Below are 57,671 nucleotides of genomic sequence, written 5' to 3' on the forward strand. Positions count from 1 at the left end.
CTTCGTGTGAGCCCGCGGCAAAAGCGACTCCGGGAGGATCAGCCCGTCAGGTGAGACAACTAAAGAGCGAAGCGACAGTTGGCTCACCGCGGGCCCTCCGGAACGCGTCCGCCTGGAACGTAGATCAACTGTGCCATAACCACTTGCTTTTTCTTTTATCTGCAAGAAGAAGGATTCTCATCATGAGAATCCTTCTTCTGATTTATTGGTCGCTTGCTCTGACGCCGCCCTTGGACATATGATTCTTCGGCATTTCTTCGATGTAGACAACGACATTTTCGGAAGGTGCACCGGTTGTTTCGACCACAGCTTCGGTTACTTTTTCACAAAGTGCACGTTTTTGTTCATCTGTGCGACCTTCGAACATTTTTACTGTTACGAATGGCATTTTGCTTCCTCCTTAGCAGAAAATTCAGGTATAGTACATATAATAACAGAGATGGAGGGAGATTTATATGGCGAGTGAGCAAAACTCCAAGCCGAAGTTAGGCTTTACGATTATTAAAAATGACCCGACAGATGGCCATAAAGGATTTGGCATCGGATCTTTGTCATTAGAAAATATTTCACCAGTGATTATTGATGTGGAAGCAGGCACCGCGCAAGTAGAAATGGGGGCAATGCATGCCCGCAGTGATACAGAACGAGGAATCAAATTTACGATCAATCGCGAGGATTCAGAAGGCGGAAAACCGTATTGGCTCGTTTGGGTAACAATTGATTACCGCGAGGAAGGGCCTTATTACGCTGGTGTCACAGCTTGTGAAATGGTCGTCAATCGCGAAAAGAGACGTGGCTATAAAGTTCTGGCCGATCATGTGAATCGTATGGATAAATCAATGAAACGACATATAATGGTGGATGATATGGATGACCGTTCTAAGAAGATTTTAGCGGACTTCTTGCAAACGCATAATATGGAACTATGGGAACGCAGCACACCGGAACTGCATGAAGGTCTGCGCACGGAGTAAATCGTTGACCAAGGGAATAGTACCGGCAGATGTCCAGACAAATACGTCAAAGATGTGACAATTTGTTTTGGACTCTCTTTGAGGTTGAATGTCTGCTGGAAAGGAAGTAAACTGAACATACAGCTTTGCTGCTGTAAACTAGGACAACTATTGCAGATTCATATTGTGTAAGGAAGCCACAAAACCCAAGCGGGCGAATTTATACAATTGGTTTGCTATAGTCAAAAAAGCCTCACTCTCCGCGGATTCGGAGAGCGAGGCTTTTTTCTTTTTAAAAATATAGCTGATTGAAAGAATACGTCGCAGACAGAATCTATACATTTACTCGAAAAATGAAAATGGGAAAAGCTCCATCTTTGAATTTTCCTGTTCTCCGGAATTTTGCTCGCGCAACGAACGATCGGTGCATAGTTTTTTCGGTACATCCTTATCACGGACGTACATAAGTCGCTGCTTTGTGCATTCATTGACCGCTATGCCGCCCGTTTCGATATCCACGATCACTCCTTGGACTCCGGATGGAGGCAGAAACGGTTCGGGTGTGCTGCCTTCGTGTACTTTCTCCATAAAATCAATCCAAATCTTTTTCGAAGCGGCTTTGTCGTTCAAGTCTTCGAGTTGTTTTCCCCGGTCAAATCCCGTCCAAATCCCCGCCGTCAATGAAGGGGAGAAGCCGATCAAGTATTGGTCGGAAATCGTCGTGCCGGATTTAGCTGCATAAGGCCGTGATTGCTTCGGGCGCATGGACAAACCTGTAGCGGATAAATAATCGCTGAATACCGGATCGAACATCCCCGTCATTAAATGCGTCAGCACGAAGGCATCTTGTTTCGATAGGATCTGTTTAGGTTTCTTTTGCTCATATTCATAAACCACTTTCCCGGTTGAATCTGTAATCGACAACACCATTTGCGGTTTGACTTGAACACCTTCTGATGCAATCCGATTATAGGCAGTCGTCATTTCCAACAGTGTCACGTCAGACGTTCCGAGTGCAACTGCAGGGGATTCCTGGAACGATACGTCGATGCCGAGACGCTGTGCCATTTTGGTGTACTGTTTATAGCCAATTTCCTCCAACGTTTTCACGGCATAAATATTATCCGAAATCGCTATAGCCTGTGCCAATGAAATCGGCTTACCTGCGAATTTCCCATTAATATTGCTCGGTTCATACGTTGAGCGACCGTCATCATACGTGAAGATGGTCTTCTCCGCAGTCATAAACGTCAGCGGGTTGAATCCTTTTTCCAGCGCGGCGGCATACAAGATCGGCTTCATCGCGGAACCAGGCTGTCGTTTCGCTTGTGTGACCCGGTTAAATGAGCTTTCCGCAAAATCCACACCGCCGACCATCGAGGTGATATAACCGGTGTCTGCCTCCATGGATACGAAACCGACTTGCAATTCGTTCTCTGGCATCCATTCTTTGATGACATTTTCTGCGGTTTGCTGATGTTGCTGGTCCAGCGTCGTGCGGATCGTCCAACCTCCTTCAGCAGGCACACGCCCTTTTTCCGCCAATATTTCCTCTGCTTGCTGCCAGGCCGCATCTAAAAAATACGGTGCGACTTGTTTCGTTTCTTTCCAGCTTTCCGTTTTCAACACGATGGCCCCTGTAGAAGCACGTTCTTTTTGAGAAGATGTGATGTATCCGTACTTTTCCATTTGATTTAACACAAGAAGCTGGCGGTCGCGTGATCTTTCCGGATTATCAAGCGGCGAATAAATCGATGGTCCTTTGGCGATTGCTGCGATCGTCGCAGCTTCTTCCAACGTTAGCTCATTAGCCGATTTCGAAAAATAGAAACGGCTTGCTGCTTCCACACCATACATACCGTGACCGAAATAAACTGTATTCAGATACCCTTCTAAAATCGTATCTTTATCGTAAAATACTTCCAACCGATAGGCAAAGAGTGCTTCCCGAATTTTTCGTGTCCAGGACTTCTCATGAGTTAAATATAAATTCCTCGCATATTGCTGAGTAATCGAACTGGCACCCTGCGCTTTACTCATCGTTTTGACATCTTTCAAAACAGCTCCTGCAATTCGAGAGTAATCAAAACCATTATGCTCATAAAATTGCCGATCTTCCGTCGCGATGAAGGCGTCTGCTAAAAAAGGGGAAACATCGTCTAATTTTATCCAGTAACGGCGCTGCTGTGAAAAGTGATCTCCGATCTGATGACCATTTTGATCCAAAAATAGCGAAGCCTTCGGAACGCTCAGTGACGGAGCCCCAAGTATTTGAGCGTAGAGTCTCAACGCGATCATCACTGTGACCGCAGCCGTAATCAATGTTATGGAAATCGAAAAAATACGCTTTCTATACTTTTTCCGATTCGTCGTTTTTTTATAGTCGGTACGTTTCATTGAACATCCCATCCCGTTCCATTCAGTATCTTTTGCTAGTATGGGAAGGATTGGTTTGGATTAAACGGCGCCTGCAAAAAAGTTTGGATTCGGTAACATTGAAAGTGGCAGTGAAAGAAGTGTATAATGAGTAAATCTATCTACATAAGGCGGTGAACGAATGGAAGCGCCAAAACAGCAAAAAGCGGTGCTTGTCCAGCTCCGTTCTAAAATTCAGCATCCGGGACAGCCGGCGGAAACACATGAAATGCAGGCGACAGGACAAATCATTGAAAAAAAAGGACAGGCCTATCTATTGTTTGAAGAACAGACAGAAGGTATGCCGTCTGTCCGTACGACAGTGAAGCTTCATGCGGAAGACGCGTTTATCATGCGAAAAGGCGGCGTTCAGATGAGATTGCCGTTCCGAACGGATGATGCGAGGTTTGGTACATATGGAAACGGCCCAGCCATCATGGATTTGTTGGTCGAAACGAAAAAACTTCAGTGGACACCAGGGATTTTTTCAGTAACCTATGATTTGCATGCAGAAGGAAATTTATTAGGGAAATATCAATTGACAATAACCTATTCGGAGGTAACGAAATGAACGCAGTGGAACAAATTCAGCACGAAATTAAAGAGGCATTGCAGCAGGCGGTTGAGAAGACAGGGCTCGTTGAACAGTCAGAGATGCCAGAAATTAAACTGGAGTCACCGAAAAATAAGGAGAACGGGGATTACGCAGCGAATATCGCGATGCAGCTTACGAAACTTGCAAAAAAACCGCCGCGCGCAATTGCAGAGGCGATTTTAGAGCAATTGGACACGTCTAACACGGCAATCCAAACGATCGAAATTGCAGGTCCTGGTTTCCTCAATATCCGTCTAAAAGCTGACAGTCTCGCAGATGTTGTCAAATCGGTGCTTGATCAAGGTGAAGCATATGGTCATTCCGAAAGCGGTAAGCAGCAGAAAGTCCAAGTGGAATTCGTCTCTGCGAACCCGACAGGTGATTTGCACCTTGGACATGCACGTGGAGCTTCATTAGGCGATTCACTTTGTAATATTCTTGACGCAGCGGGTTATGATGTTTCGCGTGAATATTATATTAATGATGCAGGAAATCAAATCAATAACCTGGCATTGTCCATTGATGTCCGTTACTTCGAAGCGCTCGGTTTGGATAAAGAGATGCCAGAAGATGGCTACCGCGGACCTGATATCATTGAGATTGCAAAGGGGTTGGCGGAGGAACACGGCGACCGTTATGTACAAATGCCGGAAGAAGAACGCCTGGCATTTTTCCGTGAGCACGGTCTTCAAATTGAATTGGATAAATTGAAGAAGGACTTGGCTGATTTCCGAGTTCATTTCGACAACTGGTTCTCTGAAACATCGTTATATAACAACGGTAAAATTGAAGTAGCGCTGAATAAGCTGCGTGAAAATGGCCATGTCTATGAAGAAGAGGGAGCAACTTGGTTCCGTTCCACGACATTTGGTGATGACAAAGACCGCGTGCTGATAAAACAGGACGGTTCATTCACATATTTGACGCCGGACATCGCGTACCACGAAGATAAACTGCGTCGCGGATTCGATAAGCTCATCAATATTTGGGGAGCGGACCACCACGGCTATATCCCGCGTATGAAAGCAGCAATCCAAGCACTGGGTTACGATCGCGACACGCTAGAAGTGGAAGTAGCGCAAATGGTTCAGCTATACAAAGACGGTGAAAAGTTCAAGATGAGCAAGCGGACAGGGAAAGCCGTCACGCTGCGTGAACTAGTCGAAGAAGTAGGACTTGATGCCGTACGTTATTTCTTCGCTATGCGTTCAGGCGATGCCCAAATGGACTTCGACCTTGACCTGGCAGTTTCCAAATCCAATGAAAACCCGGTTTACTATGCACAATACGCGCATGCCCGGATCTGTTCGATTTTGCGTCAAGCAAAAGAGCAAAACTTACAAGCTTCAACAGACAACGTCACTCAATTGCAAGACGAAAAAGAACTAGAACTGTTGAAAAAAATCGGCGACTTCCCGAAACTCGTCAGCGACGCCGCACGCCTGCGCGCACCGCACCGAATAACGACGTATATCCAAGAACTCGCTGCTGCATTCCATAGCTTCTACAACGCCAATAAAGTGCTTGACCCTGAAAACAAAGAACTATCCGAAGCGCGACTCGCCTTGGTGACTGCAACAAGCATTACGATTGCCAATGCATTGAAACTAGTCGGCGTAGAAGCACCTGAACGGATGTAATTCCGGATTCAAATTAAACAAGCCAAGCAAGAGTTATCGACAACTCTTGCTTGTTTTTTATTTCCGCTCTGATGCTGATTCGTTTTCTAGGAACTCTCTTTCATTCAATGAAAGTACCGAGGAAGTCCGTTTTACTTTTTAGACATTTGTCGTAGTGTAGGAAATGTCCGGTTTGCACCATGTTTGGCACGGTTAATGTGAGGGGTGGCTCGGTTCGCATACACTTTGGTTCGGTCCTCTGTCTTTCTAGTTTGTTTATGAGGTAAAGAGGTTAATGAAAGTGGCTTAGAATTGATACCTTCTAGAGGTGAATGTATAGCGTTAGGAATTCTTTTTTATAAGTTAGTTCAATGGGCGATACTTATTTACTCGTTACATACAATGGTTTCACTTTATATCACCTCTATTTATTTAGGGATTGGAGCGTAAGACGGTCGACTCCGGGAGGATCAGCGTGCGCCTTGAGACCCCGCAGGTAGCGCAGCGGACGAGGAGGCTCAAGCCACGCCCTCCGGAAAGCGTACCGTCTGGAGCGTAGATCCCGGTGTACGTACTGTGGGTTATTTTAAGTCCCATTCGGATAGTGATTCCTACTTTTTCAGTATTTATTTTAATAAAACGCTTGATTGGAGGTAAGAAAGCGTCCCGCCTGAAGCTCGAATCCCCGGACACAAACACGCACTCCGGCTGTACAACAGTCCGTTTTATAGTATAATAGAGCACGATTACAAATTACATAATTCCAAAAGGTTCTCTAAGTCAAATAGAGATGAAAAGGGAAATCGGTAAAAGCCGATGCGGTCCCGCCACTGTACGTGCTCCATGCACAAGCCAGGTACCTGCCTTTTAGGAAATGAAGTTCCGCAGCAGCCTACGAGGATAGGCACAGTGGTGGTAATCTGACATAGATTTCATCCTGTCCAATCCTTCGAAATGACCGAAGGATTTTTTTTATGTCTGCGGCAGACTACGTAATAAGTAATGAACGCAAAGGGAGGAAATCACATGAAGAAGTTTTGGCAGCTGTTGCTGACAGCGATGCTGGCAGTCCTTGTGCTTGCAGCATGCGGTAACGACAGCAAGAAAGAAGAAACACCAGTCGATTCTGATCAACCAGCAGAAACGGAACAGGAAGAACAAGCAGGAGGAAATTCTTCCAGCTATCCATATACAATCAATGATGCAGTCGGAGAAGATATCACATTTGAAAAAGCTCCGGAAACTGTCATCTCGTTAATTCCAAGCAATACAGAAATTTTATTTGGCATCGATGCAGGTGATAAAGTGATCGCTGTCACGGAAAACGATGATTTTCCAGAAGAAGTGAAAGATCTCGATAAAGTCGGAGATTATAACGTCAACGTGGAAAAAGTTATTTCATTGAAACCAGATGTCGTTTTCGCGCATGATATGATGTTAGGCTCTGGTGAAGAAGGCTTGAACCAAATTCGCGACGCGGGCATCCAGGTAGTCGTTATACCGACTGCAGAAACATTCGAAGAAACATATGAAACGATTAAAATCTTCGGCGAAATCATGGATAAAAATGAGGAAGCTAATAAGATCGTAGAAGATATGAAAGCAAAGGTTGAAGATATCAAAGCGAAAGCAGCGGATATCACAGACAAGAAAACGGTGTTAGTGGAAAACTCAGATGCACCAGAAATTTATGCGCCTGGTAAAAACACATTCCCGCAGCAGTTCTTGGACATAATCAATGCAGAAAACATCATCACAGAAGAAGGATGGGTGATGATCAGTCCTGAAACGATCGTCGATGAAAGTCCGGACGTCATTCTTGTGTCCTACAGCTATGTGCCGGATGTTGTTGAAAACATTAAGAAGCGTGACGGTTTCGATACGGTCACTGCAGTGAAAGAAGATCAAGTCATTCAAGTGGATGAAAATATCACAAGCCGGACAGGTCCGCGTTTAGCGGACGGATTGGAAGCTTATGCAAAAGCGATCTATCCAGAGGTGTTTGGTGAGTAAAACGGCTATCGCCTATACTGTGTCAATTGCCACGCTACTTGTGGCAATTTGGCTCGGTGTATCGATCGGCACAGTGAAGATACCGATTGAGACGCTATGGAACGATGCAGATGCAACTGCGAGCAATATTCTTTGGAAAATCCGCATGCCGCGTGTGCTGCTGGCTGGAATTGTCGGCGCATCTCTTGCAATTTCAGGCGCTGCTTTCCAAGGATTGTTGAAAAATCCATTAGCAGATCCATACACCCTCGGAGTGTCATCCGGTGCCTCTGTAGGCGCTGTGATTACACTCTTTTTTGGTATCTCCCTGCCGTTCTTAGGCGCCTTTACCTTACCCGTCTTCAGTATGGTCGGGGCAGCTGCGACGATGTTCTTGGTCATCGGCTTTGCCCGTCTGGTCGATCGGTCAATGAAAATGGAAACGATCATTTTAACAGGTATTATTTTTGGTTCGTTTTTAGGTTCTGTTTTATCCTTGATGATTGCGTTAACACAAGAAGAGCTGCGCCAAATCATTGGCTGGCTGCTCGGTAGTGTCTCCATGCGCGGTTGGAAATATATCACGATGGTGTTACCGTTTTTCATCATTGGTTCATTCATTCTTTGGCTTAATCGCAGGGAACTGAACGCCATGCTATTTGGTGAAGAGCGTGCACATCATTTAGGAGTCAATGTGAAACGCCGTAAAATGATGATTTTGATCGGCGGCTCTGTACTGACAGGCTCTGCGGTTGCAGTTTCCGGGACCATCGGCTTTGTCGGCTTGGTTGTTCCGCATATGACGCGCTTGATGTGGGGGTCGGATCATCGGCATGTCTTGCCGTTGTCCTTATTTAACGGAGCTTCCTTATTGATTATTTGTGATTTAGTGGCGCGGACGATTATTTCGCCGGCTGAACTGCCTGTTGGTGTCATTACGGCATTTATCGGGGCTCCAGTCTTTGCCTACATCTTTTACAAGCAACGCAGAAAAGGAGCGATGTGACATGCTGCAGGTAGATGAAGTGTCAGGAGGATACGGTAAGGAACCGGTTGTACGGGGGGTGTCATTCCACGTAGAAAAAGGAGAGGTCCTTGGAATTTTAGGACCGAATGGCAGTGGGAAATCCACGCTGTTGAAAATTATTTCAGGCATTTTACCGAAGCAAGGCGGAAAGGTCACGATTGATGGAAAATCCGCTTCCGCTTATACACAGAAACAATTTGCACGAAAAGTGGCAGTGTTGCCGCAGCTTCATGCCCATGCATTTTCCCATACGGTGAAGGATACCGTCGGGCTCGGGAGATATCCACATCAGACCGGGCTGTTCTCCAGTTGGTCCGATCAGGACGAACGTGCAGTACAGGAAGCGATGAACTATACAGGTATCACGCGCTATGAAGATACGCCGATTGAGTTATTGTCGGGAGGCGAGCAACAGCGTGTATTTGTTGCCCAAGCGCTCGCCCAGGAAGCACCGATTTTATTGCTCGATGAACCGACGAATCATCTGGATATTGCGCATCAGCAACAATTGCTCGATACCATTCGCAATCAAGCGCATCAAAAGGGCATCACCGTTGTTTCTGTATTCCACGATATTAACTTAGCGGCGCTTTATTGTGATCGATTGCTGTTAATGAAGAATGGTGAAGTGGCAGCAATCGGAACACCGCAGGAAGTTGTACTTGAACAGGAAATTCGCTCGGTTTATGAGGCACGCGTCAAAACACAGCCTCACCCAGAAATGCCGAAACCGCAAATGACGCTATTGCCGGATTTGAAAGAAGAAACAGAGCAGTTCCGGATCATGAAAGAAGATGTGAAAATTCGTGAAGATCATGTGGTTTTGCAGGCGAAACAGCCACTTAAGACAATTTCATCCGCTGTCCACAATGCGGGCGTGGGCTGGTATCGAACCTTTATTAACCGTGGGGTGCGGCACGATTATCACTGCGATGATGTACAAAGTGAGCTGGCGGATTACTTGTTGTCATATGATTATCAGCTGACGGATACGGTCGCGATGATGACGGCCGTCAGCCCGGAGTATGTCAACGTGCAGGAGTTCAAAGCGGAGTTCGGATCGATCGTGATTGCGGTGACAGTAGGAATCGGCAATGCGGTGGATGTTTCGAAAGCTTGGCAACGCGAAGAGTTGCCGTATATTGGCACAATCAATACATGGATTTTCATTAATGGCTTACTGTCAGAAGAAGCATTCGTTCAAGCGATGATTACAGCAACCGAAGCCAAAACGAAAGCTTTACAGGACGAAGAAGTCATCGATCCCGCATCAAAGACGATTGCAACAGGCACTTCAACAGACAGTTTGTTGATCGCGTCGACACAGCAAGGGGCTTCGCTTCCTTACGCTGGGCCGATTACGCAGCTTGGGAAATTGATTGGCCGTGGTGTTTATGAATGCACTGTACACGCGATTCATTCGTACCGACAAGCGAAGGATGAAGCAGAATGATTCCTGCACATTTTATTGCGATTGCCATTGGCATAGTACTTGACCGAATCATCGGTGATCCTCCTAATTGGCCGCATCCAGTGAAGTGGATCGGCACGTCGATACATAATTTGACGAAGCTGCTGAATAAAGGGAAACTGCGTACGATGAAAGGTGCATTGCTCTGGCTGATCATTTGCGGAGTGACTTTTCTTTTGGTCATTTGGCTTGTCAGCTTTGCGTATCGCCTTCATTTACTTGCAGGAATTGCGGTGGAAGGAATTCTGGTTGCAGCGGGACTTGCGCAAAAGAGTTTGCGGGACGCAGCTCTGCTAGTCTATGAACCATTGCAGTCAGGAGAAATGAAAGAAGCGCGTGAAAAACTCAGCTGGATAGTCGGGCGAGATACGGATAAGTTAAATGCCGGTGAAATTTCACGTGCAACGATCGAAACGGTATCAGAAAACACATCAGACGGCATTACGGCTCCGTTATTTTGGGCGTTCTTGCTCGGAGCACCGGGTCTTTGGCTATACAAGGCGGTCAATACGCTCGATTCAATGGTCGGTTATAAAGATGATCGCTATCTGCAATTCGGTAAAGTGTCGGCGCGAATGGACGATTTGTTCAATGTCATACCATCGCGGATTACGGGCTTGCTGATTGTTTTATTCACTTCGAATGAAGGCGGCTTATCGCTCGGTAAACGTTTTAGAGGATGGTTGAGTGATGCCAAGCGTCACCCGAGTCCGAACAGTGGATATTTGGAAGCCGCAACAGCTTGGCAACTGAATATTCAGCTAGGGGGTAAAAATACATACCGCGGCGTGACTTCGGAACGCGCGAAGATGGGACCGCTCAAGGATCTCGTTCCGACATCTGCTTCCCATATCCGCTCTTCCATTAACCAAATGCACGTCGTTTCATGGATCTTCTGGTTCCTATTCACAGCGATTGGAGTGTTGATGTATGCAATTGCCTGAACATGGCGCGAATAGCTCAAGATTGTACGAGGTGTTTGGTTTGTCCGTGCCGGATGAAGTATTGGATTTTAGCGAGAACTGTAATCCAGCAGGGCCGCCTGCATTGATCGTGGAAGCATGGCCGTATTTAATAACGAAATTAATGAATTACCCCGATCCGGATGGTCAACCATTCAAGGCGGCTGCTGCTCAATTTCACGGCGTCAGCGAACGGCAAGTGCTTGTGGGCAACGGTGCAGCAGAATTATTGTCCTTGCTTGCCGGGCGTTACCGCGGGAAACGAGTAGTGCTGATTGACCCTGCGTTTTCCGAATACCGCGCTACATTGGAAGCAAATGGAGCGGAAGTTGTATCGGTTCAGGCGAGTGAGGAAGAAGATTTCACATTGCCCATTGCAGAAATTGAAAAGGCTTTGCCTGGTGCAGCGGCCATATATTTATGCACGCCGAATAATCCAACAGGTATTTTGCCGTCCGTTGATGAATTGCTGGCAGTTATCATTACAGCCAAGTCGAGCGGAACGGAAGTGGTGCTGGATGAAGCATTTATTGATTTTGTTGATGAAAACTATTCATTTATTCAGCATCTCGAAGCATATCCTCACGTGATTGTTGTGCGCTCTATGACTAAAATGTATGCCATACCTGGAATTCGACTGGGGTATATGGTAGCCCATCCTGAAATTATTGCGGATGTGAAACGGCAGGCTCCTCATTGGAATGTGAATGGATTGGCTGCTGAAATTGGGGTGCTATGTTTGCAAGAAGCATCATATCGTGAGCAAGCGATTCAATATGCGGAAGCGGAACGTTTGAAAATGGTGAGATTCCTGCGTGCACATGATTGCAAAGTGATTGATTCGGCAGCGAATTACCTGCTGTTCAAACCGCAACGAGATGCGAGAGAGTTGTATCGAAATTTATTGGAACAAGGCATGGTTCTTCGTCACACAGAGAACTTTCACGGGTTGGAAGGAAAATGGTTGCGGGTTGGCATGAAATCAGAAACGATGATGGAACGGCTGCGGGAGGCGATGACAAAATGGCTCAAGGCACAGTAACCTTCATTAGCGGCGGTGCCCGCAGCGGGAAAAGCGCATATGCTGAACGACTGCTCGTTGCACAGGCGACAGGGCGACTTGTCTACATTGCGTCTGGCGTGGCATTTGATCATGAAATGGAAGAACGGATCGCCAAACATCAGCATGACCGGAAAGACCATGCCTGGCTAACGATTGAACAGCCGGTGGATCTTCACCAAGTAGTTCCTCTTTTACAACAGGGCGATTTCGTGTTGTGGGATTGCCTGACAACATGGTTGACGAATGAAATGTATAAGGGGATTGAAGACGGTGCGCCATGTTGGAAACGTCCGGATTGTCTAGATCAGAAAAGGTGTGAACTGTTACACACCATCGAGCAAATTAGAGAGATTGCCGCCCATCTCGTCATTGTTTCCAATGAAGTGCTCGATGAATGGCCGCATTATGATGAAGAAACAGAATTTTATCGGAACACAATCGGCACGACGCACCAGCAAATCGTTCAGTGCGCGAACGCGGTAATAGAAATGGATCACGGATTACCTGTCGTTTGGAAGGGTGACGTTCGATGAGTAGCATTTTATTGGCACTCCAATTTTTTACTTCATTGCCTGTCAGGAAAGAATTGCCACTCGGAAAGAACGAAGTGTCCGGCATGTATATCGCCTTGCCGCTCATTGGCGGGGGAATCGGTTTGCTGCTTGCGGGAACAGCAATGGTCTTCAGTGATTTCAATAGTTTCCTAGCCGCGATGCTCATACTGATTGCAGGAATCATCGCAACAGGCGGGCTGCATGTGGACGGCTTCGCAGATCTCGGAGATGCCTTCTTTTCCTATCAAGACCGTGAAAAACGACTGACGATCATGGAAGACCCCCGACTCGGCGCATTTGGCACCCTTTCGCTGCTTGTCTTGCTTGGATTAAAGGTTGGACTGTTCATGGAAATTTTGGGAATGAAACATGGCTGGGTCTTGCTTGTTGCGGTGCCGATCTTGTCTCGAGCGGCAATGGTCTTCTATTTCGTAACGACAGAAACAGCGAAGCAAAGCGGCCTGGCGTACTTTTTTAAACAGCATTTCCTGCGGAAGCGTATGGTGGCAGCAGCGGCTGCTGTCAGTCTTCTAACTGCAGTAGGGGTAGGATTGCTGTACAGTTCATTGGGCATCATCGTCGTCGCGTTGCTGACACTAATCATAGCTGTTTTGTTTTATCGAAGTTGGACCGTCAAACATTTTGGCGGTGTGACAGGAGATCTATGCGGCGCGTTCATTGAAGGAATGGAGGTGCTTTTATGGCTCGTCCTTATCGTTTATTTATCATTCGGCATTTGAAAACAGCTGCCAATGAAAAACGACAATATTGCGGATGGACGGATGTTGAGTTGGCTTGTGCTGAAGGAGTCCCCGTTGAATTTTCGAACAGTGTTGACCAAGTGTATGGAAGTGATCTGCAAAGAACACGTCAAACGGCAGCGATCTATTTTCCTGAAGCTGCCTATCATGAGGATTCACGTTGGCGAGAGTGCCACTTTGGAGATTTTGAAGGTAAAACCTATGAACAATTAAAGGACGACACCGATTACCGCAGCTGGTTGGAAGCACCGTGGCAAGTGGCTCCGCGTAATGGAGAAACTTTGCTGCAAGTGAAAACACGGGTCTTCGACGCCTTGTATGACTTGCCGAATGAAGCGGTCGTCGTGACACATGGCGGGGTGATTCGATTACTGTTGGAAGCATTCTCAACGGATTCACGTTCATTCTGGGAATGGCACGTAGGGAACGGTTCGGTTTGGCAATTCGAGTGGGAAAATGAGCAGCAATGGAAAGAAGGGAAGCCATGCACATCTTTATCGGTGGTGCCTATAACGGCAAAACAGAATATGTAAGGCGCTGGATTGGAGATCAACCATCGTTCTTCTGTACAATGGAAACAGCAGGTTCTGCAGCGCCTGGCGAACGGCTCGTCATCTCGGATCTACATGATTGGCTGCAATCTACATCATTAAGTGAGTCGGAATCGCTTCATGCAATTCGCGAAATCAGCTCGCCTGATACTGTGTTCATTTTAACCGAAGTGGGCCGCGGTATTGTCCCGCTCGAATCAGAACAACGTGACTTGCGTGATCGGTGCGGCCGGTTGTATCAGCAATTATTTGCAGAAGCAACAGACATCACACGGATTTGGTATGGTATTCCCCAAACTATCAAAAGGAGTGGACTGTTATGAAAATCTATACAAAAACAGGTGATAAAGGCACGACAAGTTTAATCGGAGGACGCGTTGCAAAGGATGATTTACGCGTAGAAGCATACGGAACAATTGATGAATTGAATTCGTTTATCGGAAAAGCAATGACTGAGTTGGAAGGCGATAAATTCTCAGATATTCTGACCGATTTGGAGACCATCCAAAATGAATTGTTCGACGGTGGCGGCGACTTGGCGAACGTCATGAAAGAGCGTCATTATAAGTTGGATGAAGCGCCGATCGCTGTGCTTGAAGAACGCATCGACAAGTTGATGGAAGAAGCACCGGAACTGGAACGTTTTATCCTGCCTGGCGGCTCGTCCGCGGCCGCTACATTGCACATAGCCCGCACGATCACTCGCCGCGCAGAGCGTGTGACGGTGACGCTGATGAACGCGGCAGACGACGTTTCCCCGATAGTTCAGCGCTACTTGAATCGATTATCCGACTACCTATTCGTAGCAGCCCGAATCGTCAACGCACGCCTTGGTATTTCCGACAACGAATACGTTCGCAGTGCGAAAGTATTCCGCACGAGTGAGAAGAAAGAAAAGTGAGCAATTAAAAACAGAGACTTGGTTTGCGTCGCGTCATCCCAAGTCTCTGTTTTTGACGTGCTGTGCGACTTTTCGCGCTCATACTCCTGTGTTCCGCGCTCATAACCTACTCCTTAATCAAATAATAAAGCTCCGTCAATTGCTTCCTATTCAAAATTTCCGGCACTGGATACAATGGATTGGCTTCCGCCGCGGCCCGTTTGACCATCAAAGGGATATCCTTCTCCGCAATACCACTCACCTTGTCCGGAATATTCAACGCACGATTCAACTTTTTGATCTCCTCAATGAACTTCTGCGCTTTCATTTGCTTCGGGTCGGTTGGCAACGTAATTCCGATAAGATCTGCAAGCTCAGATAGCGGTTGGTAGACACTCTTACCGTAATACTCCAAAACATATGGCAAGATGATCGCGTTGGCTTTTCCGTGGGGGACATTATAAAATCCGCCCAGCGTATGTGCTATCGCATGGGCATTGCCGACATACGCCCGAGTAAACGCCTTGCCTCCCAAGTAAGCCGCCTTTAGCATATTTGTGCGTGCTTCCAGATTTTTCCCATTGGAATACGCTTCGAATAAATTCTCGAAAACCAACTGAACAACCTCTCGGCTCCACTGCCACGTGTTTTTTGTATTGCTTTTTCCGATATATGCTTCTACCGCATGGGTCAACGCATCAATCCCGGTAGCCGCTGTAATCGCCGGCGGTAATTTAAGAGTGAGCAACGGATCAAGCACGGCATAGTGCGGGATCAGTGACGTATCCATGATTGCATATTTTTCATGCGTCTCACTATTCGTCACGACTGCAGCTAATGTTGCTTCGCTTCCGGTTCCCGCTGTAGTCGGCACTGCAATTAACGGAGGAATAGCTTTTTGTACGCGGAACATTCCCTTCAATTGAGGAATACTCTTATCCGGCCTCGCAATCCGAGCACCGACAGCCTTCGCGCAATCGATCGGTGAACCACCACCAAACGCAATCAATGCCTCACATTGATTCGCCACGTACAAGCTGCGAGCCTCTTCAATAGAATCAATCGTCGGATTCGGAACGGTGCGATCATAGACCAAATACTTGATTCCCAATGCATCCAGCGCACACAACATCCCATCCATCAACCGGAGCTTCGCGATTTCCCGATCTGTAATGACCAATACAATGCCGATCCCCAAATCCTTAATCTTCTGCGGCAACTGACCGAGACTGCCAGGTCCTTCCAACAGCTCCGGATCTCGCCAAGGCAAAAAATTCATCCCCAACTTAAATGTTCGCTGATACAAACGGGCATATAAATCGTACATTTAACCCACCCCTTTCAAATCTATTTCATGTATAATAAAAATAGTAGCATAGAGTCGGAATATTTACTGTAGTTAAATTGTTCAATTACTTTTAATGATTCACTTCGAATTTGGAGGCATTCCTCGCATATACAATTGACTATTCTAAAAATAAATTTTCGGAAAATGGTTGACTGAATGCTCATTCATAAATTACACTGTACATATATTAAATACTTGTAAGCGATTTCTCGTAAGGGGTCTTTGGGAGAGTCAGAGGAAGGGGAGAAAGAAAATGAATGTGTTACTCATCGCAAACTGGATATTGTTTTTAGCAGTAACCGTTTATGGTGTCGGGTTATTTCTCTATCTATTGAAAACCCGGTTCGAATTTATTCGACTAGGAAGAAAAGAAGAATTTGACCACAACGTCAAAGAACGTCTCAGAAAAATCTGGGTGTACGTATTTGGACAAAAGAAACTATTGAAAGATAAAAAGAGTGGGGCAATCCATGTCCTGTTTTTCTATGGATTCTTACTCGTTCAATTCGGCGCAATCGATTTAATATGGAAAGGATTAAAACCTGGATCACATTTGCCGTTAGGCCCATTGTATCCCGCGTTTACCTTCTTCCAGGAAATCGTCGTATTCTTAATTTTAGTTGCAGTCGTATGGGCATTCCATCGCCGTTATGTTGAGAAACTTGTCCGGTTGAAACGCGGTTGGAAATCAGGATTGGTCCTTATTTTCATTGGTTCATTGATGGTTTCTACGCTTGTAGCAAACGGAGCGAACATGATTTGGCACAATGAAGGTGCAACTTGGACAGAACCGATGGCCTCGCTTATAGCCATGGCGTTCAGCGGAGTTCCTGAAGGTGTAGCAATAGCTGTTTTCTTCATAGGCTGGTGGGTGCACTTACTGACATTGCTGACATTCTTGGTCTACGTGCCGCAATCGAAACACGCGCACTTGATCGCGGGTCCTGTAAACGTTTACTTCCATCGTCTCGACAATGCCGGCCACTTGAAGCCAATTGATTTTGCAGCGCTCGAGGAAATTGAAGATGAAGAGGACATGCCTCCACTTGGAGTAGGTAAGATCACAGACTTTACACAAGCTCAAATGATCGACTTCTACGCATGTGTAGAATGTGGACGCTGTACAAATATGTGTCCGGCAACGGGTACAGGGAAAATGTTGTCACCGATGGATTTGATTACGAAATTACGTGACCACTTGACGAATACAGGCGCTGTTATGACAAAGCAAAAGCCATGGGTGCCGCAACTGATGTTCACTCAGACAAAAGGTAATCAACTGGCACTCGCAGCGGGAGCGGAAGGTGTCTCCATCGATGAATTGTACAGTCCTTCATTGATTGGCGACGTCATTACAGAGGAAGAAATTTGGGCATGTACGACGTGCCGTAACTGTGAAGACCAATGCCCGGTTATGAACGAACACGTCGATAAAATCATCGACCTTCGCCGTTATCTTGTGATGACAGAAGGAAAGATGGATGCGGACGCTCAACGCGCGATGACCAACATCGAACGTCAAGGGAATCCGTGGGGCTTGAACCGTAAAGAGAAGGAGAACTGGAGAGATGCTCGTCCTGACTTGCACATCCCGACAGTGAAAGAAGCGAAAAAAGCAGGCGAGGACTTCGAATACTTGCTATGGGTCGGTTCGATGGGTGCATTTGATAACCGTTCGCAGAAAATCGCATTATCTTTCGCACATCTATTGAATGAAGCGGGCGTAAGCTTTGCGATTCTCGGCAACAAAGAGAAGAACTCAGGAGATACGCCACGCCGCTTAGGAAATGAATTTTTATTCCAGGAACTGGCGACTGCTAATATTGCAGAATTCGAGAAAGCAAACGTCTCGAAAATTGTCACGATCGATCCGCATGCATACAATATTTTTAAGAATGAGTATCCGGATTTCGGATTGCAAGCAATCGTTAAGCACCATACGGAATTATTGTATGAGTTGGTGATGGCGGGCAAATTAGTTCCGAAGCATGCAATCGATGAAACGATCACGTTCCATGACTCTTGTTATCTAGGACGCTACAACGATGTCTATGACCAGCCGCGGGAAATCCTTAAAGCAATTCCTGGAGTGCAATTGGTCGAAATGAAACGGAATCGTCAGGACGGCATGTGCTGTGGAGCAGGCGGCGGGATGATGTGGATGGAAGAAGATACAGGTCAGCGCGTCAACGTGGCGCGTACCGAGCAGGCGCTCGAAGTCAGCCCGGGAATCATTTCTTCTGGTTGTCCATATTGTTTGACGATGCTATCTGACGGAACAAAAGCTGTGGAAGTGGAAGAGCAAGTCGGCACATACGATATCGCGGAATTGCTGGAACGTTCGATTTTCGGTGAACAACAGTTAGAACCTGAAACAGCGGAGGAACTAGTTGAAGAACTAGAGTTGGAGACTGAAATGGCTGCAACGGTCGAAAAGGTGGATGAAACACCGTAAAACACGGATAGAATGTCAAATTAAAATATTGCGAATAACATGATAATACAGTACAATTAGAGTATCTAAAACGCAGACAAATTAGATAATAGATAAATCAGAGGGTCTTAGTACCCTCTTTTTATCGAGATCTAGTCGAGTGAGCGTTCAGTCAGTATAAAACGGGAGGGAATGGAATGACGAGAACTGTTATTTTACAAGGTGCAAGAACACCATTTGGGAAATTAGGGGGCGCGTTGCACTCGCGAACAGCCAGCGATCTAGGGGGAGTGGCGATCAAGGCTGCATTGGAGAAGTCAGGGGTTCAAGCCGACCAAGTCGATGAAGTGATCATGGGAACTGTATTGCAAGCAGGGCAAGGCCAGATACCTTCAAGACAGGCGGCGACAAAAGGTGGTATTCCTTATAATGTCAAGACGGAAACAATCAATAAAGTATGCGCTTCCGGAATGCGCAGTATTACGCTTGGCGATCAGTTGATTCGATTAGGGGAAGAAAACGTCATCGTAGCAGGCGGAATGGAATCGATGTCCAATGCTCCATATTATTTGCCGGGCGCTCGATCCGGTCTGAAGATGGGCAATGCGACGCTCGTCGATGGCATGATTTACGACGGACTATCCTGTGCGTTTTCACCCGACCGTGTTCATATGGGTACATACGGCAACAGCACAGCGAATGAATTTTCATTGAGCCGCGAAAAGCAAGATGAATGGTCATTAAGAAGCCATGAACGCGCGCTTGCTGCCATGGATAATGGATTTTTCAAAGAAGAAATCGTAACGGTCAGCATCCCGCAGCGTAAAGGCGAGCCACTTGTCGTTTTCGAAGACGAAGCACCGCGCAAAGGTAGTTCACTAGAATCATTGGCGAAACTGCGCCCGGCTTTCGATAAGGACGGTACGATTACAGCGGGTAACGCACCTGGCGTCAATGACGGAGCATGTGCAGTCGTGCTGATGAATGAAGACGAAGCGAAAAAACTAGGTAAAGAACCACTTGCCGTAATTCTAAGTCATGCGGAAGTTGCGATTGAGCCAGAGCGATTCCCTGAAACTCCAGGTCACGTCATCAAAGCGTTACTTGAGAAAACAGGGAAGTCATTAGAAGAAGTCGATTTATTCGAAATCAATGAAGCCTTTGCCGCAGTTGCACTTGTCAGTTCGCAAATTGCCGGATTGGATGAAGACAAAGTGAACGTCAATGGAGGCGCAGTCGCGCTTGGCCATCCGATCGGAGCGAGCGGAGCACGAGTCGTCCTAACACTTGCCAATGAACTAAAACGCCGCGGCGGTGGAATCGGCATTGCAGCGATTTGTTCAGGCGGCGGGCAAGGTGACGCGATCATGATCGAAGTACCGAAAAACTAATGGACAGGAGGCATTATAAATGACGATCCAGCAAGTATTTGTCATAGGGGCAGGCCAGATGGGCGGAGGCATCGCACAAGTTTGTGCTCAAGCAGGCTACCAAGTAACACTTCACGATCTCAATGAAGAATCCTACGAACGCGGTTTTCAAGTTATCACGAAAAACTTAACGCGCAACGTAGAAAAAGGCCGCATGACGGAGGAAGAGAAACAAGCAGTCCTCGGCCGTTTCACAAAATCACTAGATTTACAAAATGCTAAAAATGCAGACATCGTCATTGAAGCTGCTGTCGAAAATATGGAAGTGAAAACATCTATCTTTGCGGAGTTGGATAAAATCACCCCAGCTCATACGATTTTAGCCTCAAACACATCTTCCTTACCGATTACCGAAATCGGCGCAGCAACGAAGCGGCCTGAAAAAGTGATCGGCATGCACTTCATGAATCCGGTGCCTGTTATGCAGCTAGTGGAAATCATCCGCGGACTCGCAACAGACGATGAGGTTTACGAAGCAGTGGAAGAGATGACGAAGAAGCTGAAGAAAACTCCAGTCGAAGTAAATGACTACCCAGGCTTTGTCGCCAATCGCATATTAATGCCGATGATCAACGAAGCGATCTTCACACTGTATGAAGGTGTAGCGACAAAAGAAGCGATTGACGATGTCATGAAAATGGGAATGAATCATCCGATGGGACCCCTGCAATTAGCGGATTTCATTGGACTTGACACATGTCTATATATTATGGAAACCCTCTATGAAGGCTTCGGAGATTCAAAGTATCGTCCATGTCCGCTGCTACGTAAGTATGTTAAGGCAGGCTGGCACGGCAAGAAGACCGGACGCGGGTTTTATACTTATTAATGATGAAGTAAAGTTTTTCATGAGCAAAAAGTTCGCTTAGATTATTTCCGTGGAAAGCGTCTGCCTTCTACGGAAATCAACGATGGGTAATCAAACAAATGATTTATTAACTAATGCCGGAAGCAAGAGGTGAAGAAGATGGATTACAACTTATCAGAAGAACAACAAATGATGCGCCAAATGGTCCGTGATTTCGCAAAAAAGGAAATTGAACCTTGGATTCCACGGATGGAAGCGGGAGAATTTCCGCGCGAGCTGCTAGAAAAGATGGGTGAACTCGGTTTAATGGGGATAACGGCACCTGAAAAATATGGGGGGGCCGGAATGGACTTCCTGTCATATATCATCGCCATACATGAGCTATCTAAAGCAAGCGCTGTCATGGGGGTCATCTTGTCTGTTCATACTTCAGTGGGAATGAATCCCATCCTCTACTTCGGTAATGAAGAACAGAAAAATCGCTACTTGCCGAAAATGGCGTCAGGTCAATACTTAGGTGCGTTCTGTCTGACGGAAACCTCTTCGGGGTCCGACGCTGGATCGTTGAAAACCAAAGCGAAACGAGTAGATGATCACTATGTATTGAATGGATCTAAAATGTTTATCACAAACGGAGGAGAAGCAGATGTCTACATCGTTTTCGCCAATACAGCACCGGAAAAAGGAACGTACGGCATCTCGGCATTTATTGTAGATCAAGATACACCTGGACTTTCAATCGGCAAAGATGAAAAGAAAATGGGCTTGCATGGCTCGCGAACCGTAGCGCTCAACTTCGATAACATGAAAGTGCCGGCAGAAAATCGACTGGGAGCAGAAGGTGAGGGCTTCAAAATCGCCATGGCGAACCTGGATGTAGGCCGAATCGGCATCGCAGCCCAAGCACTGGGCATTGCTGAAGCCTCACTAGAAGCTGCGACTGCCTATGCAAAAGAACGGGAACAATTCGGCAAACCAATCGCTGCAAATCAAGGCGTAGGCTTCAAACTAGCCGACATGGCCACAGCTACGGAAGCAGCACGACTACTAGTCTACCGAGCAGCATGGCTACGGGCAGAAAACAAATCATGCGGCAAAGAAGCCTCCATGGCCAAACTCTTCGCCTCCCAAACAGCCGTAGACAACTCAATCGAAGCCGTCCAAATCTTTGGAGGCTACGGCTACACCGAAGACTATCCGGTAGAACGCTACTTTCGAGACGCCAAAGTATGTCAAATCTACGAAGGCACCAGCGAAATTCAAAGAGTAGTCATAGCCAAGCACTTAACAAATTAGATTTAGCGCGGTACGTCTGTTGAATGGTTCGTTGCACAACGGGTTACGCTCGTTTCACCGAACGATTGGCGCGTTTCGAGTCTAGAATAGTGCGTTTCTACAAAAGATACGCTCGTTCCGGGGTGAACTTGACTATCTTTATTACTTACCAGCTACAGTGAGCTTGCAAAGTATCTTAACATATATTTTTAGGGATTGTAGCGGAGGGCGGCGACTCCGGGAGGATCAGCGTGAGCCTTGAGACCCTGGACTGAGCGAAGCGAAGGAAGCGGCTCAAGCCACGCCCTACGGAAAGCGTCCGCCTGCAGCGCAAATCCCCGGACCACAAGCCATTGTTAACCAGAAAACAACTTTAAACAAACATAAAGGGTGGGAGAAAAAATGGATTTTAAACTATCAGAAGAACATGAAATGATCAGAAAAATGGTACGCGACTTTGCAGAAAAGGAAGTCGCGCCAACCGCAGCACAGCGCGACGAAGACGAAAGCTTCGACATGAACATATTTCACAAAATGGCTGAACTCGGACTAACGGGAATCCCGTGGCCTGAAGAATATGGCGGCATCGGCAGCGACTATCTGGCCTACGTTATCGCGGTCGAAGAACTCTCACGCGTTTGCGCATCCACAGGCGTTGTCCTGTCCGCACATACCTCACTGGCAGGATGGCCGCTATTCAAATACGGCAACGAAGAACAAAAACAAAAATACCTGCGTCCTCTTGCGGAAGGTAAGAAAGTCGGTGCATACTGTTTAACGGAAGCAGGATCCGGCTCAGACGCAGGCGGTATGAAAACAACAGCGAAACTAGATGGCGATGACTATGTACTGAATGGTTCGAAAATCTTCATCACCAATGGCGGCATCGCGGACACATATATCGTCTTTGCTGTAACGGACCCAGAATCAAAACATAAAGGGACGAGTGCATTTATTGTAGAAAGTTCATTTGAAGGATTCTCAGTAGGTAAGAAAGAGAAGAAAATGGGGATTCGTTCTTCACCTACTACAGAAGTCGTTTTGGATAACTGTCGTGTGCCGAAAGAGAACCTTCTCGGCGAAGAAGGCGACGGATTCATTATCGCAATGAAAACGCTCGATGGCGGACGAAATGGGATTGCATCACAAGCAGTCGGTATTGCGCAAGGCGCACTCGATGCAGCGGTGAATTACTCGAAAGAGCGTGTACAATTCGGAAAACCGATTGTTGCGAACCAAGGTGTCAGCTTCAAGCTGGCAGACATGGCGACTTCCATCGAAGCATCCCGTCTGTTGACGTATCAGGCAGCATGGCTGGAATCTAATGACCTGCCATACGGTAAGGCATCCGCCATGGCAAAATTAATGGCTGGGGATACAGCGATGAAAGTCACGACAGAAGCGGTTCAAGTATTCGGTGGCTATGGTTATACTAAAGACTACCCAGTGGAACGCTATATGCGTGACGCGAAGATCACTCAAATTTACGAAGGAACACAAGAAATTCAACGTCTCGTCATCTCTCGTATGCTGACAAAATAACAGAGGGGAAGGGAAGGGACCCAATGCCAAAACATGAAGTGAAATCTACCGTGAAAGACGAAGATTTGATTCAGAAACGACGCGAACAAATTAGCCAAGGCGCCGTGAAACTATTTATCGCGAAAGGGTTCCATCGAACGACAACGCGCGAAATCGCCAAGGAAGCTGGCTTCAGCATCGGTACGTTGTATGAGTATATTCGTACGAAAGAAGATGTCTTATATCTCGTTTGTGACCATATTTATCACGAAGTGAAGATCCGTCTTTCTGAATTGGATACGAATGACAACACGGTGGAAGGGTTGCGCATGGCGATAGCGAAGTACTATGAACTGATTGATGACATGTCCGATGAGTTTGTCGTTATGTATCAGGAATCGAAGTCCTTGCCAAGTGAAGCACTGCGTTATGTGCTGACGAAAGAACTTGAAATGGTGGAATTGTTTGAAATGATTGTACGACGCTGTATGGAAGCCGGCAATCTGCGTATCGGTCCTGAGGAAGTATCGCTCACTGCGCATCATATTCTTGTACAAGGCCAAATGTGGTCATTCCGAAGATGGGCGCTGCGCAACACTTATTCACTTGAACGGTATATTCAGATACAGACGGATCAAATCATTAATGGACTTGCGAAATAAATAAAAGGCTCCGCTGCGGATTTGTTCTGTGGCGGAAGTCATTGTTTAGGAAGGGCGGAGAGCAAATGGCAACTGAGGAAATTTACAAACCAAAGCACCATATCCGTTTTGTGACGGCATCCAGTTTATTTGACGGGCATGACGCATCAATCAATATCATGCGAAGAATTTTACAATCGACCGGAGCGGAAGTCATTCATCTTGGACATAACCGATCTGTCGAGGAAGTTGTAAACGCTGCCATTCAGGAAGACGTACAAGGCATTGCAATTTCTTCTTATCAAGGCGGGCATGTTGAGTATTTCAAATATATGTATGATCTGCTGAAAGAACGCGGTGCTTCTCATATCAAAATCTTCGGTGGTGGCGGAGGCGTCATTATTCCGAAAGAAATCAAAGAGCTGCATGAATATGGCATCCAGTGGATCTTCTCTCCGGAGGATGGGCGGAAAATGGGTCTTCAAGGAATGATCAACCGCATCATGGAGCTATCCGACTTCTCCACTACTCCCGAAAATGAAGAAGCCAATCTGGAAAAACTCACAGCAGAGACACCGGGAATCCTGGCTAATTTGATTACCTACGTTGAAGAAAAGCATTTGCATAAGGATAAGGCAGCTGAACAGTTGCTTGCGCATGCACGAAGTCTTTCCAAGCAGACGCCGGTACTCGGAATCACGGGCACTGGGGGGGCGGGAAAAAGTTCATTAACTGATGAATTGATTCGACGTTTCTTGCAAGAGTTTCCTGATAAACGTGTCGCCATTCTTTCCATCGATCCGACGAAGCAAAAAACAGGCGGTGCGTTGCTCGGTGACCGAATCCGTATGAACGCCATTTTCACTGACCGCGTCTATATGCGTAGTTTGGCAACGCGGGGTTCACGTTCGGAGTTGACGACTGCGATTCATGATGTGCTTGATGTGACGAAAGCGGCAGGCTACGACTTGATCATCGTTGAAACGAGCGGTATCGGGCAAGGTGACGCACAGATTACGGACATTTCCGATGTCTCGATGTATGTCATGACGAGTGAATTTGGCGCACCGACACAGCTTGAAAAGATTGATATGATCGACTTTGCAGATTTGATTGTCATCAATAAATTCGAACGTAAAGGCTCTGAAGATGCATTGAGCCAAGTCCGCAAGCAGTACCAACGCAGCCATCTGTTATTTGACGAAGAGTTGGAAAACATGCCGGTATTCGGTACGATCGCCAGCCAATTCAATGATAGAGGAACGAATATTCTGTTTGCAGCATTGGTCGAACAGTTGAATAAATCAGCTGGCCTCGACTGGACAACAAGTTACGCGGAATCTGTGACGAATCAAAAACAGACAGTCATCATCCCGCCTGACCGCAGTCATTATTTGCGTGAAATCGCCGCGACCGTTCGTAATTACCATGCGAAATCCAAACAGCAAGAAGAGCTTGCGCGCCGACTGTTCCAATTGGAAGGTGCAATTGAAGCTGTCAAGGAAGCTGATTCCAATGAAGCGCTCTTGAATTCATTGACTAGTTTAAAAGAAGGTATAGAAGAGCAGCTGACAGGTGAATCAAAGCGCACGTTGAAGAACTGGCAGTCTTTGAGAGAGTCGTATAAACAAGACGAATATGTCGTCAAGATCCGAGATAAAGAGATTAGGACTGCACTCAATACGGTCAGTCTATCCGGGCTGAAAATACCGAAAGTGGTCTTGCCACAGTATAAAGACTATGGAGAAATCTTACGCTGGGTCTACAGTGAAAACGTGCCGGGCTCATTCCCTTACACGGGCGGCGTTTTCCCATTCAAACGTGAAGGTGAAGATCCGAAGCGCCAATTTGCGGGTGAAGGGACACCGGAGCGTACGAACCGCAGATTTCATTATGTATCGAAAGACGATGACGCGAAACGCTTATCAACGGCATTCGACTCCGTCACGCTTTACGGAGAAGATCCAGATGAACGTCCGGATATTTATGGTAAAGTCGGCGAATCGGGCGTTAGTATTTGTACACTTGAAGATATGAAAAAACTCTATGCCGGATTTGATCTTTGTGCACCGTCCACTTCGGTCTCGATGACGATCAACGGTCCTGCACCGATCATCTTGGCAATGTTCATGAATGCTGCTGTCGATCAGCAAGTACGGAAGAAAGAACAAGAGCTCGGTCGTCCGCTGACTGTCGAGGAATTCACCGATGTACGTGAAATGACATTCCAAACGGTACGCGGCACAGTGCAGGCGGACATCCTGAAAGAAGACCAAGGTCAAAACACCTGTATTTTCTCTACGGAATTTGCATTGCGACTGATGGGCGATATCCAGCAGTATTTTATTGATAAAAAAGTTCGTAACTATTATTCTGTTTCGATTTCAGGCTACCATATCGCGGAAGCAGGCTCGAATCCGATTTCCCAGCTGGCCTTCACATTGGCTAACGGCTTCACGTACGTCGAATATTACTTGAGCCGCGGAATGAATATTGATGATTTTGCACCGAATCTGTCGTTTTTCTTCTCGAATGGGCTAGATCCGGAATATACGGTGATTGGACGTGTCGCTCGTCGCATTTGGGCTGTTACGATGCGCGATAAATACGGCGCCAATGAACGCAGCCAAAAGTTGAAGTACCATATCCAGACTTCGGGCCGCAGTTTGCACGCGCAGGAAATCGACTTCAACGATATCCGCACGACATTGCAGGCATTGATGGCTTTGCAGGATAACTGTAACTCGCTGCATACGAATGCGTACGACGAAGCGATCACGACACCGACGGAAGAGTCTGTACGCCGTGCGATGGCGATTCAGATGATTATCACCAAAGAGCATGGATTGTCGAAAAATGAAAATCCTCTGCAAGGAGCATTCGTCATCGAGGAGCTGACAAGCTTAGTAGAAGAAGCGGTACTTCAAGAATTCGATCGTCTGAATGACCGCGGGGGCGTACTGGGCTCGATGGAAACACAGTATCAGCGAGGTAAAATCCAGGAAGAATCGATGTACTACGAAATGAAAAAACATTCAGGTGAGCTGCCGATCATCGGCGTCAATACGTACTTGAACCCGAATCCGCCATCTGAAGAAGATATCGACAATATGGAACTGGCACGCGCAACAAAGGAAGAGAAAGAAGCGCAAATCCGCAACTTGCGGGCTTTCCAGTCGGCGCACGCAGAAGAAGCTGAACAGGCACTGCGGAATCTTCAACAAACAGCTGTTTCAGGAGGCAATGTCTTCGCGGAATTGATGAAAACCGTACAAGTCGCAAGCTTAGGTCAAATCACCAACGCTTTATATGAAGTAGGCGGCCAGTACCGAAGAAATATGTAATTACCCCGAGAAAGCTGCGTGAATCACGCAGCTTTTTTGAGATTGCAGGGTGGAGTGTGAAACGGCGCTCATAAGGTTTTGCTCCGCGCTCATAAAACTACTCGTAGCGCTCATAAAGTCCCGTTTCACGCTCGTAAAGCCACTCGCCACGCTCATAGGACCTTGTTCTGCGCTCATAAACAACCCTACATACAAAATCACTTCACATCAAAGTGGATAAACTGGTAATTTTATCTGTATAATGAAAAGAACGAATAGAAAGGGATGTGTTGAAGGTGAGATGGTATTATCATTTGATCATAATTGTGCTTCTATTTCTTCTCACATTCATCTTTTATAGCAGCGGTCTAGGAGTAATACCCTTCGCCTTCACAGCCATCTACCTAGGGTGTCTGACTATCAAAGAATACAGAAACGTAAAGAGAAGCAAAAGAATGTAGCATATTGGAACACAAACTGTATATAATGTAAACTATGCTTATGTGTTGAAGAAAGGACGTGCCATACATTGAATATCCATGAAATGACAAAAGAACAATTAGCAGAAGAGTCGTTCATTAATATTACTTTCCAAATCCTTACTGAACGACGTGAATCTCTTACCCTACAGCAACTGATGGACGAAATTCAAAAACTTACGGGTGTTTCCGACAAAGACCTAAAAGAACGCCTCGTTCAATTCTATACAGATCTGAACATTGATGGCAGATTCCTGGCTATCCAAGACAACCGCTGGGGCTTACGCGAATGGTATCCAGTCGACCAAATCGAAGAAGAAACAGCACCTGTCGTAAAAGTCCGCAAAAAGAAAAAGAAGAAAAAGGACTACGATGACGAAGAAGAGATTGAAGAAGATGACGAGGACGAAGAACTCTTCGATGAAGAATATGTAGAACTCGGCGAAGAAGACGAGGAAGACGTGGACGACGAAGAGGAAGACGAGGAAGTTATCGAAATCGAAGAAGACCTGATTGATCCGGATGACGACTTGGAAGTAATTCCTGATGAAGAAATCGACCTTGATGAAGAAGATGAAGAGGACGATGAAGAAGAGGAAGACTTCGAGGAAGAAGAATAACAAGACTTGACTTTTGGCGCCTGAAAATATAAGATTTGTATGGGCTCCTGAAAAGGACACATGAATTCGTGTATACGCGCTCCTTATTGTAGTTATGCTACAACTGGGGCGCTTTTTTGATTTTTCATCTTAGCCTTCGAGCATGTAAAAAGAACAAATGGAGGAACCACACATGACAAAATATATTTTTATTACGGGCGGCGTTGTCTCGTCCTTAGGTAAAGGAATCAACGCTGCATCACTCGGGAGATTGCTGAAAAATCGCGGTTTGAAAGTAACCAATCAAAAATTCGACCCATACATCAATATCGATCCGCGCATGATGAGTCCATACCAGCACGGTGAAGTGTTCGTAACGGAAGATGGCGCGGAAACGGATCTCGATATCGGACATTACGAGCGTTTTATCGACATTAAATGCAATCGCTACTCCAACGTCACTATGGGGAAAGTCTATGACCTAGTCTTACGAAAAGAGCGCAGCGGTGAATATAAAGGAGCTACTGTACAAGTAATTCCACATATTACAAATGAAATTAAAGAACTCGTTAAACGTGCAGGCGAAACGTTGAACGCTGACGTAGTCATCACGGAAATCGGGGGAAGTGTCGGCGATATCGAATCCTTGCCTTACTTGGAAGCAATCCGCCAGCTGAAGACAGATTTAGGCAAAGACGACGTCATGTACATCCATAACACATTAATTCCATACCTCCATGCAGCAGGCGAAATGAAAACAAAACCAACTCAGCACAGCGTTAAGGAACTGAGAAGTCTTGGGATCCAGCCGAATATGATTGTGGTGCGCAGTGAGTATCCTGTACCGCAAGAAATGAAAGATAAAATTGCGTTATTCTGTAACATCAAGCCAGAAGAAGTGATCGAAGCACTGGACGCAGAAACATTGTATGAAGTGCCGCTTCGTTTGCACGAACAACATATGGACCAAATTGTTGTCGATTTCCTTGGATTGGAAACACCACAGCCAGAGTTGGCAGAAGTTGAAGAACTTGTGAAGTTGGTTAAATCACTGAAAGAAAAAGTGAAAATCGGTCTTGTCGGAAAGTATGTAGAGCTACAAGATGCGTATATTTCTGCTGTTGAAGCTATGCGTCACGCAGGTTATGCCTTCGATACAGATGTGGAGATCAAGTGGATTAATTCCGAAGAAGTCACTGTAGAGAATGTTGAAGAATTCCTTGGAGATGTCGATGGAATTCTTGTTCCAGGTGGTTTCGGAGATCGCGGAATCGATGGGAAGATCGAAGCGATCACATATGCACGCGAACATAAAGTTCCGTTTTTTGGAATCAGTTTAGGTTTGCAACTAGCAGCAACCGATATCGCGCGAAACGTTCTTGGCTTGAAAAATGCTCATTCCTTGGAGTTTGACGCAAATACAGAACACCAAATTACGACATTCCATCCGGATTGCCGTACGGCGGATGAAGCAGACAGCACATTGCGTCTTGGCGCATACCCATGTAAACTTTCAGAAAATACGAAAGCGTACACTGCATATGGTGAAGAACTTGTTTATGAACGCCACCGTCACCGTTATGAAATTAATTTAGCTTATCGTGCGCAGTTGGAAGAAGCTGGTTTTATCGTTTCTGGTATCAGCCCGGACGGCCGCTTGATCGAAATTATGGAACTGCAAGAGCACCCATTCTTCGTAGGCTGCCAATTCCATCCGGAGTTTGCATCCCGTCCGACACGCCCACAACCATTGTTCCGCGAATTTATCCGCGCTGCATTGGATCATCGTTAAAAAGGAAAAAGCCGACAGGATCCTATAGAATTCTGTTGGCTTTTTCACATTTATTTAACTTATTCATCATCCAATAATTCATCCAGCGACAGTTTTACAGCTTCATAAATGAAGAGAGCAGCGAGTGCGTGTGGCTCGACAATGCGTTCACCTGTTGGTCCGGGAAGAAGTCCTTTTTTCAAGCCGGTGGATATGTACGTTAAAGCAAGATCGGCAAGTTCATTGGAGTCCTCTGCTGAATCGGCTGCCAATACAGCGAATGGAATGAATTGATCCGCCAGTTGTTTTGCCAATTGAACGGCTGCAGGATGATCTGCCTTTCTAACAATCAGCCAAACGCGATCGGCTGTAGTAAGGGAAATATCGCCAGTATAGCGAACAGCCTGCCGCAATGGTTCCGCACCGTGTAAAGCGGTAGCTGTAACAGCTTCCATCTCATCAAAAGCAGCAAGGATGATCCGTCCTTCACCTACTAGTGCCTGTGCAAGCAGCCGAGCTGTTTCCTCGATTGCCTCCTCCTGAGATCCTGAGATCCGCTCTAAAAGTCCTCTGATCTGTGTCGTTAATATTTTCAATTGTATCCCTCCAAAGATTTAGTATATTAGACAAGAGTTAGAAGTGCAAAAACAGATTGCTGAAAAAAGAAGGAAAACTTTGGATTGTTGCGAATAATATACAATAGAGAAGTATAGACAAACTTTAGATATGAAATTTCCTTGAACGCTTTAATAGATTAAAGCGTTGGAACTCGAAAAGGTAATTTCATCCTCTCAGCAAATCGGTTACACTGTATGTACTGTTGCAAAATCTTGTTGCTAATGAAATAAATAAAGAAGGTGAATGGATTGAAGCAAATATTGATAATTGATGACCAGCCAGGCATTCGGTTGCTGTTGGAAGAAATATTCAGACAAGCAGGTCTCGGAACGACATTAGCTTCAAATGGAAAAGAAGCCTTGGATAAATTAGAATACCTGCAACCAGACTGTATCTTGCTGGACATGAAAATGCCTGGCATGAACGGTGTTGAAGTTCTGCGCGAAATTAGAAAGCGAACTCCAAATGCTCTTGTCATGATGATGACAGCTTACAGTGAAATTGAGTTGACAGAAGAAGCTGGGAGACTCGGCATTGACAATCATTTCACCAAGCCGTTTGATATATTTGAAGTACGGGACACGGTCTTAAAAAGGTTGCAAACACAGGACGCATGACAGTAGTAATAATGAAGTGGATTTGGTATGCTAGAGAGCAGAAAGTATAATGAAAACAGACAGAAACCCGTAGACAACTCAAGGAGGAATTTTGCATGCCACTCGTCTCGATGAAAGAAATGATGATTCAAGGAAAAAAGCAAGGATACGCAATCGGTCAATTCAACTTAAATAATTTAGAATATACACAAGCGATTTTGCAGGCTGCTGAAGAGGAAAAATCGCCAGTCATTTTAGGAGTTTCCGAAGGTGCGGCTCGTTATATGGGCGGCTTCAAAACCGTTGTTATGATGGTTAAAGGACTAATGGAAGATTACGGTACAACTGTGCCTGTTGCCATTCATTTAGACCACGGTTCCAGCTTCGAAAAATGTAAAGAAGCGATTGAAGCCGGGTTCACATCCGTCATGATCGATGCATCTTCTAAACCACTCGCGGAAAACATCGAAATCACGAAGCAGGTAGTGGACTTCGCAAAACAGCATAACGTATCCGTAGAAGCTGAACTTGGAGTCGTTGGTGGACAGGAAGACGACATCATTGCAGACGGCGTGATCTACGCAGATCCTGCTGAGTGTAAAGAATTGGTGGAAAAGACAGGTATCGATTGCTTAGCTCCAGCGCTTGGTTCAGTACACGGACCATATAAAGGGGAGCCGAACTTAGGTTTCAAAGAAATGGAAGAGATCTCAAGCCAAAGCGATCTGCCACTCGTATTGCATGGCGGCACAGGGATTCCGTTAAAGGATATCCAACGTGCGATTTCATTGGGCACATCTAAAATTAACGTCAACACTGAAAATCAGATTCAAGGCACGAAAGCAGTGCGTGAAACACTTGGAGCAGATACTGAAGTGTATGATCCACGTAAATATCTTGGCCCAATGCGCGAAGCAATCAAACAAACTGTCATCGGCAAGATGCGTGAATTTGGCAGTTCTCAGCAAGCGTAAATCAGGAATAACCGGATAGAAAAAAGGAGGAGCAAATTATGTCTCCTTCTTTTATATTTGAATTAAGACAAAAAACAAACTAGCAGGGGGATCATTCACTTGAAATTTTTCATAGATACCGCAAACTTTGATGAAATTAAAGAAGCACACAGCTGGGGCATTGTTTCCGGCGTGACGACCAACCCTTCACTTGTAGCAAAAGAAAATATTTCATTTCACGATCGCTTAAAAGAAATTACGGCTCTCGTACCAGGATCTGTCAGCGCGGAAGTCATTTCGCTCGACGCGGAAGGTATGATTGAAGAAGGACGTAAACTTGCAAGCATCGCAAAAAATATTACCGTGAAACTACCGATGACGCCTGAAGGATTGAAAGCTTGTTCAGTGTTCGCAGCGGAAGGCATTCAAACGAATGTCACGCTCGTCTTCAGTGCCAATCAAGCATTGCTTGCAGCGCGTGCAGGCGCAACATACGTCTCGCCTTTTATTGGGCGCTTGGATGATATTGGTCAAAACGGGGTCGAATTAATCGAAACCATCTCTGACATTTTCACAATCCACGATCTAGATACACAAATCATTGCAGCTTCAATCAGACACCCTCAGCATATTACCGCCGCCGCATTAGCAGGAGCTCATATCGCGACGACACCATTCAACGTGTTGAAGAGTTTATTCGCACATCCGTTAACAGCTAAAGGAATCGATCAATTTTTGAAAGACTGGGAAACTAGAACGAATAAGTGACGAAATCAATCATGCCGCGGTGTGATTGCGTCTGGATTTTGAATCGAGGCCTGCATGATGCAGGTCATGCAGTCTTTGCTGTACAATGTGGAGCAAAGACTGCGTTCCTATTTTATACTCCTTACAAAATCCATGACATCCGCCGGAGGCTTTTATTTGGATTCAGCGGGCCTTAGAACACCCGCTGAACTGAAAAAAACATTTGCATTCTTACCGCCACATATAGAAGTGTGGTAGACTGCTGAATTCAAATAAAAGGAGATCGAAATGGACGTTTACAAAATTAAAGGCGGAAATCGGCTTCAGGGGAAGGTGAGAGTAAGCGGTGCGAAAAACAGTGCGGTTGCTCTTATTCCCGCAGCCATTCTTGCTGACTCACCTGTAACGATTGCAGGTCTTCCGGAGATTTCAGATGTTATGACATTGCAAAAACTAGTGGAAGAGATTGGTGGAAATGTAGAAATAGAAGAAGGCAAGATGACGATCGATCCTTCAGAAATCGTTTCCATGCCACTTCCGAATGGCAACGTGAAAAAGCTTCGCGCTTCTTCTTACATGATGGGCGCGCTGCTCGGCAAGTTCAAGCATGCGGTGATTGGCTTGCCTGGAGGTTGTCACTTAGGACCTCGGCCGATTGACCAGCATATCAAAGGTTTTGAAGCACTTGGAGCAAAAGTCACGAATGAACATGGTGCCATTTATTTGCGGGCAGATGAATTGCGCGGTGCCAAAATTTATTTGGACGTAGTCAGTGTCGGTGCCACCATTAATATTATGTTGGCCGCTGTCATGGCAAAAGGAAAAACAGTTATCGAAAATGCTGCGAAAGAGCCTGAAATCATTGATGTAGCGACATTATTATCGAATATGGGCGCGAATATCAAAGGGGCCGGTACGAACGTCATTCGGATTGAAGGTGTGGAAAAACTTCATGGCACTAAGCACACAATCATCCCGGATCGGATCGAAACGGGTACTTATATGATTATGGCAGCGGCAATCGGAGACGGCATCACGATCGACAACGTCATACCGCTGCATGTTGAAGCAGTCACCGCCAAGCTTCGTGAAATGGGCGTCAAAGTAGAAGTCGGAGAAGAACAAATCTACATTCCGAAGACAGAGAAATTCGAGGCGGTTGACGTCAAAACACTCGTCTATCCAGGGTTTCCTACAGATCTCCAACAGCCGTTCTGTGTGCTATCAACACAAGCGGAAGGTTCATCAATCCTGACTGACACTATCTATCCGGCAAGGTTCAAACAAATAGATGAACTTCGCCGAATGAACGCAGATGGAAGAGTGGAAGGTCGCTCGGCAATTATTACCGGACCGACAGCAATGCAGGCTGCTACAGTACGCGCAACGGATCTGCGGGCTGGTGCAGCATTGATAATTGCGGGATTGATCGCCAGCGGAGAAACAGAAATCCAGGGAATTGAACATATCGAACGCGGCTATAGCCAAATTATTCCGAAGCTAAAAATGCTCGGTGCTGATATCAACAAAGTAGAAGGACTCAAAACAGCTTCTATTTCTGAGTGACGACAATTATCGATTTCGTGTATAATAGACTGCAACGACACATCCAGAGTAAAGTCATTTAAGTAATGATGGATGCGGACGTAGGCAAATGAAGGTAAAACGCGTCGAGCGCCTTACCGCAAACAGGAGGAACAAAACAGTATGGAACGTAGTTTATCGATGGAACTAGTACGTGTTACAGAAGCGGCAGCCGTTGCGGCAGCTCGCTGGATGGGACGCGGTTTGAAGAATGAAGCGGATGATGCAGCAACAGAAGCCATGCGGACGGTTTTCGACACAATTCCGATGGAAGGTGTTGTCGTTATTGGTGAAGGCGAAATGGATGAAGCGCCAATGCTCTATATCGGTGAAGAACTAGGAACGGGCCATGGACCGGCAGTGGATGTTGCGGTCGATCCTGTAGAAGGTACGAATATTGTCGCTGCTGGTGGCTGGAATGCGCTTGCGGTACTTGCTGTTGCAGATAAAGGAAACCTTTTGAATGCACCTGATATGTATATGGATAAAATTGCGGTGGGTCCGGAAGCAGTTGGCAAAATCGATATTGACGCGTCCGTTACAGATAACTTGAAAGCTGTAGCAAAAGCGAAAAATAAATCTGTTTCCGATATCGTTGCTTCTGTCTTAAATCGTGAACGTCATAAAGATATTATCGAAGAAATTCGCCAAGCTGGCGCGCGTATCAAGTTGATTGAAGACGGCGATGTAGCAGGCGCTTTGAATACGGCTTTTGACGATACAGGCGTTGATATTTTATTCGGAAGAGGCGGGGCTCCTGAAGGTGTCATCGCAGCAGTCGGCTTAAAATGCTTAGGTGGAGAAATCCAAGGGCGTCTTGTTCCTTCCAATGACGAAGAAAGAGAACGTTGCATCAAGATGGGCATCGATGTAGATAAAGTCCTAAAAATGGATGACTTGGTTAAAGGAGACGACTGTATTTTCGCAGCGACTGGAGTAACAGACGGCGAATTGCTTGGCGGTGTACAGTTTAAAGGGACATACAGCCGAACACATTCGATTGTCATGCGCTCTAAATCAGGTACAATCCGCTTTGTCGAAGGTCGCCACAGCATGAAGAAAAAACCACTTCTCGTTATGCAAGACTAACTCCCTCATTACCCGGCGTCACAGCCGGGTCACTTTTTCCTGAAACTATAAAACCATAATGCACGTAATGAATTATGCCTTGGCATAATGGCGTTCGAATACTCTCTGAACAATAACGAACTCGCATTCATTTCACTATCTATTGAGATGGGAGTTTTCTGCTTAATTCAGATAAAAGGAAAGGAAGCGCACTAAGTATCTTCCTTTCTATTTCTCGCGTCGAAATTTTCTTATACTATAAATGAAGAGTGGTGTACGCATAGATGACAATGATTACCCTTGCAGACCTAGAGAATATGACGCTGAAAGAGCTATATGCACTAGCGAAGGAGTTTAAAATCACGAACTATGGCAAGCTGACAAAGAAAGAATTAATTTTCGCTATTTTGAAATCTCGTGCCGAGCAAGAAGGCTTCTTTTTCATGGAAGGTGTATTGGAGATTATCCAATCAGAAGGATACGGTTTCTTACGACCGATCAACTATTCTTCGAGCTCAGAGGATATATACATATCTGCCTCCCAAATCCGTCGCTTTGATTTGCGTAACGGCGATAAAGTAACAGGGAAAGTCCGTCCGCCAAAAGAGAATGAGCGATACTATGGCTTGCTGCAGGTTGAAGCAGTCAATGGACAAAATCCCGAAGTGGCACGTGAACGTGTTCATTTCCCAGCATTGACCCCATTGTATCCAGAACGCCAAATTCAATTAGAAACGACACAAAGTCGTATATCTACACGTATCATGGACCTCGTATCACCTGTAGGATTCGGCCAACGTGGATTGATCGTCGCACCGCCGAAAGCAGGGAAGACGATGCTGTTGAAAGAAATCGCCAACGCCATCACGACGAATCATCCGGAAGCTGAACTAATCGTCTTGCTGATCGATGAACGCCCTGAGGAAGTAACCGATATTGAGCGTTCTGTCAAAGCAGATGTTGTCAGCTCTACATTTGATGAAGTACCGGAAAACCATGTCAAAGTAGCTGAACTCGTATTGGAACGTGCAATGCGCTTAGTTGAACATAAACGTGATGTCATCATTTTAATGGACTCCATAACCCGACTGGCTCGTGCATTTAACTTAGTGATCCCGCCGAGCGGACGTACATTGTCCGGAGGGATTGATCCGGCCGCATTCCACCGTCCAAAACGATTCTTCGGTGCAGCACGTAACTTGGAAGAAGGCGGAAGCCTAACAATCCTGGCAACGGCCCTCATCGAAACGGGCTCCCGCATGGACGAAGTTATCTATGAAGAATTTAAAGGAACGGGCAACATGGAGCTTCATCTAGACCGAAGCCTGGCTGAACGCAGAATCTTCCCGGCACTCGACATCCGCCGTTCCGGAACACGGAAAGAGGAGCTGCTCATTCCGAAAGAAAAGTTAGAAAAACTATGGGCTATCCGAAAAACCTTCTCCGACGCTCCGGACTTTGCCGAACGTTTCCTGAAAAAACTTCGTCAATCCGAAAACAACGAAGAATTTTTTGAGAAATTAAATGAAGAAATGAAAGCCCATCGTAAGGGTAAGGGATTGATTTAAGTTAGCGAAGAGTGGTGATAGGAGGTGTGGTCCGTGGATTTGCGCTCTCAGTGGAGGCGAAGTAGTATGTACTCCGGGATTTACGCTCCAGACGGTACGCTTTCCGGAGGGCGTGGCTTGAGCCGCTTCCTTCGCTTCGCTCAGTCCAGGGTCTCAAGGCGCACGCTGATCCTCCCGGAGTCGACCGTCTTCCGCTCCAATCCATAGTTAGTGTGTAGAGACACATAGCAAGCTCCTTGTAGTTGTTTAGATCTGAGAAGAGTTCACACACTCAGAGTACAAAACTGGCATCTTTCATTGACTTAGTTTAAGGTCGTAAGTGATTTTTTGGACAATTAGCCTGCGGGCAATATTTTTTAGTATTAACTTTTAAACTTTGAGCATTATTGTAAGGAAGCATCACTTTATTGCTAATAAATTACAATGAACTAGCCATTATACTTCCCATCAAAAAGTAGGGATTGGAGCGGCGGGTGGCGACTCCGGCGGGATTAGCGCGACAGGTGAGACCCCACAGGAGCGAAGCGACGAGGAGGCTCACCGCGCGCCCCGCGGAAAGCGTCCACCCAGAGCGCAAATCCCGGACATTCACTGATTAATCTTTTATTTTTAAGCATTTATTGGCGCCCTAAAGCCCAATAAAAACCCAAATCAAACAGTTGCGCCGAACACTCGATTTTGCTATACTGTTCAAGTACGGTATTCACCGTGCACTGCATATGCGGCTGACATATACGGGCCGTGTACGGCATCGATCCGTTTTATTGGCAATCGGTCAATAAAACACCCTATAATTCATACTCTGTTCCAGATGGTTCAGGGCGAGAGGAGAGAGACCGATGAAAGCAGGAATTCATCCAGATTACAAACTTGCAAAAGTTGCTTGCTCATGTGGCAATACATTCGAAACAGGTTCTGTAAAAGAGGATATTCGAGTAGAAGTTTGCTCAGAATGTCACCCATTCTACACTGGACGCCAAAAGTTTGCTGCAGCGGACGGCCGTGTCGACCGTTTCAACAAAAAATACGGCATCAAGTCAGAAGGACAAGAGTAATCAAATGCCAGATACCCGTCAGGTGCAGTCGTGCCAGACGGGTATTTTTATAAGTAAAAGCAGAGAACGATCATAAACAGTGGGTAAGCGCTCATAACCCAGGAAAACGCGCTCAAAAGCAAGACCGGTGCGCTTGTAACTTGTGCTTACACGCTCATAACCCTAGCCAAAACACACCATACATAGCACGACACTGAAAGGAGATTGACCATGTACGTTTCAATGCAAGGCGGCTGGATGGAAGTCATCTGCGGCAGTATGTTTTCAGGTAAATCGGAGGAGCTCATTCGCCGGATTCGCCGGGCGGAATTCGCTAAACAGAAAATAGCGGTATTCAAGCCGGCAATCGATGATCGATACAGCGAGGAAGCTGTTGTCAGCCATGACGGCACATCAATGATCGCCAATCCGATAGCGAGAGCCAATGAAATTCCGAATCTCGTCACAGATGATTTCGATGTGGTCGCCATTGACGAAGCACAATTTTTTGATGAAGAAATTCTAGACGTCGCGATCAGTTTAGCCGATCGCGGTTTTCGCGTCATCATCGCCGGGCTCGACCAAGACTTCAGGGGCGAACCGTTCGGGCCAATGCCACGATTGATGGCAGTAGCAGAACTCGTCACAAAACTTCAGGCGGTCTGCACCGTTTGTGGATCTCCGTCAAGTCGGACGCAACGATTGATCGATGGAAATCCTGCCCGATACGATGATCCGATCATTCTCGTTGGCGCGTCGGAAGCCTACGAACCGCGATGCCGCCAACACCATGAAGTCCCAGTCGGTCAAGCGGAGCGCGCAAAATAAAGATAATTCACCGTCTATCCATATGCACGAAAGGATAGGCGGTTCTGCTATATCCTGAAAACCCATACTACAGAAGAGGTGAACGCATTATGTTCGACAGACTGCAAGCAGTAGAAGACCGATATGATCGACTCAATGAACTTCTGAGTGATCCAGAAATTGTGAATGACTTGGAAAAACTTCGAAACTACTCCAAAGAACAGTCCGATTTGCAGGAAACCGTTGAAGTGTACCGAGAATATAAAGAAGTCCAAGCACAATACAAAAATGCGAAAGATATGCTCGAAGAACCACTCGATGACGAAATGAAAGAACTTGTCAAAATGGAAATCGATGAACTGGAAGACCGAATCGAGCCGCTCGAGGAACAGTTGAAGATTTTGCTCGTTCCGAAAGATCCCAATGACAATAAAAGTGTCATTATGGAAATCCGAGGTGCGGCAGGCGGAGATGAAGCCGCTCTATTCGCAGGCAGCCTATACCGTATGTATACTCGCTTTGCTGAGATGAATCACTGGAAAGTGGAAGTGATCGACTCGTCACCAACAGAGCTTGGCGGCTTCAAGGAAATCATTTTCATGATTGACGGCAACGGTGCCTATTCAAAACTGAAGTACGAAAATGGAGCACACCGCGTACAGCGTGTACCGGAAACCGAATCAGGCGGTCGAATTCATACATCCACCGCCACGGTCGCTTGTTTGCCGGAAGCGGAAGAAGTAGAGATCGAAATCCATGACAAAGATGTCCGTACCGATACATTCGCTTCATCTGGACCCGGTGGACAGTCCGTCAACACGACAATGTCTGCAGTCCGGCTTACGCATTTGCCAACAGGCATCACGGTGTCATGTCAGGATGAAAAATCTCAAATTAAAAACAAAGAAAAAGCGATGAAAGTATTGCGTGCACGTGTCTACGATAAATTTATGCAAGAAGCGCGTGCAGAATACGATGAGAAACGTAAATCGGCGGTCGGATCAGGAGATCGCTCAGAGCGTATCCGGACATATAATTTCCCTCAAAACCGAATAACTGATCACCGAATCGGTTTGACGATCCAAAAGCTTGATCAGATCATCGAAGGGAAATTGGATGAAGTGATCGATGCGTTAATAATTGAAGAACAAGCACACCGCTTGGAAAGTTTGGATCAAAATGACTGAAACTATTCTAGAATCTGTACAGCGTGCGAAGCAACTATTGAATGCGAAAGAGCTGGATGTGAATGCAGCTGAGTTGGCGATGCAAGCTGTAACAGGCAAAAGTCGGGCGGGTTATTTTGCCGCACTCCGTGATCAATTACCGGAAGAATCTCGCTCGCTATTTTGGGAGTATATTGAAGAGCTTTTAACAGGCAAACCAATTCAATATATTCTTGAAGAAGAATCATTTTATGGCTATTCCTTCGAAGTGAATGAACGTGTCCTGATCCCTCGGCCTGAAACAGAAGAATTGGTATTCTATGCATTGAGTCGTGCAAGACGGCTGTTTGGAGACAAGGTGATTCAATTTGCAGATATCGGGACAGGAAGTGGGGCGATTGCTGTCGCGTTCAAAAAAGAACGACCCAATGCACAAGTGACCGCGACGGATGTTAGTGAAGAAGCGTTGCAAGTAGCCAAACGTAATGCGCAGCGCAATGACGTAGAAATAACGTTTCGGCAAGGTGACATGGAGGAGCCGCTCATGGGACAAACATGGGATGTCATTCTTTCCAACCCTCCTTATATCGCAGAACATGAAAAAAGCGATATGTCGGCGACGGTATTTGACTTCGAACCGTCTTCCGCTTTATTTGCCGAAGAGGATGGACTGTACTTTTATCGAAGACTAGCAGAACGGTTAGCTCCTTTGATGAATAAACGGGCGCTGATCGGATTTGAAATCGGTTATCAACAAGGTGAAATTGTGCAGCAATTCCTACAGAAAGCCTTCCCTGAAGCCAATGTAGACATCGTGCAAGATATTAATAAAAAAGATCGAATGATATTTTGTGAGATTCAGTGAATAAAACATCTTCCTTCGGGTCATGATAGATTCAGGAGGGGATGACATGTTACAAGATTACACGATTAAAAAACAACCGACAAAAACTTCAAAATTAATTGCTTCTATAGAATTTATACTCGTGCTGTTAGCGATTCAAGGGGTACTGTTATTATTCAATCAAGAGGTACCAACAAGTGAAGTAGCTCAATTTCGTATTCTAGCAAACTCAAATACCGCTGAGGATCAACGGATAAAACAAGAAGTACAGAAAAAGATTGCACCACTACTCGATCAGGCGATCAGTCAGTCAACGACGCAACAACAGTTGCATGACAGGCTTCAACATTTGGAACCTACGATCGAACAACTTGCTGGAGAATATGCAAATGGTTCAGCTGTAACATTTGAACACAAAGCTGCACTTATTCCGCCGAAGAGAATTGGTTTTGCGATTCAGCAGCAGGACGTTTATGATGCCTATATTTTGAAAATCGGCAAAGGAAAAGGGGATAATTGGTGGTGTGCACTATTCCCCAAAGTCTGTTATCCAGAGGAAGCGACAGTAACTGAAACAGAAGAAGAGCCTGTTAAGTTCTTCGTCTGGGAGTGGATAAAATCATGGTTTTCGTAAAACTATTCACAGATTTTGTGGATAAATTGAATGAAATGTGTATAAGAGGGGGTTGGACAGATGGAAACAATACTAAACTCAGTGGATAACCTCGTGGATAACGAAAAAACATATGAACAAGCTGTGGATATCCTGAAATCAGGAGGTCTTGTTGCATTCCCTACTGAAACAGTATATGGATTGGGAGCTGTTGCTACGGACGAACAAGCTGTGCGGAAAATCTTTGAGGCGAAGGGAAGACCTGCCGATAATCCGCTCATCGTACATATCGGAAGAAAGTCAGACATGGAGCGCTTTGTTGCGGAAGTGCCTGAAGTAGCAGAACAATTAATAAAAGCTTTCTGGCCTGGTCCGCTGACATTGGTAATGGAGAAGAAGCCGGGAGTCATCGCGGAAACCGTCACGGCAGGCATGGCGACAGTGGCGATTCGTATGCCGGATCATCCTGTGGCACTGCAATTATTGAAAAAACTTGGACTTCCACTCGCTGCACCGAGTGCGAACCGCAGCGGTAAACCTAGCCCGACAGAGGCGGAGCACGTATACCACGATTTATTTGGTAGGATTCCACTCATCTTAGACGGTGGTGCGACAGGTATTGGTGTAGAATCCACAGTACTGGACGTCACCGTCACACCACCCGTCATTTTGCGTCCGGGCGGCATCGTCAAAGAACAACTGGAAGCTTTGATCGGAACAGTTCATTTGGCGTCAAAATCAGAAGATGAAACAGAAACACCGCGCGCTCCTGGAATGAAATATACCCATTATGCACCGGAAGCGCCTTTATACGTCATCGAATCGGACGCTTCAAAATTAGAGGATGCACTCGACAGTATTCATCGTCAAGGTAAACGGGCTGCCGTCATCGGGCCAGACGAGTTGCACACGGCAAAAGCGGATTGGTACTTTACAACGGGTGCACTCGACAGCAGTGAAGCAATGGCTGCGCATCTGTACAAGGCGATTCGTCAATGTGACAACACCGAAGCAGACATCATCTTGGCGATCGAAACCGACCAAGCTGGTATAGGGGCAGCTGTCATGAATCGATTGGATAAAGCCTCCGACGGCAAACGATATTTCGAATAAAACAAAAGACGAATAGCCCCCTGAAGCAGACGCATAAGATGGATAGATGCGAACTGTAAGGGGGCTTACTCATTGATTGAAATCATAGCGGCCGTCGTTACGACGATCGATATCCTCATCGTCTACACAATTCTTCAATTGCGGCGCGGAAGATTCATGATCGCGCTATGGACTACCTTTTTGAATATGCTATTGCCGCTAGTCGGGTTTTATATGGGCGAGTGGACTGTCCACTTCTTTGCAGGATGGGGTCCCCTACTTTCGGGTGTCCTAATTGGACTAGTCGGTCTCCATATGTTACTTGATGACGGAGAACAGCCTTCAGTAATGGATAAAATCTCGCCTTTTTTCTTGGCATTGCTCGTCAGTATCGATGCCTTCACTGTCAGTGTGACATTTGGCATGATGCAATTGAATAAGTGGCTATTCATTTTTGTGTCAGGTTTCTTTTCATTCGTCTTTTCTATTGTCGCATTGTTATCCACAGGGCGTATTAAATTGATCAATGGAACCTATATTAGACGCATTACTGGAATTGTTTTCATTATTATAGGTGTAATGTCCTTTATCTTTTAACAATTAGTGTTTCTTTTCTCTCATAAATCCGTTATTATTTATAGTAGGTGAGGAAAATGAATATTTATTTTATTTGCACAGGTAATACATGTAGAAGTCCTTTAGCGGAAGCTCTGTTGAATAATGAAAAGTTGCCGGGCGTCACGGCAAAATCTGCAGGCATCCACTCAATGGATGGACTGCCGATTTCCGTGAATTCCGCTCAATTGCTGAAGGAAGCCGGAATTCCGTACAGTGAATTTTCAAATGAACTCAAGTTCTCTGAAATGCAGTGGGCTGACCTCGTCCTGACAATGACAGTTGGCCACAGGGATTTCCTGCACAGCAGCTATCCCGAAATGAAGGAAAAGATTTTCACATTAAAGGAGTATGTAGGGGAGAAGAATGGTTTTGACGTCCATGATCCATATGGTGGCGACTTAGCGACATACCGTACAACGTTCATGGAACTAACAGAACTTATTAAAGCGGTAACCCGAAAGCTCTCGGAGGGAAATTTATGACGGAAACAAGAACAAGGAAAGTGGGTCTGCGAAAAAAGTTTGTCTATTTTATCGTCATTCTCGCAGTCATCACTTATTCAACGAGTGCGGTGTTCATTAATTGGGTACAACCGACATTCTTCCCCAATGTAAAGCCATTTGTATTTCAACTGATCACATATGCTCTTGGCGTTTTATGGTCAGGTATTTTGGCGGCATTATTCAGTGTGATTTTAACGAAACCATTGCAGCGATTGGAAACAGCTGCGATGAGAGTAGCAGATGGGAAGATTGGGCACGATATCGAACTGTCAAATTCATCTGATGAAATTCATTCAGTCGCGAAAGCATTCCGGCAAGTTGTCGTGAACTTGCGGAGCATCATCGAACAAATCGAATCAAACTTTCAAACGACCGTTCAATCAGTAGACGCGTTGACGAAAGAGACAAGCTCGGCATCCGGTCAATCGGACGCCATCGCGCGTACAATCGGAGAAATTTCCAATGGGGCAGAATCAACAGCAAGCGCAATCCAGGAAACGGTCGGAGCAATTGAAGATGTTCGTCAATTGGCTATGGAAGTCAACAGTCGGGCGGGCCAATCTTCGGAGCACTCCAAAGCGATGCTGCAAGAACTCCACACGACCACAGATGTATTCCAATCGGTGTTGGCGGGTATCCATCAAATGACGGAGCAGAGCGAACATTCATTGGAAACAATCCAAGTGCTAGATGAAAATGCACATAAAATTGGAGAAATCGTCGAACTGGTCGGTAACATCGCAGGACAAACGAACTTACTGGCGCTCAATGCATCCATCGAAGCGGCACGTGCAGGAGAACACGGAAAAGGCTTCGCTGTCGTGGCGGAAGAAGTACGTAACTTAGCCGATGAAAGCGCAAAAGCTGTTCAAATGATTTCCACACTTGTTCAAAGCATCCAAGCAGACGTCAAAAAAGTCGTTTCCGAAATGAAACAACAAGTCGACACAGCTTCAGCCGAGGCAAAACGCGCAACGAAAACAAACGAAAACGTACAATCCATGACCGAAACAATTCACACGATGGCAGCCTCGGTCGTAGAAATCAGTGAAATCGTCAGTCAGCAAATGCAAAAAATTGAACTAACAGCCAAACAATCCATGGAAGTCGCATCCATCGCAGAAGCTACTTCAGCGGGCGCAGAAGAAGTACGAGCCGCCACAGAGGAACAAGTCGCTTCCATAGAACAAACTGACGCCAAAGCGATGGAACTTAAAGTACAATCCGAAGAACTCTACAAAGTAATCCGCAAATTCGATCGCTCGGTTGATTGATGGATTAATAGGTGGACAGGCTACTATGAAGTCAGGAATTATTGACTATTCATAGGGGCCTGTTTTTTTATTCAGGGGGTATGCGAAACGGGTGGAAAGGTTCGGTGTCCGACTTGTTTGGTGCGGATGAGACAAGGATTGGTTCGGTGCAGTGCTGTTAACGTGCGGTCCAAAAGGTTTTTGGTTCGTTCTGGCAATGCTTTGGTGCGGTGCTGTGAAATTTTGGTTCATTACTCGGCTTCTCTTGTCTGGATGCAAAAGTTAAAGTATTGATGTAGCATTTACTTCATCACCTAGCTTTGTTTATAATATACGATTCCCTATTCAATGGGCTAAACTAGTTGATTGTAGCGGAAGATGGGCGACTCACCCGCGCCCCGCGGAAAGCGTCCCATCTGTAGCGGAAATCAACGGTAGCAAACCCGTCACCCTAATTCGAAAACACACGGACGTTAATCGTCTTTAAGTTGATAAATATTCGTGTTTTTGACGAATCTCCCTAATTCAGACATGAAAACCTCAAAAATAATGCAGTAAAACCGATGATTTTTTTATTGAACAGTGGTAGAATAAGCGATAAGTAAAAATAGAAATGAGGGTGCGCAGTGAAAGTTGCAATTTCTTCAGACCATGGAGGCAACCAACTCCGAAATGAAATCACCAATCTATTGACCGAACTCGACATAGAATTTGTCGACTACGGACCAGATTCCGGCGCTTCCGTCGACTACCCGGACTACGCAGTACCAGTAGCCAACGACGTAGCAGCAGGAAAAGCCGACCGCGGAATCTTGATTTGCGGGACTGGCATCGGCATGTCGATTGCAGCGAACAAAGTAAAAGGCATCCGCTGTGCACTCGTACATGACGTCTTTAGTGCAAAAGCAACACGAGAACATAACGACTCCAACATTCTTGCGATGGGCGAGCGTGTCATCGGGCCTGGTCTTGCGCGCGAAATCGTCAGCACTTGGCTTGGAACTGAATTCGAAGGCGGTCGTCATGAACGCCGTATTGATAAAATGATGGACTTGGAAAAGCAATAATGAAAGTGGGTGGAACATGTGGATGCGATTGAATTATGGAAATTGCAACTCGAACAGGCATTGACTGAGTTTGCGGAACAAGCGCCACCTGCAGCTAATACGATTTTCGTCGTTGGCTGCTCCACGTCTGAGGTAGCAGGTGCGCGGATCGGTACGAACGGCGCGCTGGAGATTGGTGAAGCATTATTCGCACCGCTTCGGAAATTTGCAGACCAGCATCAGATTCATTTAGCATTTCAAGGCTGCGAGCATATTAATCGCGCTGTCACAATTGAACGCAAGACAGCCCAACAGTTTCAATTGGAACCTGTTTCTGTCATACCGGTCGTCAATGCGGGCGGCTCCATGTCTGCGTACGTCTATCAGCAATTCAAAGATCCGGTAGTAGTGGAGTCCGTACAGGCAAACGCCGGTATTGACATCGGCCAAACCTTGATAGGCATGCAATTGAAACCTGTCGTCGTGCCGATTCGCACATCCATTAAACAAGTCGGTGAAGCAATCATCACACTGGCCACGACACGACCGAAATTGATCGGCGGAAGTCGTGCGCAATACGAATGAAATGTGTACAATACAAGATAGCATACAAAACATCAGAAAAAGGGGATACTAACCAATGGACTTAAGCAATGTACAACGCGATGACTCGGCTGTTTTTGAAGCGATCATGGCTGAAAAGAACCGTCAAAATTCCAACATCGAACTAATCGCATCAGAAAACTTCGTTACACAGGCAGTCATGGAAGCACAAGGATCATATTTGACGAATAAATATGCAGAAGGCTATCCGGGACGCCGTTATTACGGTGGCTGTGAACATGTCGACGTTGTGGAAAATATCGCACGCGACCGCCTGAAAGAGTTATTCGGTGCAGCCTATGCAAACGTGCAGCCTCACTCAGGTGCACAAGCAAATATGGCAGTCTACTTTACAGCACTAGAGCCGGGCGATACAGTGCTTGGAATGAACTTATCCCATGGCGGTCACTTGACGCACGGTTCACCTGTAAACTTCTCTGGTATTCTATACAACTTCGTAGAATACGGTGTAAGTAAAGAAGACGAAAAAATCGACTATGAAGACGTTCGTCAAAAAGCGCTTGAGCATAAACCGAAAATGATCGTAGCTGGTGCGAGTGCGTATCCGCAGGAAATCGACTTCGCAAAATTCCGTGAAATCGCGGATGAAGTCGGCGCATATTTGATGGTCGATATGGCGCATATCGCAGGCCTTGTTGCAGTAGGCGAGCACCCGAATCCAGTGCCACACGCACATTTCGTAACGTCCACAACGCATAAAACATTGCGTGGACCACGTGGCGGTTTGATTTTATTGAACGAAGAATTCGCGGAAGAATTTGGCCGCAAAATCGACAAAACGGTATTCCCTGGCGTTCAAGGCGGTCCATTGATGCACGTTATCGCTGCAAAAGCTGTTGCATTCAAAGAGGCGCTAGAGCCGGAATTCAAAACATACATCCAACAAGTGAAGAAAAATGCGAAGGCATTGGCAGAGCAATTTAACAAGGAAGGTATTGATGTAGTTTCAGGCGGCACGGACAATCACATCGTACTTGTGAAGTTGAAATCACTTGGTTTAACAGGAAAAGTTGCTGAGCATGTATTGGACGAAGTTGGCATTACAGTGAATAAAAACACAGTGCCTTTCGATACAGAAGGACCATTCGTCACTTCAGGTATCCGCATCGGTACGCCTGCTGTCACAACACGTGGATTCAAAGAGGAAGACATGCAAGAAGTCGGCCGCATCATTGCGAATCTATTGAAAAACCACGAAGATGAAACTGCAAAAGCCGAAGCACGCAAAGCAGTAACAGCTCTTACAGATCAACATCCTTTATACGCATAAAAATCAAGCGTCTGACCATTGTGTCAGGCGCTTTTTGGAGTGTAAAATGTCTATGTATGATCACTTAGACGGTGTGTATGAGCGAGAGTAGGGATTTTATGATCGAGAATCGATAGTTTATGAGCGGCAATACGTCTTATACGAGCACGTGAAAGATTTTATGAGCGCGCTGCAAAAGTCTGAATCTAAAAACATCTGACATATCTGCGCCTATCGCATGATTTCTGTTATAATGTACAAGATATTCCGAAAAGGAGCGAAACCAATGGCAAAAGTACATGTATTTGATCACCCATTAATTCAGCACAAACTGACGTTTATTCGAAAAGCAGATACAGGCACGAAAGAATTCCGTGAATTAGTCGATGAAGTATCGACGCTAATGGCATTCGAGATCACACGTGAGCTGCCGCTTACAGAAATCAACATCCAAACGCCGGTATGCGAAGCAACTTCCAAAGTATTGGCAGGTAAGAAATTAGGAGTCGTTCCAATCCTGCGTGCAGGAATCGGAATGGTAGAAGGGATCTTGAAATTAATTCCGGCTGCTAAGGTAGGACATGTTGGTCTTTATCGGGACCCAGAGACGCTAAAACCAGTGGAGTACTATGTGAAATTGCCTTCTGACGTATCAGAACGCGAATTCATCGTAGTGGACCCGATGCTCGCAACAGGCGGCACAGCGATTGAAGCGATCAATTCATTGAAAAAGCGCGGTGCGGTTAATATTAAGTTCATGTGTTTGGTCGCGGCTCCTGAAGGCGTCGAATTACTGACTAAAGAGCACCCTGACGTTGATGTCTATATCGCGGCTTTGGATGAAAAGTTGAACGATAAAGGGTATATCGTGCCTGGACTTGGTGACGCAGGTGACCGTTTATTCGGCACGAAATAATGGAGGGAACATTCATTGACTAAAAAGTGGAAAGTGATGACGATTTTCGGCACAAGACCGGAAGCGATTAAAATGGCGCCGCTAGTTCTAGAACTAGAAAAGTATCCCGATCAAATCGAATCCATCGTTACTGTCACTGCCCAGCATCGGCAAATGCTCGATCAGGTGCTGGAAACATTCAAAATCAAGCCGAATTATGATTTGAATATTATGAAGGACCGGCAAACTCTAATCGACGTGGCGACACGTGGTTTAGAAGGTCTCGACAAAATTATGAAAGAATCCAAGCCCGATATCGTGCTCGTTCACGGAGACACGGCGACGACATTCATCGGCAGTTTGGCTGCATTTTACAATCAAATCGCTGTTGGTCACGTTGAAGCGGGATTGCGTACGTGGAATAAATATTCTCCATATCCGGAAGAAATGAACCGCCAATTGACAGGCGTCATCGCCGACTTACATTTCGCACCGACTGAAAAATCAGCACAAAACTTGCTGAATGAAGGCAAAAATGAAGAACGCATTTTCATCACAGGCAACACAGCGATCGATGCACTTCAGACAACGGTCGATCCGGATTATCATCATCCGATTTTCGATCGACTCGGCGACGACCGTTTGATCTTGCTGACAGCACATCGCCGGGAAAACCTTGGAGAACCGATGCGCAACATGTTCCGCGCGATTAACCGTCTGCTCGACAAGTATGATGACATTCAAGTGATCTATCCTGTGCATATGAACCCGGCCGTGCGTGAAGTGGCGGATGAACTGCTGGGGAACAACGAACGGGTGCACTTGATTGAGCCGCTAGAAGTGCTGGATTTCCACAACTTTGCTGCGCGTTCGCATATCATTCTTACGGACTCCGGCGGTATTCAAGAAGAAGCACCTTCCCTCGGAAAACCGGTCATCGTCCTGCGAGACACGACCGAACGCCCAGAAGGCATCGAAGCAGGAACGTTACGCTTGGCTGGAACAGATGAAGAAACCATCTTCGAGCTAACCGACACGCTCTTATCAGACCATGCCGAGTACGAAGCAATGTCTAAAGCCTACAATCCATACGGCGACGGCCACGCATCCGAACGCATCGTCGAATCTTTATTGAAATATTTATCTTCATTATAAGAAACATAAACCCAGCAGAAGGAGAATCTTTTGCTGGGTTTTTCGTAAAAGGGGAAAGGAGACTTGGGGTTGTGGTCCGGGATTTGCGCTCCAGACGGTACGCTTTCCGGAGGGCGTGGCCTTGAGCCTCTCCTCGTTCGCTACGCTTCCTGCGGGGTCTCAAGACGCACGCTAATCCCCCAGGAGTCGACCGTCTTCCGCTCCAATCCTTAGTTCGCTTGCAGAATCATATAGCGTACTTTTTATAGTTATTTAAAATCTGAGAAGACTAGCCATTGTCAGAGTACAAAACGGGCATCTCCCTTTGACTAAATTCAAGTGCATTAAACGAACTCACGGACAATAAGCCTTTAGGCAATGCTATTTATCATTCGCTTTTGAACTTTGGTCACTATCTTAAGGAAGCATCACTTTATTGCTTAAAAATTACAGTGAACTAACCATTATACTTCCTGTTTAAAAGTAGGGATTGGAGCGGCGGGTGGCGACTCCGGCGGGATTAGCGCGACAGGTGAGACCCTGGACTGAGCGAAGCGAAGGAAGCGGCTCACCGCGCGCCCCGCGGAAAGCGTCCACCCAGAGCGCAAATCCCCGGACCGCCTAGCTAAGTCACCAACCCTCTTTCAACCAAGCAAAAAAAGCAACAAAAACTTTATAAACAAATATGTCGAATGTTTGACAATGCGAACACTTTGTGAATAATTTATCTTGAATCAATTGACATAAAAAAACCCCTATTGTATGCTAACAAAGGGTAAGATTGATAAGGAACTCATACATATCTTAGGTAAAGAAATGATGTTTTCGAGCTTTCTAGTCTTTCCACCATGAACGCCTGCTAGCCTCTTTGACTGCGTTATGCAAAGCAACGCTACCTGGTGAACAAAAAGGCGTTTCACTTACAATTTCCAGATTCCAATGCAAGGAATCTATGTCGTAAAAGAATGATGGAAACGACAAAGTCTAATCACGTTCGACACTTGTCGAAAAAACTACTGAGCACTTCACCAAAACCACTTGGAATCCAAATACGAAATAGGAGAATCACCGACAATGCAAAGTATGCAGGAAATTTTCAATCGGCAAAAGAAGAGCTTCTTTTTTTTGCTTGCATTGTTTGGGCTCGGCTGGTTCTTTTTGGACTACCGGACAATCTTCGCGGGACTCATCTTAGGTTCATCTTTCGGAATGTACAACTTTTGGATTTTGGTGCGGCGGATGGAACGATTTGATCGGGCCATTACCGAAGAAAAGCGTGCGAAGTCATTAGGGATGGGCTTACGTTTTGCATCAGGTGTAGCGGCGGCAGCCATTGCACTTTCTCTGCCGGAAGAGTTTGATTTGATCAGCACGGTAATCGGGTTAATGGTACCTTATGTATTGCTGTTCACTGATCGTCTGCTGTTCCATGGGAAGCATTGACACTTTACTAGCAAGGGGAGGTGAACAAAAACGTGAATCATGAAAATCCACAGTTTGTTTTATTCGGAATTGGGTTTAACCCTTCGAATATATTGATGCTGTTTGTGACGTGTCTGGTCGTTTTCTTGATTGCAGTAGCATCCACTCGGCGGCTTCAAATGAAACCAACGGGCATGCAAAACTTCATGGAATGGGTCATGGACTTTGTCAAAGGCATCATTAAAAATAACATGGACTGGAAAACGGGAGGACGCTTCCACGTACTAGGGATCACCTTAATCATGTTTGTCTTCGTGGCGAATATGCTCGGATTGCCATTCGCAATCGTCTGGGACGATCAACTTTGGTGGAAATCTCCGACAGCCGATCCAGTTATCACGTTAACCCTCGCTTCTACAGTTGTTGCGTTAACGCATTTCTATGGCGTCAGACAGCTTGGACTTGGTGGGTATCTTAAAACATACGTCCAGCCGATTCCTTTCTTGGCACCACTGAAAATCATTGAGGAATTCGCAAATACGTTGACACTCGGTCTTCGTCTTTACGGTAACATCTTTGCAGGTGAGATCTTGATCGGTCTTCTTGCGACACTCGGTGCAGGAAGCGTCTTCGGTTTAGTCGGAGCTGTGATCCCGGCACTTGCATGGCTAGGTTTCTCCGTGTTCATCGGAGCGATCCAAGCATTTATCTTTGTTATGTTAACGATGGTCTATATGGCTCACAAAGTCAGCACGGACCACTAAACATAGAAATACCCTATTTAGGGAAACCAAAACTATACAAATATTAGGAGGAAATACACTATGGGTTTATTGGCAGCAGCACTAGCAGTTGGTCTAGGTGCACTTGGCGCAGGTATCGGTAACGGTTTGATCGTTTCTAAGACAGTTGAAGGGATCGCTCGTCAACCAGAAGCACGCGGCGTTCTTCAAACAACAATGTTCATCGGGGTTGCATTGGTTGAGGCACTTCCAATCATCGCAACAGTTATCGCGTTTATCGTAATGAACAAATAATTTTCGAATTATATGGCGAAGCACGTAGTATAGGTCTTCGCCATTGCTTTATGTGGATAAATAGTTGAAACATCTGAACATAGAATAATTTTGCCAATCAGGCAGAAGACTGAAACGAAAGAGTCATGAGCTCTTGAAGGGAGTGAAACAATCGTGTTGGATACCTTCGTCCTCTTATCAGCAAACGCTGACGCAGGATTTTTAGCAAGTTTGAACCAGCGACTCAATTTAGGTGACATCATCGTCACTGTCGTATTTTTCACGATTCTCATGGTACTTCTCAAGAAGTTCGCATGGGGTCCGTTAATGGGCATAATGGATCAACGGGCGCAATTAATCGCTACGGAGATCGAACAAGCCGAAAAAAGCCGTCAAGAATCTGCAAAGCTTCTTGAAGAGCAACGTGCTCTATTGAAAGAAGCACGCGACAATGCACAATCTATCGTCGAAAACGCTAAGAAACAAGGTGATACTCAACGTGAAGAGCTGATTACGGCTGCACGCGCTGAAGTAAGCCGAATGAAAGAAGCTGCTACTCTCGAAATCGCTACAGAAAAAGAGAAAGCAGTGGCTGCAGTTCGCGAAGAATTCGTATCTCTATCTATTTTGGCTGCGTCTAAAGTTCTTGGAAAAGAAATTTCCGAAGACGATAACCGCGCATTGATCGAAGAAACGATTGTGAAGGCAGGCGAAGGGCGATGAGCCAATCGGTAATCGCAAAACGTTATGCCGTTGCATTGTTTGATGCTGCACAGGAAAAACAACAAGCTCTTGCTGTGCAAACAGATTTAAAAGAGCTGAAGAAGATTTTTGAAGGGGAAAAGGAATTGAGTGAGATGCTAATTTCTCCAAAATTCTCGATCCAAAAGAAGAAACAATTAATTGGGCAATTTTTCAGTGAAGCAAATCCGCTCGTATTGAACACACTATATGTTCTAATCGACGCGGGGCGTATTGGAGAAGTACTGAACGTTATCGAAGATTACCAGGACATTGCAAATGAAGCATCCGGTGTCGCCGAAGCAAAAGTATACTCTACACGTCAATTGACGGTTGAAGAGAGCAATGCGATTTCCACTGCCTTTGCACATAAGGTCGGGAAGCAATCATTGCATATCGAAAACTTGATTGACCCAAGCCTAATCGGAGGCATCCGCCTTCAGATCGGCAACCAAATTTATGACAGCAGCATCAGCGCAAAGCTGGCGCGTCTTGAACGTCAATTAATCAATTAATTTGAATTAAGAGGGGTGACATACATGGGCATCAAAGCTGAGGAAATTAGCGGTCTGATTAAACAGCAGATCGAAAATTATCAGTCTGAAATGGAAGTAAGTGAAGTAGGTACTGTAATCCGTGTAGGTGACGGTATCGCACTTGCTCATGGCCTCGACAATGTCATGGCGGGAGAGCTTCTTGAGTTCTCTACCGGCGTAATGGGTCTGGCACAAAACTTGGAAGCGAACAACGTAGGTATCGTTATCCTCGGGCCATACACAGACATTAAAGAAGGCGATGAAGTACGTCGCACAGGACGTATTATGGAAGTACCAGTCGGAGAAGAATTGATCGGCCGTGTCGTCAATTCACTTGGACAACCAGTTGACGGACTAGGTCCTATCAACACAACAAAAACACGCCCTATCGAAAGCCCTGCACAAGGGGTTATGGCGCGTAAATCTGTTCATGAACCGTTGCAAACAGGAATCAAAGCGATCGATGCGCTTGTTCCGATCGGCCGTGGACAGCGTGAATTGATCATCGGTGACCGTCAAACAGGTAAAACAACTGTTGCGATCGATGCGATTCTAAACCAAGCAGACCAAGACATGATCTGTATTTATGTAGCGATTGGACAAAAAGAATCCACTGTTCGTGGCGTAGTAGAAACATTGCGTAAAAACGGTGCTCTTGACTACACAATCGTTGTAACAGCATCTGCATCAAGCCCGGCGCCAATGCTTTATTTGGCACCATATACAGGTATTTCAATGGCAGAAGAATTCATGTTCGCAGGCAAGCACGTACTGATTGTTTATGATGACCTATCTAAACAAGCAGCAGCTTACCGTGAACTTTCCTTGCTACTTCGTCGTCCTCCAGGTCGTGAAGCTTATCCAGGGGATGTCTTCTACCTACACAGCCGCCTGTTAGAGCGTGCTGCGAAATTGAACGACTCTTTAGGAGCAGGTTCAATCACTGCACTACCATTCGTTGAAACTCAAGCAGGAGATATCTCTGCTTATATTCCAACAAACGTAATTTCCATCACGGACGGACAAATCTTCCTTCAATCCGACCTCTTCTTCTCAGGCGTACGCCCTGCAATCAACGCAGGTCTTTCCGTATCCCGAGTTGGTGGTTCGGCGCAAATTAAAGCGATGAAGAAAGTTGCCGGTACACTTCGTTTGGATCTTGCTGCATTCCGTGAGTTAGAAGCATTCTCACAATTCGGTTCGGATCTTGATCCGTCTACAAGAGCGAAACTGGACCGCGGTCAGCGTACAGTTGAAATCTTGAAGCAGGACTTGAACAAACCATTGAAAGTCGAATACCAAGTTATCAGTCTATATGCACTGACACGCGGTTACCTCGACGATATTCCAGTAAAAGACGTACTGCGTTTTGAAAGTGAAATCACTAGCTGGTTAGAATCAAACCACACGGAAGTTTACGATCACATCCGTACAACAAAAGATCTTCCAGCGGACGACGTAATGAGCGCAGCGTTCAACGAATTCAAGAAAAACTTTGTGACTTCTGAAGCGTAATTTTTCTCTTGATGGATCTTAAAATAAAGGTGGTGAATAGCCAGTGGCGTCCTTACGCGAAATAGAAAGCCGTATTGCTTCAACGAAAAAGACGAGTCAAATCACGAAAGCGATGCAAATGGTCTCTGCTTCCAAACTGAACCGTGCTGAAATGAACGCTAAGAAATTCGTTCCCTACATGGACAAAGTGGAAGAAGTGGTCGGTGCCATTGCATCCGTAACGAAAGATTCCGGGCATCCTCTTTTAACTGCACGTCCCGTTAAGAAAACTGCGTACATCGTAGTGACTTCTGACCGTGGACTCGTAGGTGGATACAACGCGCACATTTTCCGTGCCGTAACCCGCGCAATCGAACAACGCCACAAGTCAAAAGACGAAGTGGTCATTATTGCGATTGGTCGAAAAGGCTATGAATTCTTCAGTCGTCTTGGATTCAAGATTGAAGAAAGTCTGATCGGGCTTTCGGATCACCCTCGTTTTGAAGAAGTAAAAGATATCGCGAATCGGGCTGTTGGCATGTTCACAGAAGGCGTTTATGATGAAGTGTATTTATACTACAACCACTTCATCTCCGCCATCTCCAACGAAGCAACTGAACGTAAATTGCTTCCACTCACAGATATTTCATCCGTATCTGCAACTTCATCTTATGAGTTCGAGCCTTCTGCTGAAGCGATACTCGAAACCCTTCTCCCGCAATACACGGAGAGCCTCATTTATGGAGCAGTACTGGATGGAAAAGCGAGCGAACATGCTTCCAGTATGACAGCGATGAAGACGGCGACAGACAATGCGTCTGAACTAATCGATTCGTTAACATTACAATTTAACCGTGCACGTCAAGCAGCGATCACTCAAGAAATCACAGAAATCGTAGCCGGCGTAGCAGCACTTGAATAAAAGATTTGAAGGAAAGTAAGACAGGAGGGAAAAGCATGAGTAATGGACATATTCTTCAGGTTATGGGTCCGGTTGTTGACGTTAAATTCGAAGACGGTCAGCTTCCTGCAATCTATAACGCATTGAAGGTAAATATCGACCGCGGAAACGGCGAGGTCGAAGTGTTGACTCTAGAGGTGGCACTACACCTTGGTGACGACGCGGTTCGTACGATTGCAATGTCCTCGACAGATGGTCTGAAACGTGGTACTCCAGTAGAAGATACAGGCGCACCTATTTCTGTTCCAGTCGGAGACGTTACACTCGGACGTGTATTTAACGTACTAGGCGAGGAAATCGACCTAGCTGAGCCAGTTCCAGCTGATGCACAACGTGATCCAATTCACCGTTCTGCACCTACATTCGAACACCTTTCCACAGAGGTTGAGATTCTGGAAACTGGAATTAAAGTAGTTGACTTGCTTGCGCCATACATCAAGGGTGGTAAAATCGGACTCTTCGGTGGTGCGGGAGTAGGTAAAACAGTTCTAATCCAAGAATTGATCAACAACATCGCACAAGAACACGGTGGTATTTCCGTATTCGCAGGTGTTGGAGAACGTACTCGTGAAGGTAATGACTTATTCTTCGAAATGACAGACTCAGGCGTTATCAAGAAAACGGCAATGGTCTTCGGTCAAATGAACGAGCCACCTGGTGCGCGTATGCGTGTTGCACTTTCGGGCTTGACAATGGCTGAACACTTCCGTGATGAGCAAGGACAAGACGTTCTATTGTTCATCGATAACATTTTCCGCTTTACACAAGCAGGTTCTGAAGTTTCTGCCCTTCTTGGACGTATGCCTTCTGCGGTTGGTTACCAGCCGACATTGGCTACAGAAATGGGTCAGTTACAAGAACGAATCACTTCTACAAATAAAGGTTCCGTTACATCGATCCAAGCGATCTATGTACCAGCGGATGACTATACGGATCCAGCTCCGGCAACAACATTCGCTCACTTGGATGCGACAACGAACTTGGAGCGTAAGCTTTCTGAGATGGGTATCTACCCAG

General features: G+C 45.9%; 54 protein-coding genes and 1 riboswitch (1 of these 55 cut by a window edge). Of the genes, 50 read left to right on the forward strand and 4 right to left on the reverse strand.

Annotated features, from left to right (window positions below; genetic code table 11):
- Nucleotides 1-202: 202 nt before the first annotated feature.
- Nucleotides 203-388 carry a 2-hydroxymuconate tautomerase gene (locus tag MKY93_RS02770; protein WP_078817393.1) on the reverse strand — a complete coding sequence of 62 codons (186 nt, stop codon included), beginning with the start codon at nt 386-388 and terminating at the stop codon, nt 203-205.
- Between the two features lie 67 nt (nt 389-455).
- Here MKY93_RS02770 and MKY93_RS02775 point away from each other — a divergent pair, with 67 nt between their 5' ends.
- On the forward strand, nt 456-974 hold the full coding sequence (locus MKY93_RS02775) for a YwhD family protein (RefSeq protein ID WP_078817392.1): 519 nt from the start codon (nt 456-458) through the stop codon (nt 972-974).
- 321 nt (nt 975-1,295) lie between these two features.
- On the opposite strand, the gene MKY93_RS02780 is transcribed toward MKY93_RS02775, so the two are convergent.
- On the reverse strand, nt 1,296-3,350 hold the full coding sequence (locus MKY93_RS02780; RefSeq protein ID WP_340758185.1) for a transglycosylase domain-containing protein: 2,055 nt from the start codon (nt 3,348-3,350) through the stop codon (nt 1,296-1,298).
- Nucleotides 3,351-3,510: 160 nt separating this feature from the next.
- Between MKY93_RS02780 and MKY93_RS02785 the strand changes: the two genes are divergently transcribed.
- The 12 genes from MKY93_RS02785 to MKY93_RS02840 all read left to right on the forward strand — a co-directional run bounded on the left by MKY93_RS02785 (nt 3,511) and on the right by MKY93_RS02840 (nt 14,864).
- The gene (locus tag MKY93_RS02785; RefSeq protein ID WP_078817390.1) at nt 3,511-3,939 is read left to right on the forward strand and encodes a DUF1934 domain-containing protein; all 429 of its coding nucleotides are present in this window, start codon (nt 3,511-3,513) and stop codon (nt 3,937-3,939) included.
- Complete coding sequence (argS, locus tag MKY93_RS02790) at nt 3,936-5,603, forward strand: arginine--tRNA ligase (protein WP_340758186.1); 1,668 nt, start codon at nt 3,936-3,938, stop codon at nt 5,601-5,603. The genes MKY93_RS02785 and argS overlap by 4 nt, the downstream gene beginning before the upstream one ends.
- 730 nt (nt 5,604-6,333) lie before the next feature.
- Nucleotides 6,334-6,464, forward strand: a riboswitch (cobalamin riboswitch).
- Nucleotides 6,465-6,608: 144 nt separating this feature from the next.
- Nucleotides 6,609-7,595 (forward strand): ABC transporter substrate-binding protein, encoded by a 987-nt coding sequence (locus MKY93_RS02795; protein ID WP_040758522.1) that lies wholly within the window; start codon nt 6,609-6,611, stop codon nt 7,593-7,595.
- A complete protein-coding gene (locus tag MKY93_RS02800) occupies nt 7,588-8,580 on the forward strand; it encodes a FecCD family ABC transporter permease (RefSeq protein WP_009766252.1) in 993 nt (330 codons plus the stop codon). Before MKY93_RS02795 ends, MKY93_RS02800 begins: the two co-directional genes overlap by 8 nt.
- A gap of 1 nt (nt 8,581) precedes the next feature.
- A complete protein-coding gene (locus tag MKY93_RS02805) occupies nt 8,582-10,054 on the forward strand; it encodes an adenosylcobinamide amidohydrolase (protein WP_340758187.1) in 1,473 nt (490 codons plus the stop codon).
- Nucleotides 10,054-11,016 carry an adenosylcobinamide-phosphate synthase CbiB gene (gene cbiB / locus MKY93_RS02810; RefSeq protein WP_340760893.1) on the forward strand — a complete coding sequence of 321 codons (963 nt, stop codon included), beginning with the start codon at nt 10,054-10,056 and terminating at the stop codon, nt 11,014-11,016. Before MKY93_RS02805 ends, cbiB begins: the two co-directional genes overlap by 1 nt.
- Complete coding sequence (cobD, locus tag MKY93_RS02815; RefSeq protein WP_340758188.1) at nt 11,003-12,076, forward strand: threonine-phosphate decarboxylase CobD; 1,074 nt, start codon at nt 11,003-11,005, stop codon at nt 12,074-12,076. The genes cbiB and cobD overlap by 14 nt, the downstream gene beginning before the upstream one ends.
- Nucleotides 12,058-12,630: a bifunctional adenosylcobinamide kinase/adenosylcobinamide-phosphate guanylyltransferase gene (locus MKY93_RS02820; protein ID WP_340758189.1), complete on the forward strand. Its 573-nt coding sequence runs from the start codon at nt 12,058-12,060 to the stop codon at nt 12,628-12,630. Before cobD ends, MKY93_RS02820 begins: the two co-directional genes overlap by 19 nt.
- Complete coding sequence (cobS, locus tag MKY93_RS02825; protein ID WP_078817387.1) at nt 12,627-13,391, forward strand: adenosylcobinamide-GDP ribazoletransferase; 765 nt, start codon at nt 12,627-12,629, stop codon at nt 13,389-13,391. The genes MKY93_RS02820 and cobS overlap by 4 nt, the downstream gene beginning before the upstream one ends.
- Nucleotides 13,352-13,945, forward strand: a complete 594-nt coding sequence (locus tag MKY93_RS02830) for a histidine phosphatase family protein (RefSeq protein ID WP_340758190.1) — start codon at nt 13,352-13,354, stop codon at nt 13,943-13,945. The genes cobS and MKY93_RS02830 overlap by 40 nt, the downstream gene beginning before the upstream one ends.
- Nucleotides 13,897-14,286 carry a bifunctional adenosylcobinamide kinase/adenosylcobinamide-phosphate guanylyltransferase gene (locus tag MKY93_RS02835; RefSeq protein ID WP_340758191.1) on the forward strand — a complete coding sequence of 130 codons (390 nt, stop codon included), beginning with the start codon at nt 13,897-13,899 and terminating at the stop codon, nt 14,284-14,286. Before MKY93_RS02830 ends, MKY93_RS02835 begins: the two co-directional genes overlap by 49 nt.
- Nucleotides 14,283-14,864, forward strand: a complete 582-nt coding sequence (locus MKY93_RS02840; RefSeq protein ID WP_009766244.1) for a cob(I)yrinic acid a,c-diamide adenosyltransferase — start codon at nt 14,283-14,285, stop codon at nt 14,862-14,864. The genes MKY93_RS02835 and MKY93_RS02840 overlap by 4 nt, the downstream gene beginning before the upstream one ends.
- A gap of 106 nt (nt 14,865-14,970) precedes the next feature.
- Here the strand turns inward: MKY93_RS02840 and MKY93_RS02845 are convergent, their stop codons facing one another.
- On the reverse strand, nt 14,971-16,170 hold the full coding sequence (locus MKY93_RS02845; RefSeq protein ID WP_078817385.1) for an iron-containing alcohol dehydrogenase: 1,200 nt from the start codon (nt 16,168-16,170) through the stop codon (nt 14,971-14,973).
- Nucleotides 16,171-16,444: 274 nt separating this feature from the next.
- On the opposite strand from MKY93_RS02845, the gene MKY93_RS02850 reads away from it, so the two are divergent.
- The 9 genes from MKY93_RS02850 to MKY93_RS02890 all read left to right on the forward strand — a co-directional run bounded on the left by MKY93_RS02850 (nt 16,445) and on the right by MKY93_RS02890 (nt 30,493).
- The gene (locus MKY93_RS02850) at nt 16,445-18,646 is read left to right on the forward strand and encodes a (Fe-S)-binding protein (RefSeq protein WP_009766241.1); all 2,202 of its coding nucleotides are present in this window, start codon (nt 16,445-16,447) and stop codon (nt 18,644-18,646) included.
- Nucleotides 18,647-18,822: 176 nt separating this feature from the next.
- A complete protein-coding gene (locus MKY93_RS02855) occupies nt 18,823-20,016 on the forward strand; it encodes an acetyl-CoA C-acetyltransferase (protein WP_078817384.1) in 1,194 nt (397 codons plus the stop codon).
- 19 nt (nt 20,017-20,035) lie between these two features.
- Nucleotides 20,036-20,884 carry a 3-hydroxybutyryl-CoA dehydrogenase gene (locus tag MKY93_RS02860; protein ID WP_009766239.1) on the forward strand — a complete coding sequence of 283 codons (849 nt, stop codon included), beginning with the start codon at nt 20,036-20,038 and terminating at the stop codon, nt 20,882-20,884.
- Between the two features lie 138 nt (nt 20,885-21,022).
- Complete coding sequence (locus tag MKY93_RS02865; protein WP_078817383.1) at nt 21,023-22,159, forward strand: acyl-CoA dehydrogenase; 1,137 nt, start codon at nt 21,023-21,025, stop codon at nt 22,157-22,159.
- A gap of 381 nt (nt 22,160-22,540) precedes the next feature.
- Nucleotides 22,541-23,680 carry an acyl-CoA dehydrogenase gene (locus tag MKY93_RS02870; RefSeq protein ID WP_340758192.1) on the forward strand — a complete coding sequence of 380 codons (1,140 nt, stop codon included), beginning with the start codon at nt 22,541-22,543 and terminating at the stop codon, nt 23,678-23,680.
- 23 nt (nt 23,681-23,703) lie between these two features.
- The gene (locus MKY93_RS02875) at nt 23,704-24,321 is read left to right on the forward strand and encodes a TetR/AcrR family transcriptional regulator (protein WP_340758193.1); all 618 of its coding nucleotides are present in this window, start codon (nt 23,704-23,706) and stop codon (nt 24,319-24,321) included.
- Between the two features lie 65 nt (nt 24,322-24,386).
- A complete protein-coding gene (gene icmF, locus MKY93_RS02880; RefSeq protein WP_078817381.1) occupies nt 24,387-27,644 on the forward strand; it encodes a fused isobutyryl-CoA mutase/GTPase IcmF in 3,258 nt (1,085 codons plus the stop codon).
- A 508-nt stretch (nt 27,645-28,152) separates the two neighbouring features.
- Nucleotides 28,153-28,722, forward strand: coding sequence for a DNA-directed RNA polymerase subunit delta (gene rpoE / locus MKY93_RS02885; protein WP_009766233.1), 570 nt, complete (start codon nt 28,153-28,155; stop codon nt 28,720-28,722).
- A gap of 172 nt (nt 28,723-28,894) precedes the next feature.
- A complete protein-coding gene (locus tag MKY93_RS02890; RefSeq protein WP_340758194.1) occupies nt 28,895-30,493 on the forward strand; it encodes a CTP synthase in 1,599 nt (532 codons plus the stop codon).
- A gap of 59 nt (nt 30,494-30,552) precedes the next feature.
- Here MKY93_RS02890 and MKY93_RS02895 read toward each other — a convergent pair whose 3' ends face one another.
- On the reverse strand, nt 30,553-31,068 hold the full coding sequence (locus MKY93_RS02895; protein WP_009766231.1) for a DUF2529 family protein: 516 nt from the start codon (nt 31,066-31,068) through the stop codon (nt 30,553-30,555).
- A gap of 270 nt (nt 31,069-31,338) precedes the next feature.
- Between MKY93_RS02895 and MKY93_RS02900 the strand changes: the two genes are divergently transcribed.
- The 28 genes from MKY93_RS02900 to atpD form a co-directional block, all read left to right on the forward strand.
- Nucleotides 31,339-31,707 (forward strand): response regulator, encoded by a 369-nt coding sequence (locus MKY93_RS02900; protein ID WP_040758514.1) that lies wholly within the window; start codon nt 31,339-31,341, stop codon nt 31,705-31,707.
- Between the two features lie 95 nt (nt 31,708-31,802).
- The gene (locus tag MKY93_RS02905; protein ID WP_078817380.1) at nt 31,803-32,660 is read left to right on the forward strand and encodes a class II fructose-bisphosphate aldolase; all 858 of its coding nucleotides are present in this window, start codon (nt 31,803-31,805) and stop codon (nt 32,658-32,660) included.
- Nucleotides 32,661-32,759: 99 nt separating this feature from the next.
- On the forward strand, nt 32,760-33,407 hold the full coding sequence (gene fsa / locus MKY93_RS02910; protein WP_009766228.1) for a fructose-6-phosphate aldolase: 648 nt from the start codon (nt 32,760-32,762) through the stop codon (nt 33,405-33,407).
- A 267-nt stretch (nt 33,408-33,674) separates the two neighbouring features.
- Nucleotides 33,675-34,952 (forward strand): UDP-N-acetylglucosamine 1-carboxyvinyltransferase, encoded by a 1,278-nt coding sequence (locus tag MKY93_RS02915; protein WP_009766227.1) that lies wholly within the window; start codon nt 33,675-33,677, stop codon nt 34,950-34,952.
- Nucleotides 34,953-35,093: 141 nt separating this feature from the next.
- Complete coding sequence (glpX, locus tag MKY93_RS02920; protein ID WP_009766226.1) at nt 35,094-36,059, forward strand: class II fructose-bisphosphatase; 966 nt, start codon at nt 35,094-35,096, stop codon at nt 36,057-36,059.
- Nucleotides 36,060-36,322: 263 nt separating this feature from the next.
- On the forward strand, nt 36,323-37,606 hold the full coding sequence (gene rho, locus MKY93_RS02925; protein WP_009766225.1) for a transcription termination factor Rho: 1,284 nt from the start codon (nt 36,323-36,325) through the stop codon (nt 37,604-37,606).
- 839 nt (nt 37,607-38,445) lie between these two features.
- Nucleotides 38,446-38,661, forward strand: coding sequence for a 50S ribosomal protein L31 (rpmE, locus tag MKY93_RS02930; protein WP_009766224.1), 216 nt, complete (start codon nt 38,446-38,448; stop codon nt 38,659-38,661).
- Between the two features lie 210 nt (nt 38,662-38,871).
- Complete coding sequence (locus MKY93_RS02935) at nt 38,872-39,468, forward strand: thymidine kinase (RefSeq protein ID WP_009766223.1); 597 nt, start codon at nt 38,872-38,874, stop codon at nt 39,466-39,468.
- 89 nt (nt 39,469-39,557) lie between these two features.
- Complete coding sequence (gene prfA / locus MKY93_RS02940) at nt 39,558-40,634, forward strand: peptide chain release factor 1 (protein WP_221835147.1); 1,077 nt, start codon at nt 39,558-39,560, stop codon at nt 40,632-40,634.
- On the forward strand, nt 40,627-41,478 hold the full coding sequence (gene prmC, locus MKY93_RS02945; RefSeq protein ID WP_078817023.1) for a peptide chain release factor N(5)-glutamine methyltransferase: 852 nt from the start codon (nt 40,627-40,629) through the stop codon (nt 41,476-41,478). The genes prfA and prmC overlap by 8 nt, the downstream gene beginning before the upstream one ends.
- Before the next feature lie 46 nt (nt 41,479-41,524).
- The gene (locus tag MKY93_RS02950) at nt 41,525-42,091 is read left to right on the forward strand and encodes a stage II sporulation protein R (protein WP_176132499.1); all 567 of its coding nucleotides are present in this window, start codon (nt 41,525-41,527) and stop codon (nt 42,089-42,091) included.
- Nucleotides 42,092-42,151: 60 nt separating this feature from the next.
- Nucleotides 42,152-43,183, forward strand: a complete 1,032-nt coding sequence (locus tag MKY93_RS02955) for an L-threonylcarbamoyladenylate synthase (RefSeq protein WP_078817025.1) — start codon at nt 42,152-42,154, stop codon at nt 43,181-43,183.
- Nucleotides 43,184-43,255: 72 nt separating this feature from the next.
- Nucleotides 43,256-43,759, forward strand: coding sequence for a manganese efflux pump (locus tag MKY93_RS02960; protein WP_078817026.1), 504 nt, complete (start codon nt 43,256-43,258; stop codon nt 43,757-43,759).
- 56 nt (nt 43,760-43,815) lie between these two features.
- Entirely contained in the window at nt 43,816-44,262 is a 447-nt protein-coding gene (locus tag MKY93_RS02965) for a low molecular weight protein arginine phosphatase (protein WP_221835138.1), read from the forward strand.
- Entirely contained in the window at nt 44,259-45,557 is a 1,299-nt protein-coding gene (locus tag MKY93_RS02970; RefSeq protein WP_340758195.1) for a methyl-accepting chemotaxis protein, read from the forward strand. Before MKY93_RS02965 ends, MKY93_RS02970 begins: the two co-directional genes overlap by 4 nt.
- A 605-nt stretch (nt 45,558-46,162) precedes the next feature.
- Nucleotides 46,163-46,603 carry a ribose 5-phosphate isomerase B gene (rpiB, locus tag MKY93_RS02975; protein ID WP_009766213.1) on the forward strand — a complete coding sequence of 147 codons (441 nt, stop codon included), beginning with the start codon at nt 46,163-46,165 and terminating at the stop codon, nt 46,601-46,603.
- Between the two features lie 18 nt (nt 46,604-46,621).
- Nucleotides 46,622-47,167 (forward strand): TIGR01440 family protein, encoded by a 546-nt coding sequence (locus tag MKY93_RS02980; RefSeq protein WP_139365943.1) that lies wholly within the window; start codon nt 46,622-46,624, stop codon nt 47,165-47,167.
- A gap of 55 nt (nt 47,168-47,222) precedes the next feature.
- On the forward strand, nt 47,223-48,476 hold the full coding sequence (glyA, locus tag MKY93_RS02985; RefSeq protein WP_078817029.1) for a serine hydroxymethyltransferase: 1,254 nt from the start codon (nt 47,223-47,225) through the stop codon (nt 48,474-48,476).
- A 265-nt stretch (nt 48,477-48,741) separates the two neighbouring features.
- Entirely contained in the window at nt 48,742-49,371 is a 630-nt protein-coding gene (gene upp / locus MKY93_RS02990; protein ID WP_040758508.1) for a uracil phosphoribosyltransferase, read from the forward strand.
- Nucleotides 49,372-49,386: 15 nt separating this feature from the next.
- Nucleotides 49,387-50,505, forward strand: a complete 1,119-nt coding sequence (gene wecB, locus MKY93_RS02995; protein ID WP_078817030.1) for a non-hydrolyzing UDP-N-acetylglucosamine 2-epimerase — start codon at nt 49,387-49,389, stop codon at nt 50,503-50,505.
- A 1,053-nt stretch (nt 50,506-51,558) separates the two neighbouring features.
- A complete protein-coding gene (locus MKY93_RS03000) occupies nt 51,559-51,927 on the forward strand; it encodes an ATP synthase subunit I (protein ID WP_078817031.1) in 369 nt (122 codons plus the stop codon).
- A 32-nt stretch (nt 51,928-51,959) separates the two neighbouring features.
- Nucleotides 51,960-52,670, forward strand: a complete 711-nt coding sequence (gene atpB / locus MKY93_RS03005; protein ID WP_040758506.1) for a F0F1 ATP synthase subunit A — start codon at nt 51,960-51,962, stop codon at nt 52,668-52,670.
- A 60-nt stretch (nt 52,671-52,730) separates the two neighbouring features.
- Nucleotides 52,731-52,943 (forward strand): F0F1 ATP synthase subunit C, encoded by a 213-nt coding sequence (gene atpE / locus MKY93_RS03010; protein WP_009766206.1) that lies wholly within the window; start codon nt 52,731-52,733, stop codon nt 52,941-52,943.
- A 150-nt stretch (nt 52,944-53,093) separates the two neighbouring features.
- Nucleotides 53,094-53,645, forward strand: a complete 552-nt coding sequence (gene atpF / locus MKY93_RS03015) for a F0F1 ATP synthase subunit B (protein ID WP_139365944.1) — start codon at nt 53,094-53,096, stop codon at nt 53,643-53,645.
- Nucleotides 53,642-54,178: a F0F1 ATP synthase subunit delta gene (locus MKY93_RS03020; RefSeq protein ID WP_078817032.1), complete on the forward strand. Its 537-nt coding sequence runs from the start codon at nt 53,642-53,644 to the stop codon at nt 54,176-54,178. The genes atpF and MKY93_RS03020 overlap by 4 nt, the downstream gene beginning before the upstream one ends.
- A gap of 24 nt (nt 54,179-54,202) precedes the next feature.
- Nucleotides 54,203-55,714 carry a F0F1 ATP synthase subunit alpha gene (gene atpA / locus MKY93_RS03025; RefSeq protein ID WP_009766203.1) on the forward strand — a complete coding sequence of 504 codons (1,512 nt, stop codon included), beginning with the start codon at nt 54,203-54,205 and terminating at the stop codon, nt 55,712-55,714.
- Nucleotides 55,715-55,757: 43 nt separating this feature from the next.
- A complete protein-coding gene (atpG, locus tag MKY93_RS03030; RefSeq protein ID WP_009766202.1) occupies nt 55,758-56,615 on the forward strand; it encodes an ATP synthase F1 subunit gamma in 858 nt (285 codons plus the stop codon).
- Between the two features lie 35 nt (nt 56,616-56,650).
- Nucleotides 56,651-57,671, forward strand: the 5' portion of a protein-coding gene (gene atpD / locus MKY93_RS03035; protein ID WP_009766201.1) for a F0F1 ATP synthase subunit beta. It continues 395 nt past the right edge of the window; 1,021 of the gene's 1,416 nt are visible here — the first part of the coding sequence; its start codon is at nt 56,651-56,653; its stop codon lies off the right edge, out of view.

This window comes from Sporosarcina sp. FSL W7-1283, assembly GCF_038003105.1.
Classification (GTDB): Bacteria; Bacillota; Bacilli; order Bacillales_A; family Planococcaceae; genus Sporosarcina; species Sporosarcina newyorkensis.

Bases quoted from the DNA above. Each gene is read 5' to 3' on its own strand.
- MKY93_RS02830 (WP_340758190.1), top strand. From the start codon at position 13,352: ATGGCTCGTCCTTATCGTTTATTTATCATTCGGCATTTGAAAACAGCT.
- glpX (WP_009766226.1), top strand. From the start codon at position 35,094: ATGGAACGTAGTTTATCGATGGAACTAGTACGTGTTACAGAAGCGGCA.
- cobD (WP_340758188.1), top strand. From the start codon at position 11,003: ATGCAATTGCCTGAACATGGCGCGAATAGCTCAAGATTGTACGAGGTG.
- MKY93_RS02915 (WP_009766227.1), top strand. From the start codon at position 33,675: ATGGACGTTTACAAAATTAAAGGCGGAAATCGGCTTCAGGGGAAGGTG.
- atpA (WP_009766203.1), top strand. From the start codon at position 54,203: ATGGGCATCAAAGCTGAGGAAATTAGCGGTCTGATTAAACAGCAGATC.
- rpmE (WP_009766224.1), top strand. From the start codon at position 38,446: ATGAAAGCAGGAATTCATCCAGATTACAAACTTGCAAAAGTTGCTTGC.
- MKY93_RS02795 (WP_040758522.1), top strand. From the start codon at position 6,609: ATGAAGAAGTTTTGGCAGCTGTTGCTGACAGCGATGCTGGCAGTCCTT.
- MKY93_RS02875 (WP_340758193.1), top strand. From the start codon at position 23,704: ATGCCAAAACATGAAGTGAAATCTACCGTGAAAGACGAAGATTTGATT.
- argS (WP_340758186.1), top strand. From the start codon at position 3,936: ATGAACGCAGTGGAACAAATTCAGCACGAAATTAAAGAGGCATTGCAG.
- prmC (WP_078817023.1), top strand. From the start codon at position 40,627: ATGACTGAAACTATTCTAGAATCTGTACAGCGTGCGAAGCAACTATTG.
- MKY93_RS02870 (WP_340758192.1), top strand. From the start codon at position 22,541: ATGGATTTTAAACTATCAGAAGAACATGAAATGATCAGAAAAATGGTA.
- MKY93_RS02965 (WP_221835138.1), top strand. From the start codon at position 43,816: ATGAATATTTATTTTATTTGCACAGGTAATACATGTAGAAGTCCTTTA.
- prfA (WP_221835147.1), top strand. From the start codon at position 39,558: ATGTTCGACAGACTGCAAGCAGTAGAAGACCGATATGATCGACTCAAT.
- MKY93_RS03000 (WP_078817031.1), top strand. From the start codon at position 51,559: ATGCAAAGTATGCAGGAAATTTTCAATCGGCAAAAGAAGAGCTTCTTT.
- MKY93_RS02805 (WP_340758187.1), top strand. From the start codon at position 8,582: ATGCTGCAGGTAGATGAAGTGTCAGGAGGATACGGTAAGGAACCGGTT.
- MKY93_RS02775 (WP_078817392.1), top strand. From the start codon at position 456: ATGGCGAGTGAGCAAAACTCCAAGCCGAAGTTAGGCTTTACGATTATT.
- MKY93_RS02850 (WP_009766241.1), top strand. From the start codon at position 16,445: ATGAATGTGTTACTCATCGCAAACTGGATATTGTTTTTAGCAGTAACC.
- MKY93_RS02935 (WP_009766223.1), top strand. From the start codon at position 38,872: ATGTACGTTTCAATGCAAGGCGGCTGGATGGAAGTCATCTGCGGCAGT.
- MKY93_RS02955 (WP_078817025.1), top strand. From the start codon at position 42,152: ATGGAAACAATACTAAACTCAGTGGATAACCTCGTGGATAACGAAAAA.
- MKY93_RS02770 (WP_078817393.1), bottom strand. From the start codon at position 388: ATGCCATTCGTAACAGTAAAAATGTTCGAAGGTCGCACAGATGAACAA.
- MKY93_RS02785 (WP_078817390.1), top strand. From the start codon at position 3,511: ATGGAAGCGCCAAAACAGCAAAAAGCGGTGCTTGTCCAGCTCCGTTCT.
- MKY93_RS02820 (WP_340758189.1), top strand. From the start codon at position 12,058: ATGGCTCAAGGCACAGTAACCTTCATTAGCGGCGGTGCCCGCAGCGGG.
- MKY93_RS02855 (WP_078817384.1), top strand. From the start codon at position 18,823: ATGACGAGAACTGTTATTTTACAAGGTGCAAGAACACCATTTGGGAAA.
- MKY93_RS02780 (WP_340758185.1), bottom strand. From the start codon at position 3,350: ATGAAACGTACCGACTATAAAAAAACGACGAATCGGAAAAAGTATAGA.
- MKY93_RS02905 (WP_078817380.1), top strand. From the start codon at position 31,803: ATGCCACTCGTCTCGATGAAAGAAATGATGATTCAAGGAAAAAAGCAA.
- glyA (WP_078817029.1), top strand. From the start codon at position 47,223: ATGGACTTAAGCAATGTACAACGCGATGACTCGGCTGTTTTTGAAGCG.
- MKY93_RS02970 (WP_340758195.1), top strand. From the start codon at position 44,259: ATGACGGAAACAAGAACAAGGAAAGTGGGTCTGCGAAAAAAGTTTGTC.
- icmF (WP_078817381.1), top strand. From the start codon at position 24,387: ATGGCAACTGAGGAAATTTACAAACCAAAGCACCATATCCGTTTTGTG.
- MKY93_RS02950 (WP_176132499.1), top strand. From the start codon at position 41,525: ATGTTACAAGATTACACGATTAAAAAACAACCGACAAAAACTTCAAAA.
- MKY93_RS02845 (WP_078817385.1), bottom strand. From the start codon at position 16,170: ATGTACGATTTATATGCCCGTTTGTATCAGCGAACATTTAAGTTGGGG.
- MKY93_RS02860 (WP_009766239.1), top strand. From the start codon at position 20,036: ATGACGATCCAGCAAGTATTTGTCATAGGGGCAGGCCAGATGGGCGGA.
- MKY93_RS02840 (WP_009766244.1), top strand. From the start codon at position 14,283: ATGAAAATCTATACAAAAACAGGTGATAAAGGCACGACAAGTTTAATC.
- upp (WP_040758508.1), top strand. From the start codon at position 48,742: ATGGCAAAAGTACATGTATTTGATCACCCATTAATTCAGCACAAACTG.
- MKY93_RS02835 (WP_340758191.1), top strand. From the start codon at position 13,897: ATGCACATCTTTATCGGTGGTGCCTATAACGGCAAAACAGAATATGTA.
- MKY93_RS03020 (WP_078817032.1), top strand. From the start codon at position 53,642: ATGAGCCAATCGGTAATCGCAAAACGTTATGCCGTTGCATTGTTTGAT.
- MKY93_RS02865 (WP_078817383.1), top strand. From the start codon at position 21,023: ATGGATTACAACTTATCAGAAGAACAACAAATGATGCGCCAAATGGTC.
- cobS (WP_078817387.1), top strand. From the start codon at position 12,627: ATGAGTAGCATTTTATTGGCACTCCAATTTTTTACTTCATTGCCTGTC.
- MKY93_RS02890 (WP_340758194.1), top strand. From the start codon at position 28,895: ATGACAAAATATATTTTTATTACGGGCGGCGTTGTCTCGTCCTTAGGT.
- rho (WP_009766225.1), top strand. From the start codon at position 36,323: ATGACAATGATTACCCTTGCAGACCTAGAGAATATGACGCTGAAAGAG.
- atpE (WP_009766206.1), top strand. From the start codon at position 52,731: ATGGGTTTATTGGCAGCAGCACTAGCAGTTGGTCTAGGTGCACTTGGC.